This window comes from Salinivibrio socompensis S35 (assembly GCF_000513715.1).
Taxonomy (GTDB): domain Bacteria; phylum Pseudomonadota; class Gammaproteobacteria; order Enterobacterales; family Vibrionaceae; genus Salinivibrio; species Salinivibrio socompensis.
This window is the reverse complement of the sequence record NZ_AQOD01000030.1, coordinates 1-43,497: the sequence shown is the minus strand read 5'-3', so window position 1 is coordinate 43,497 and position 43,497 is coordinate 1. Positions and strand designations below refer to the sequence as shown.

Annotated in this window: 25 protein-coding genes, 2 tRNA genes and 13 pseudogenes; 12 read left to right on the top strand and 28 right to left on the bottom strand. The window is 50.3% G+C overall.

The features are described 5' to 3' along the window. Positions 1-130: 130 nt before the first annotated feature. A complete protein-coding gene (gene nhaC, locus DZ54_RS0104525) occupies positions 131-1,573 on the bottom strand; it encodes a Na+/H+ antiporter NhaC (protein ID WP_025673231.1) in 1,443 nt (480 codons plus the stop codon). A gap of 562 nt (positions 1,574-2,135) precedes the next feature. On the opposite strand from nhaC, the gene asd reads away from it, so the two are divergent. Next, positions 2,136-3,260 carry an aspartate-semialdehyde dehydrogenase gene (asd, locus tag DZ54_RS0104520; protein ID WP_037353558.1) on the top strand — a complete coding sequence of 375 codons (1,125 nt, stop codon included), beginning with the start codon at positions 2,136-2,138 and terminating at the stop codon, positions 3,258-3,260. Positions 3,261-3,452: 192 nt separating this feature from the next. Here the strand turns inward: asd and sodB are convergent. Next, positions 3,453-4,036, bottom strand: a pseudogene (gene sodB / locus DZ54_RS19100) (superoxide dismutase [Fe]). Between the two features lie 282 nt (positions 4,037-4,318). Between sodB and DZ54_RS0104510 the strand changes: the two are divergent. Beyond that, positions 4,319-4,657 (top strand): Grx4 family monothiol glutaredoxin, encoded by a 339-nt coding sequence (locus DZ54_RS0104510; protein WP_025673229.1) that lies wholly within the window; start codon positions 4,319-4,321, stop codon positions 4,655-4,657. Between the two features lie 126 nt (positions 4,658-4,783). On the opposite strand, the pseudogene DZ54_RS19095 reads toward DZ54_RS0104510, so the two are convergent. The 3 genes and pseudogenes from DZ54_RS19095 to rnt all read right to left on the bottom strand — a co-directional run bounded on the left by DZ54_RS19095 (position 4,784) and on the right by rnt (position 8,964). Further along, positions 4,784-6,074, bottom strand: a pseudogene (locus DZ54_RS19095) (Na+/H+ antiporter family protein). Positions 6,075-6,509: 435 nt separating this feature from the next. After that, positions 6,510-7,786, bottom strand: a pseudogene (locus DZ54_RS19090) (outer membrane protein transport protein). A gap of 494 nt (positions 7,787-8,280) precedes the next feature. Then, positions 8,281-8,964: a ribonuclease T gene (gene rnt, locus DZ54_RS0104495; RefSeq protein WP_025673228.1), complete on the bottom strand. Its 684-nt coding sequence runs from the start codon at positions 8,962-8,964 to the stop codon at positions 8,281-8,283. Positions 8,965-9,174: 210 nt separating this feature from the next. Here rnt and motY point away from each other — a divergent pair, with 210 nt between their 5' ends. Next, entirely contained in the window at positions 9,175-10,101 is a 927-nt protein-coding gene (gene motY / locus DZ54_RS0104490; RefSeq protein WP_025673227.1) for a flagellar protein MotY, read from the top strand. Positions 10,102-10,295: 194 nt separating this feature from the next. On the opposite strand, the gene gloA is transcribed toward motY, so the two are convergent. The 10 genes and pseudogenes from gloA to DZ54_RS0104435 form a co-directional block, all read right to left on the bottom strand. Continuing rightward, positions 10,296-10,712: a lactoylglutathione lyase gene (gloA, locus tag DZ54_RS0104485; RefSeq protein WP_025673226.1), complete on the bottom strand. Its 417-nt coding sequence runs from the start codon at positions 10,710-10,712 to the stop codon at positions 10,296-10,298. Positions 10,713-10,756: 44 nt separating this feature from the next. Beyond that, positions 10,757-11,398, bottom strand: a complete 642-nt coding sequence (gene nth, locus DZ54_RS0104480) for an endonuclease III (RefSeq protein ID WP_025673225.1) — start codon at positions 11,396-11,398, stop codon at positions 10,757-10,759. A 17-nt stretch (positions 11,399-11,415) separates the two neighbouring features. After that, positions 11,416-12,114: an electron transport complex subunit E gene (locus DZ54_RS0104475; RefSeq protein WP_025673224.1), complete on the bottom strand. Its 699-nt coding sequence runs from the start codon at positions 12,112-12,114 to the stop codon at positions 11,416-11,418. After that, positions 12,111-12,748, bottom strand: a pseudogene (gene rsxG, locus DZ54_RS19085) (electron transport complex subunit RsxG). The gene DZ54_RS0104475 and the pseudogene rsxG overlap by 4 nt, the downstream one beginning before the upstream one ends. Beyond that, positions 12,745-13,824 (bottom strand): electron transport complex subunit RsxD, encoded by a 1,080-nt coding sequence (gene rsxD / locus DZ54_RS0104465; protein WP_025673223.1) that lies wholly within the window; start codon positions 13,822-13,824, stop codon positions 12,745-12,747. Before rsxD ends, rsxG begins: the two are co-directional and overlap by 4 nt. A 5-nt stretch (positions 13,825-13,829) precedes the next feature. After that, positions 13,830-16,125, bottom strand: a pseudogene (gene rsxC / locus DZ54_RS19080) (electron transport complex subunit RsxC). Then, a complete protein-coding gene (gene rsxB, locus DZ54_RS19075) occupies positions 16,125-16,700 on the bottom strand; it encodes an electron transport complex subunit RsxB (protein ID WP_037353550.1) in 576 nt (191 codons plus the stop codon). The pseudogene rsxC and the gene rsxB overlap by 1 nt, the downstream one beginning before the upstream one ends. Then, positions 16,697-17,281, bottom strand: coding sequence for an electron transport complex subunit RsxA (gene rsxA, locus DZ54_RS0104445; RefSeq protein ID WP_025673220.1), 585 nt, complete (start codon positions 17,279-17,281; stop codon positions 16,697-16,699). Before rsxA ends, rsxB begins: the two co-directional genes overlap by 4 nt. 406 nt (positions 17,282-17,687) lie before the next feature. After that, positions 17,688-17,763 (bottom strand) — tRNA-Asn (locus tag DZ54_RS0104440). A 37-nt stretch (positions 17,764-17,800) separates the two neighbouring features. Continuing rightward, positions 17,801-17,876: transfer RNA gene (locus tag DZ54_RS0104435), tRNA-Asn, on the bottom strand. 665 nt (positions 17,877-18,541) lie between these two features. Here DZ54_RS0104435 and uvrB point away from each other — a divergent pair. From uvrB to DZ54_RS0104420, 3 genes are all read left to right on the top strand, one after another. Beyond that, positions 18,542-20,569, top strand: a complete 2,028-nt coding sequence (gene uvrB, locus DZ54_RS0104430; RefSeq protein ID WP_025673219.1) for an excinuclease ABC subunit UvrB — start codon at positions 18,542-18,544, stop codon at positions 20,567-20,569. 298 nt (positions 20,570-20,867) lie between these two features. After that, on the top strand, positions 20,868-22,331 hold the full coding sequence (luxO, locus tag DZ54_RS0104425; RefSeq protein ID WP_025673218.1) for a quorum-sensing sigma-54 dependent transcriptional regulator LuxO: 1,464 nt from the start codon (positions 20,868-20,870) through the stop codon (positions 22,329-22,331). A gap of 13 nt (positions 22,332-22,344) precedes the next feature. Next, the gene (locus DZ54_RS0104420) at positions 22,345-22,704 is read left to right on the top strand and encodes an Hpt domain-containing protein (protein ID WP_025673217.1); all 360 of its coding nucleotides are present in this window, start codon (positions 22,345-22,347) and stop codon (positions 22,702-22,704) included. On the opposite strand, the pseudogene yvcK reads toward DZ54_RS0104420, so the two are convergent. Beyond that, positions 22,651-23,530 (bottom strand): annotated as a pseudogene (gene yvcK, locus DZ54_RS19070) (uridine diphosphate-N-acetylglucosamine-binding protein YvcK). The gene DZ54_RS0104420 and the pseudogene yvcK overlap by 54 nt on opposite strands. A 336-nt stretch (positions 23,531-23,866) precedes the next feature. Beyond that, positions 23,867-24,439: an LON peptidase substrate-binding domain-containing protein gene (locus DZ54_RS0104410; RefSeq protein ID WP_025673216.1), complete on the bottom strand. Its 573-nt coding sequence runs from the start codon at positions 24,437-24,439 to the stop codon at positions 23,867-23,869. A gap of 799 nt (positions 24,440-25,238) precedes the next feature. Between DZ54_RS0104410 and DZ54_RS25175 the strand changes: the two genes are divergently transcribed. From DZ54_RS25175 to DZ54_RS0104385, 5 genes and pseudogenes are all read left to right on the top strand, one after another. After that, positions 25,239-25,403, top strand: a complete 165-nt coding sequence (locus DZ54_RS25175) for a hypothetical protein (protein WP_164831554.1) — start codon at positions 25,239-25,241, stop codon at positions 25,401-25,403. Positions 25,404-26,076: 673 nt separating this feature from the next. Then, positions 26,077-27,745 (top strand): annotated as a pseudogene (locus tag DZ54_RS19065) (ABC transporter substrate-binding protein). Between the two features lie 155 nt (positions 27,746-27,900). Further along, positions 27,901-28,821: an oligopeptide ABC transporter permease OppB gene (oppB, locus tag DZ54_RS0104395; RefSeq protein WP_025673215.1), complete on the top strand. Its 921-nt coding sequence runs from the start codon at positions 27,901-27,903 to the stop codon at positions 28,819-28,821. Positions 28,822-28,831: 10 nt separating this feature from the next. Continuing rightward, on the top strand, positions 28,832-29,743 hold the full coding sequence (gene oppC, locus DZ54_RS0104390) for an oligopeptide ABC transporter permease OppC (RefSeq protein ID WP_025673214.1): 912 nt from the start codon (positions 28,832-28,834) through the stop codon (positions 29,741-29,743). A gap of 142 nt (positions 29,744-29,885) precedes the next feature. Next, entirely contained in the window at positions 29,886-31,997 is a 2,112-nt protein-coding gene (locus tag DZ54_RS0104385) for a methyl-accepting chemotaxis protein (RefSeq protein ID WP_025673213.1), read from the top strand. Positions 31,998-32,018: 21 nt separating this feature from the next. Here the strand turns inward: DZ54_RS0104385 and DZ54_RS0104380 are convergent, their stop codons facing one another. The 5 genes and pseudogenes from DZ54_RS0104380 to DZ54_RS19045 all read right to left on the bottom strand — a co-directional run. Continuing rightward, complete coding sequence (locus tag DZ54_RS0104380) at positions 32,019-33,167, bottom strand: ribosomal protein uL16 3-hydroxylase (RefSeq protein ID WP_025673212.1); 1,149 nt, start codon at positions 33,165-33,167, stop codon at positions 32,019-32,021. A 122-nt stretch (positions 33,168-33,289) separates the two neighbouring features. Further along, positions 33,290-34,656 (bottom strand): annotated as a pseudogene (gene purB / locus DZ54_RS19060) (adenylosuccinate lyase). Between the two features lie 25 nt (positions 34,657-34,681). Next, positions 34,682-35,325 (bottom strand): annotated as a pseudogene (hflD, locus tag DZ54_RS19055) (high frequency lysogenization protein HflD). Between the two features lie 13 nt (positions 35,326-35,338). Beyond that, positions 35,339-36,446: pseudogene (mnmA, locus tag DZ54_RS19050) on the bottom strand (tRNA 2-thiouridine(34) synthase MnmA). A gap of 426 nt (positions 36,447-36,872) precedes the next feature. Next, a pseudogene (locus DZ54_RS19045) lies at positions 36,873-37,511 on the bottom strand (pseudouridine synthase); the annotation flags it as partial. 139 nt (positions 37,512-37,650) lie between these two features. Between DZ54_RS19045 and icd the strand changes: the two are divergent. Next, a pseudogene (gene icd / locus DZ54_RS19040) lies at positions 37,651-38,899 on the top strand (NADP-dependent isocitrate dehydrogenase). A gap of 120 nt (positions 38,900-39,019) precedes the next feature. Here the strand turns inward: icd and pseI are convergent. The 6 genes and pseudogenes from pseI to DZ54_RS26635 form a co-directional block, all read right to left on the bottom strand. Beyond that, positions 39,020-40,068 (bottom strand): annotated as a pseudogene (gene pseI, locus DZ54_RS19035) (pseudaminic acid synthase). Further along, positions 40,052-40,630: a UDP-4-amino-4,6-dideoxy-N-acetyl-beta-L-altrosamine N-acetyltransferase gene (pseH, locus tag DZ54_RS0104345; RefSeq protein WP_025673210.1), complete on the bottom strand. Its 579-nt coding sequence runs from the start codon at positions 40,628-40,630 to the stop codon at positions 40,052-40,054. Before pseH ends, pseI begins: the two are co-directional and overlap by 17 nt. Continuing rightward, the gene (gene pseG, locus DZ54_RS0104340; RefSeq protein ID WP_025673209.1) at positions 40,621-41,715 is read right to left on the bottom strand and encodes a UDP-2,4-diacetamido-2,4,6-trideoxy-beta-L-altropyranose hydrolase; all 1,095 of its coding nucleotides are present in this window, start codon (positions 41,713-41,715) and stop codon (positions 40,621-40,623) included. The genes pseH and pseG overlap by 10 nt, the downstream gene beginning before the upstream one ends. Further along, positions 41,712-42,416: a pseudaminic acid cytidylyltransferase gene (gene pseF, locus DZ54_RS0104335; RefSeq protein ID WP_025673208.1), complete on the bottom strand. Its 705-nt coding sequence runs from the start codon at positions 42,414-42,416 to the stop codon at positions 41,712-41,714. The genes pseG and pseF overlap by 4 nt, the downstream gene beginning before the upstream one ends. Then, positions 42,413-43,279, bottom strand: coding sequence for a DegT/DnrJ/EryC1/StrS family aminotransferase (locus DZ54_RS19030; RefSeq protein ID WP_051415916.1), 867 nt, complete (start codon positions 43,277-43,279; stop codon positions 42,413-42,415). Before DZ54_RS19030 ends, pseF begins: the two co-directional genes overlap by 4 nt. Further along, positions 43,251-43,497 (bottom strand): DegT/DnrJ/EryC1/StrS family aminotransferase (locus DZ54_RS26635; protein ID WP_276201979.1); only part of this gene is annotated, 247 nt, incomplete at its 5' end. The genes DZ54_RS26635 and DZ54_RS19030, both read right to left, overlap by 29 nt.

Genomic DNA, 43,497 nt, shown 5'->3' with positions numbered 1-43,497 from the left:
TCACTGGCGTTTACTATAATGTGGCTGCCGATGTATTGCTGAATAAAATGTGTACAGCAAAGATCAACACGCCCTAGCGTGTCCCGCTTTTTTTAGGCTGTTTTCTTTATTTCTTTATTTCTTTATTTCTTTAGGCACGCTCTGGCGTAGACGTCGTCGCTGTTGCCTCTTTTTGCGGTTGAGCGGCCTGGTGTGGCTCTACCTTGTCGACAAACCAACCGAAGTAGCTGGTGACGATGGTGACGGCAATACACACAAAACTTAACCACATAAAGGGCGCATAAGACAAGGTCGCGACACCAAGGATACTGGCCATATAAATACCGTTATCACTCCACGGCACCATGCCGGAGGTTAACGTGCCACCAAATTCAGCGTTACGAGACAGGTTCTTGCGTTGATAGCCGAGTCTGTCATAGTTTTTAGCACAGATTTTGGGGGTTAAGATCAGTGACACATACATGGCCGAGCCAAAAACGTTCCCCATAAAGGCGGTGCCGATGGTGGAGGTCGCCAAGCTACCCGCACTGTTAACACGACGCTCAAACAAGCTGGCAATGGTGTGCAAGACGCCCACTTTTTCGAGCAAGCCACCAAAGCCCAGACCAAAGACAATCACAGCAACGGAACCGAGCATCGAGGACATGCCACCGCGGTTGAGGATTGCATCGATAAAATCGACGCCGGATGAGATAGAAAATGGTGCCCAGGCAGTATTAATGGCGTTCACGGGCGTCATATCTTGCAGCATCACAGCCCAAACCACACCCAGCAATGAACCAAAACTAATCACCGGGAAAGACGGTAAGCGCATCGCCAGCAGCGCGAGGACAATCAGCACCGGCACAAAGGATAGCGGAGAGATCACAAACTGATCTTGCATCGCTTGCTTCACCATCTCTACCTGGCTCATATCGACATTACCCGCATAGTGCCAGCCAATTAGCGTAAACAAAATACCGGTAATGATGTAGCTGATCAGGGCAATCGGCAGCATGCCTTTAATGTGCTCAACGATTTCGACCCCAGACATTGATGAGGCAAGGATCACTGAATCAGACAATGGCGACATTTTATCACCAAAGTAGCACCCAGAAAGAACAGCACCTGCTGTCATCGGGGCTGGGATCCCAAGGCCTTGACCAATCCCCATCATGGCAATACCCGCGGTACCGGCTGCGCCCCAAGAGGTGCCCGTCGCTAAAGCGGTTAACGAGCAAATCAACATGGTCGCTAAAAGGAAGATAGAAGGATGGATAGCTTTGAGACCATAGTAAATGATGGTGGGGACGATCCCGCCCGCAATCCAAGTGCCTACCAATGCGCCAACGGATAAGAGAATCAAAACGGCACCCAACCCGTTTGAGATCCCTTTCGTCGCCGCGCTTTCAAGATCTTTGTATTGATGGCCCAGTTTTAGCCCCAATCCCATAATCACAAACCAGCCGATAAATAAGGCCAGTTGAATGGGGAGGTCTAATTTGGCAGTAAACGAAAACGCGAGCGCCAAAAAGGCGCCAAGTGCCAATACCACCTGAATGATGGACGGTAATCGAGCTTGCTGTGTTGTCATAACTTAACCTTCTTCACGTCGCTTGCTGGGTAACCTGTCGCTTGCGGGTTACCGATAGCGCTGAGCGAGTCAATATCATTATCGGAAGGTGGATCGTCTGTGATTGCGCGACTACTCCCTGCGCGATTTAGCGATGCCTCAAGCAACAACCAAACTCACATCACTGTCCTTGTTTCAGTATCCTTTGTTCCATTTGTGAGGGGACATACTCTAGCTAACAGAGCAAAGCGATGGGAAACATTTTTGTCGCTAATGTGAGTCGTGCGCGAATTAGGTTACATTCTGACACGATTGATTAATATATCGTGACGTAAAGGTTATCAAACCATTTTAACATAGTGTTTATTATGTATTTTTGCGCTTGTTTTTTAGGCGCTTGTGCGTTAATTCAAGTTAGACAAGGGTGACGGAAACTTGAAGAAGAGGTCATTTACTAAGCAGGCAGAGCCGTTAACCTGACGACCGTGGTAAGACGTGTTAGTATCAAAAACGTTTTTTCACTGACTGTCAGGCGACAACATTCTGTTGCTAAGACGGTCACACAACATGGAGTGTGAAAATTATGATGCGAGTAGGTTTAGTTGGCTGGCGCGGCATGGTGGGATCGGTGCTGATGCAGCGCATGGTAGAAGAAAAAGACTTCGACCATATCGAACCTGTGTTTTTTAGCACCTCACAAGTCGGGATTGCGGCGCCGAATTACGGCAAAGATGCAGGCATGTTGCAAGATGCCTATGACATTGAAACGCTCAAAACCCTCGATGCTATTATCACCTGCCAAGGCGGCGATTACACCAACGATGTGTACGCAAAGTTGCGTCAAGCCGGTTGGAAAGGCTATTGGATTGATGCAGCGTCATCATTACGAATGGCAGATGATAGTATCATCACCTTGGATCCGATTAACTTCAAACACATCCAAGCGGGGATCCATAACGATACGCGCACGTTTGTAGGCGGTAACTGTACCGTGAGTTTGATGCTGATGGGCTTGGGCGGTTTGTATCAAAACGGCCTGGTCGAGTGGATGACCGCGCAAACCTATCAAGCCGCGTCTGGTTCAGGTGCGAAGCATATGCGTGAGCTGATCAGCCAAATGGGTGTCATCAATGATGCGGTGAATACTGACTTGGCAAGCCCAGCCACATCTATTCTAGACATTGACCGTAAAGTGGCTCAAACCTTGCGCTCGGGCGATTTTCCGAGCGAGCAGTTTGGTGCGCCACTCGCGGGCTCATTGATCCCTTGGATTGATGTCAAGCGCGACAACGGCCAAAGCAAGGAAGAGTGGAAGGCATCGGTTGAAACCAACAAGATCCTTGGGCTGGAGAACAACCCGATTCCAATCGACGGAACTTGCGTCCGTGTTGGGGCCATGCGTTGTCACAGCCAGGCGCTGACGATTAAGCTGAAAAAAGCGGTGCCGATGGATGAAATTGAAGACATGATTGCATCACATAACGATTGGGTGAGTGTTGTCCCCAATGAGCGTGATGTGACCATGACCGATCTGAGCCCGGCGAAAGTCACAGGCACCATGTCTGTCCCCGTGGGCCGTCTACGTAAACTGGCAATGGGGGATGATTTCCTGAATGCCTTTACCGTGGGTGATCAGCTGTTATGGGGGGCGGCAGAACCGCTACGCCGCACGCTGCGGATTATCTTGTCGGAAAAAGAACAAGACTAATTAACTTGGATTCTAATTAACTTGGATTCATCAAGTTACGTTAAGCCGTCAACCTAGTTGGCGGCTTTTTTATATCGAGTGCTTTTTTATATCGAGTGCTTTGTGTCGCCTCAGCATGCGTATCAGAGACAAACAAAAAAGGAGGCGATAGACGCCTCCTTTGCTGTACGCTTTTATAGGTTGTAAACCGACTTAGCCTGCGAAGTTTTTCGCAACGAAGTCCCAGTTAACCAGTTTCCAGAATGCAGCGAGGTAATCTGGGCGTACGTTACGATAATCGATGTAGTACGCATGTTCCCAAACGTCGACAGTCAACAATGGCGTTTCACCATCGTGAGTCACTGGCGTTTCCGCATTGGAAGTGTTCACGATCGCAACCGATCCATCTGCTTTTTTCACCAGCCAAGTCCAGCCTGAGCCGAAGTTAGTGACTGCCGCATTGGTGAACTGAGTCTTAAACTCGTCAAATGAACCAAATGCTTTGGTGATCGCATCTGCAACGTCGCCTGTTGGCTCACCGCCACCATTTGGCTCAGGCAGTGCCAGTAGAAGGTGTGATTCCACACTTGGGCAGCATTATTGAACACGCCACCTGACGAGGTCTTGATAATGTCTTCGAGTGATTTACCTTCGAAATCTGTGCCTTCAATCAAACCGTTCAACTTCACGACATAGGTGTTGTGGTGCTTGTCGTAGTGATAGTCGAGCGTTTCTTTTGAGATATGTGGTTCGAGTGCGTCTTTTGCGAACGGTAGTTCAGGTAGTTGGAATGACATTGCTATTATCTCCGTTTTTATTGTGGGAGTGCTTCCTGTAGTCCATCGCCGGTGCGGTAATCTGCCGTTTATGATGCGTTGGCACATGAACGGACAAGCACCTAAACATCCGGTGTGGCTACTATTTTCGTTTTGCTAGGTCTAGTTTAGCAAGTTTTTACTTTATTAAAAGGATCGCAGTAAAATTTTCATGCCTAATCCCACAAAACATTTAGGCATTTTTTTCCAGCCGGTTAACCAGTAGAATCAAACTAAGATTCACAGACAGTGTTCGAGGAAGCAATGGAAACAATTGACAAAATTAAGCAGCAAATCGAAGAAAATGCGATTCTGCTATACATGAAAGGGTCGCCAAAACTACCAAGCTGTGGTTTTTCGTCACAAACCTCGCAAGCGCTGATGTCTTGTGGCGAGAAGTTTGCTTACGTGGATGTGTTGCAAAACCCAGATATTCGCGCAGAGCTACCTGTTTACGCACAATGGCCAACATTTCCACAACTGTGGGTTGATGGTGAACTCGTTGGCGGATGTGACATTATCTTGGAAATGTTCCAAAAAGGTGAGTTACAGCCACTGATTAAAGAAGCGGCCGAGCGCCGTGATGCGAGCGAAAACGAGTAATCGATCGCGCATTTTTTCGTAAACTAGGGTGACGCGAAAATAGCGGTGTCGTGTAAAAAAGCCACGTGAGAGAACGTGGCTTTTTTTCATGGCGGATGCACAGCGTTTACGCGTAAAGATCAAGCCCTAGAGCATCATCGCCGCTAACCAGCCGAACGCAATGAGTGGCAGGTTATAGTGGATAAAAGTTGGCACCACGGTATCCCAAATATGTTCGTGTTGGCCATCGGCGTTCAGGCCTGATGTGGGACCCAAGGTTGAATCCGAGGCGGGAGAGCCGGCATCACCCAAGGCGGCAGCCGTTCCCACCAAGGCAATGGTGCCATCGGCGAGAAGCCAAACGCCAATGAGAGCGGCACATAAATGGTGGCGATAATCGGAATAGTTGAGAACGATGAACCAATTCCCATGGTGACTAGCAAACCGACAATCAACATCAGAAACGCCGCGAGAGGCTTGTTATCACCAATGGAGCCCGATAGCGAGGCGACCAACGACTCTACGCCACCTGTTGCTTTCATCACTGCGGCAAACCCAGCGGCGGTAATCATAATAAAGCCGATCATCGCCATCATGTGTACCCCTTTAGTAAACACATCTTGAGTGTCTTTCCAGCGGATCACACCGCCAAAGGTAAACACCATAAAGCCAGCCAATCCGCCTACAATCATCGAGCCTGCCATCAGCTGTACGCTTAACGCGGCGACAATCGCGATGCCGGCCACCCATAGATTACGGGGGCTAATGGCGTGGTTTTCCGGCTCGGCAGTGAGCACGTCCCCTTCACTGTATTGGCGTGGCTGGCGGTAGCTGATAAAGGTCGCGATCAACAAACCAACCACCATCCCGCTGCCGGTAATAACATGGCGGTTGGCACCTGGCTGGCGACCACGTTTAAGCCGTTATCATTGAGGTTTTTCAGCAGGATATTGTTCAAAAAGATGCCGCCAAAGCCGACCGGTAACACCATATACGGCATAATCAAACCAAAGGTCAGCACACAGGCGACTAGGCGACGATCGAGCTTTAAGCGTTGGAACACATGCAATAAAGGGGGGATCACAATCGGGATAAAAGCAATGTGAACCGGAATCGCGTTTTGCGACGAAATCGCCAAAAGACCCAACAATACCAACACCACATATTTAAAGGCCGCTGTATTGGCATCGGTGGGGCGCGCGTTAAGCTTGCGGATCACCGAATGCGCCAGCACATCGGTGATCCCAGAACCGCTAATCGCGACCGCAAAGGTACCGAGCATGGCGTAACTGAGGGCAATGGTGGCACCGCCGCCCAGCCCGCCTTCAAAGGCACTGATGGTCTCAGAAATACTGAGCCCACCGACCAGGCCTCCAAGGACAGCACTAAAAGTGAGTGCGACGACGACATTCACACGCATAAGGGCCAGTGCCAGCATGACACAGACTGAAATGACTACCGGTTCATGGAAACGTTCCTGTTATAAGGGTTATCACTGCAGCGTCGCCGCAGGGGTTATCTATGGTTTTGTAATTAAGCTACCCAGTTTGCGCAAATTTTCGCTGTGTCGAGGGGAAATCGGTTTTTTTAGTTACTTTCTTTCATGCTTGTCGGTCTTGCTGAAAGCCGCGACGAGTAAAGTAGGCAAAAAGGGGCACTGGAAATGCGGGTGGTGTAACGGATAGGGGAAAGCAATCGCAGACTACACGCATGCACGCCGTGAACCCATCCCTGGGGCTCCGCCGCGCCATCCTTGGCGCATAGGGCCTGCTTAGCAGCCAGCAATCGCTGCTAATGGTGAAAATCAGCCTCTAGATCAAAAAAAGCCGGCCTTAATTGGCCGGCTGATTGGGTTATGGCTAAGCCGCAGAGATTAGAACAAGTAGTTCAGCTGCAAACCGTAGATGTAAGCATCACCACCGGCTGAGAACGCAAATCCATCTTCGGTACCGTCGACTTGATCACCGTCAAGGAAGGCAAAGCCGGCATCCACAGAGAGGTTTTCATTGGCGGTATAAGTCGTGCCTAAGCTCCACCATTGACGATCAGAATCCGGAATGCTTAGCGTACGGTCTTTCGCATCAACCGGGCTTTCATCATAGGCATAACCGGCACGGAACGCCCAGTGTCGATCCATGGTATAAGTAGCACCGAGCGCATAACGCCAGCTATTGTTCCAGTTTTCGTCTTTTTGTAAACATACGCCGTTATTGCATTGCTTACTGGTTGCTTTGAGCTCTTTGAACGTGTCCCAACCAATGTGCATCGCGCTATAGTGTAAAGCGATTTGTTGATTCAGTTGGTGGAAACCCGAGAACTCAATAATCTCAGGAAGACTTAGCTTTAACTCACCGTCAACGGTTTGGTTTGTTGATGAGAGCCCTTGATAATCGCCATCCAGCGTTACATCTGTTTGTGAACGGTAAGAAAGGCCAAGACGGTTATCCTCGTCTATTTCCCAGAGCGCTCCTAAGTTCCAGCCAAAGCCCCAGCCATCGCCTTTAAGGTGAGCCACGCGATCCGAAGGTGCACTTGTCCCTGGAAGTTGCGCTGTTCCAGCTCCAGCCCCAGCAAAACGGTTCAATTCAGCATCGGCATAGATCGCACTGATACCTGCACCGATACTCCATTGATCATTGAGTTTATAAGCGATGTTAGGGTTGAAATTCATGGTGACCAGAGAGGTATCACCCGCGCCAACGCCCGCCGCAAAGTCTTTAGAGTATTCGGTAGATAAACCGAAATTAGAGAAGGCTGAAAAGCCACTGCCAACCGATCATCAATCGGTTGGATCAAATGGAAATTAGGGACATATTCGGTGGGAGCGAGATCTTTTTCTTCTGTTGATAAGCCCAAAGCCTCTAACTGAGATTTTGGAACAGCACCGTTACTGGCACTTTCAACATCTGCATGCACTTCTGGGTCAATAATGGTTAAGCCGCCCGAGAACGCGGTGGTGTTAAAACGGGTTAGGGCAGCGGCGTTGCGTGCGCCGACGGCGGCATTATCTGCGATAGCGGCTTCACCGGCAAAAGCACGCCCCAAACCGGATACCGAGGTTTCTGATACTTGAAAGCCGGCACTGTGTGCTTGCACGGCTAACAAAGATAAACTGGTTGCCACTAGCGATTTCTTAAATAGTGATGACATAACGCGCCTCACTCCTATGTTAATTAAGCTTCTTGTTCTTTGGGGCCGCCGCTTCAAAGCCCATCTTACGTGGGCGAGAGAAGTGGTCGGATGTTCTACAGGTTTAATAGTGGCACCTGTTTCGCATTTGTTAAAGGTAGGTTTTAAAGGAGACAATGCAGGGTGTTATCTGCTTAGGTGATATATGTTTCTATTGATTGTTTTAAGCAAATACTCTAGCGAGCCAAATAGGCACATCAGTCCCTCTTTGGCGCCATATTAATTGATGAATCTTCTGACTTGCCTGTTTAATCGTGGTTAATATTCGGGTTACGTCGAGGTAAAAATAAGATCGTAAAAATGTGACAACAAACAAGTTGTTAACAATTAAAGCGTGCGTTTATTGTGGGTCGTCCACGCATGTTGAGCGAAAAACGGCGAGAACACGCCGGTTATGGCACCCTGATGAATGCCATAATCGGAAAGAAACAATCAAACGGAAAAGCGTGGGAGGCTTACGCGCTCGGATTTGATTCGGGCGTCTCTTCCTGTGCATCAGGCGCAGAGGGCAAAGGCCAGCCGCCTAGGCGCTTCCAACGATTAACAATTTCGCAAAACAGCTCGGCGGTACGCTCGGTATCGTAAAGGGCGCTATGAGCTTCTTTGTTATCAAAAGCAATATCAGCGGTTTTGCAAGCTTTGGCTAGCACGGTTTGCCCGAGTGCTAAGCCGCTTAGGGCGGCTGTATCAAAGGTGGCAAAAGGGTGGAAGGGGTTACGCTTTAGCTTCGCGCGTTCAGCAGCGGCCATCACAAAGCTGTGATCAAAATTGGCATTGTGCGCGACCATAATGGTGCGCTGACATTCTGCCGCTTTTTGCTCTTTACGGATCAGCTTAAAGATTTCCCGCAAGGCTTCGCCCTCATCCACTGCACCACGCAGGGGGCTGTAGGGGTCACGAATGCCGGTAAACTCAAGGGCCGCTGGCTCTAGGTTAGCGCCTTCGAAAGGCGTGACATGAAAGTGCAGCTTTTTGTCTGGCGATAGCCAGCCTTGCTCGTCCATTTTTAGGGTCACCGCGCAAATTTCGAGTAATGCGTCGGTATTGGCGTTGAACCCGGCTGTCTCCACATCAACAACAACGGGAAAGTAGCCACGGAATCGGGCCTTAAGGCTGTTTAGATCGCTTTCTTGGCTCATGCAATGTCACTTTACTAAGAATAATCAGAGCGAGATTATCGCAAATCCGCACGATAAGCTAAAGTCACCATCTTGCCCGTCGATACCTTTATAGTTACTCTTATTGGTTAAACCGTCTCTCGCGGCTCGCCTCCTCTTTGGGTATACAAAGATGCAAACCCAACGATCATAAAGCCTGTGTAGAGAATCATGCGAAGTTCGGAGTCCAGAATGGCGTCTCGCCTTTTTAAGCCATGCCTGATACACACCCTGTTGCCGGGCGCGCTGGCCCTCACCGTGGGGCTTTTTAGCGCGGGTAATGTTTACGCAAATACGCTTTATGCAAACAAGCAATATGTGGCATCGCTTGGCGAATCAAACTGGACGGTGACCATCGATACGCCAATCGAATGCCGTTTACAGCATACGATTCCCGGGTATGGCCTTGCGTCTTTTACCTCACGTGCCAGTAAAGACATGAATTTAGATTTCTCGTTGGAGATGCAACGTCCTATGGGAGAGACGGCGCCGGTGTCGTTGCTATCCATGCCGGCCGATTGGATGCCCGGTGAACCGGCCCGATATATGGACCAGCTTAAGTTTTTCCAACAGTTTGATGGTTATGTCGGCGGTCAAACCGCGTGGTCGATGTTAAGCGAATTGGAAGAAGGTCGTTTTCCTACCTTTAGTTTTCAAGATTGGCGACGCCAACAGCGTCAGGTTGATGTGGCATTGTCTGCGGTAGCGTTTGGCGCACCGTACCAAGAATTTAGCCGCTGCTTAAACACCTTATTACCTTACGCGTTTGAGGACATTTCCTTTACCGTGTTGCGCTATCAAGACAATAGCGATGAGCTCACTAAAGCGAGCCGCCAACGCTTAACCCAAATTGCGGAATTTGTGCGCTATAGCGATGATATTGATTTGATCCTGGTCGCCACCTATTCCGATGCACGCGGTACGCGCGCTGCTAATCAACAAATGTCGGAGCGACGGGCTAAGAAGTTACGTGACTATTTTACGTCTTTGGGCTTGCCTGAGGACAGGATCACGGTTGAAGCCTATGGCGAGCGCCGACCGGTCGCCGATAACGAAGACCCTATTGGCCGGAGTAAAAACCGTCGTGTGGTGATCTCGCTAGGCAGGACCTTGCTCTAAAGCACAGCCAACACTCAGCGCTAGACGCTTAGCGAGGGATGATAAACGTAGAGCAACCCTTGGCATTGAGCGCCAGTGATAAAAAAGACAGAAACAAAAAACCCTGCCTTTAAAGCAGGGCTTTGTCGTCTTGGCTTTGTCGCCATCATCAAGGTTGCCTTGTTAAGCGTGTGACCTTCATGAGCAGGTGTCAGTTAACCGTTTAAGCCAGCAGACGCGCTCTTGTTTTGAATCAGCTCCAGTTTATAACCGTCAGGGTCAGTCACAAACGCAATCTCGGTGCTACCCCCTTTTACTGGGCCTGGTTCGCGAGTGATGTTACCGCCGGCTTGACGAATGGCCTCACAGGTGGCGTAAACATCATCGACACCAATGGCAATATGGCCAAAGGCGTTGCCGTGATCGTATTCCGATTCGCCCCAGTTATAGGTTAATTCGATCACCGCACCGTCAGACTCGTCGCTGTAGCCCACAAAGGCCAAGCTGTATTTGTATTGCTCGTTTTCATTGGTGCGTAATAAACGCATACCCATTACGTCGGTGTAAAACTTCACCGCGCGATCCAAATCACCGACACGGATCATGGTGTGTAGAATTCTGCCGTTAGACATGACGTTGCTCCTTTATTTCTTGCCAGTGCTCGCCTTAAATCGCGTTAGCTGTCTGGATAGACTTTATCTTTATATTCACATAAATCTTCAATGATGCAACTGCCACAGCGAGGTTTGCGTGCCAGGCAGGTATAGCGTCCATGCAAAATAAGCCAATGGTGCACATCGACCTTAAACGCTTTAGGAACCACTTTATTCAGTTTTTCTTCTACGTCATTGACGTTTTTGCCCATCGCGAACTTGGTGCGATTTGAGACGCGGAAAATATGCGTATCCACGGCGATGGTGGGCCAACCAAATGCAGTGTTAAGCACGACATTGGCGGTTTTTCGCCCCACACCGGGTAAGGCTTCTAGCGCTTCGCGGTTCTCTGGCACCTCACCACCGTGCTGTTCGATCAGCGCACGACAGGTTTTAATCACGTTTTCCGCTTTGGAATTAAACAAGCCGATGTTTTTGATATACGACTTCACACCGTCAACGCCTAATGCCAGCAGCCCGTCGGGCGTATTGGCGACAGGATAAAGCTTGTCAGTGGCTTTATTGACACTCACATCGGTAGCTTGCGCAGACAGTAACACTGCAATCAACAACTCGAAAGGGGTAGACCAATGAAGCTCTGTTTGCGGCGTTGGATTGTTATCTCGCAGCCGCTCCAAAATCTGTTGTCGTTTTTCTTTATTCATTTACCTATCCTGCCGTGTCACTGATTGCCGGTGATCCGCGCACGTTCAATCACTGGTTTTTCGTCGGATTCTGTCTTTCTCGCAAGATGGGTATCAATGATATTTTTAAGGGCGATCAAAAACCCCACCGCTAAAAACGCCCCGGGTGGCAATATCGCCAATAAGAATTTGGTGTCGAATTGGAAAATTTCAATCCGTAGCACCGAGGCCCAATCACCGAGTAATAGATCGGCGCCATCAAACAAGGTGCCGTTGCCAATAATTTCTCGAATTGCGCCGAGTATCACCAGTGCAGCGGTCATGCCCGTTCCCATCCAAAAACCGTCACTAACGGATAAACCAACCGGATTTTTAGAGGCAAAGGCTTCTGCGCGGCCGATAATAATACAGTTGGTGACAATCAAGGGGATAAAGATCCCGAGCGATTGATAAAGGCCGTAAGCATACGCATTCATCACCAATTGCACACAGGTAACCAGTGAAGCAATCACCATCACGAAAATGGGGATTCGCACTTCTTTAGGCACCCATTCTCGGATCACAGACACAATTAAGTTAGAGCCTACTAGCACAGCTAGGGTCGCAATGCCTAGGCCTAGCGCATTGGTGACGGTGGCAGAAACGGCAAGCAGTGGACACAACCCCAGCAGCTGAACAAACGCGGGGTTGTTACTCCATAAGCCATTTTTCATCAGCTCCTTGTGAGCACTATTCATGACGTACCTCCGCAATTAGCAGGTTGGTTAACCAAAGCGGCTTGTTGTTGGCTCACAAACCAAGCGGCTTTTTTTACCGCGGTGACCACCGCTCGGGGCGTGATAGTGGCGCCGGTAAACTGATCAAACTGACCCCCGTCTTTTTTGACTGCCCAGCGTTTATTTTCTTTACTGGTGACGGTTTTGCCGCTAAAGCTACGTATCCAGTCCGAGACACGCAAGCTCACTTTGTCACCCAGTCCAGGAGTTTCGTTGTGCTCGAGAACGCGTACGCCCAGTACTTGATGACTGGTGGCATCCATCCCGATCAACACTTTAATGGCACCATTGTAGCCATTGGGCGCGATGGTTTGAATGGCGACGGTAGTGACTTCGCCGTTTAGGTCCCTACATAAAAAGGCTGCGCCTCGTCGGTGCCGAGTGCGTCTGAGTTTGTCACCAGGCGGCAGCTGCGGTGAAGCGCGTTATCATGCCGCGCTTTTGGGATCACCTGGTTGAGCGCTTTGGATAACTGAATTTGTTGCTGCTCTTTAATCGTGTCTTCCGTAAGCGCATTGGTAACCGCCACTAATGCGGTGGATAAGAGAGCCGCAACCGCCAAAATGCCCCCATGTTTTCGTATTGTTTCAATCATGACTGTGACTTCTTCTCTGCCCGCTTATTGGCATGGCCGTAAGTTCTCGGTTTGGTGTAGTAATCAATCAAAGGCACGCATAAGTTAGCGATAATCACTGCAAACGCGACACCGTCGGGGTAGCCACCCCAAGTACGGATCAAGTACACCAACATCCCAATGAGGCCGCCGAACCACAAGCGCCCTTTGTCCGTCGTGGAAGCGGAGACCGGATCGGTGGCGATGAAAAATGCCCCCAGCATGGTCGCGCCAGACAGTAAATGAATCAGCGGTGACGCTAACTGATCAGGGGCAATCAAGTGGCCCAATAGTGAGCAGACCAACAAGGCGGCGAGAACCGCAACTGGAATATGCCAGTTGATCACACCGCGTTGAATCAACACCAAACCACCGAGTAGGTACAGCGTATTCACCCAGGCCCAGCCTTTGCCACCAACGGCAGAAAAGACAGGCTGTTGCAAGGCTTCACTAACGGTTTGCCCACCGGCTAATGCGGTTTTTATGGTGTCCAGTGGCGTGGCCATGGTCGCACCATCGACGGTCATCCGGAGTTGGTTGACACTAAAGCCGTCCAACGTGTAGCCACTGAAAATTGCTGTTAAGGTGTCACTGAAGGTTAATGCATGGGTGGCGAGGCTTTCGGGCGGCAGCCAGGTGGTCATTTGTACTGGAAATGCGATCAACAAGACCACATAGCCGACCATGGCGGGGTTAAACAGGTTTTGTCCCAGTCCACCATAGATATGCTTGGCAACAATAATCGAGAACGCGGTACCAATCACGATCACCCACCAAGGTGCCATGGGGGGAATCGCGACAGCCAAAAGGAACGCCGTTAGTAGTGCGCTGTTATCACGCAAATAAGCCATCACCGGACGGCGACGTAATCGCATCACCAGGGCTTCTGTTGTCCAGGCCGTGAAAACGGCGAGTGTTAACTGGATCAATACGCCCCAACCAAAGAAATACCACTGCGCCGCGAGCCCTGGTAATGCGCACAGGAGAACGGTCAGCATAATATAGCTGGTGGAGCGCTTATTGTGGGCGTGTGGTGAACTTGCAATGAAAAACGCCACGTTGGTTATTCCTTATTATCTTGTTTTTGTTGAGCGGCTTTGCGCGCTTTGGCACGGGCAACCGCAGCGGCGACAGCGGCTTTTTTGTCGCTGGCCGGGTCATCCGCAGACGCGTTGCTTGTTGATGCAGGTGGCATCTCGGCACCAGATGCCGGTTCAGTCTTGGCATCGTCTTGCTGCGCGGCTTTACGCGCCTTAGCACGGGCAACCGCAGCGGCGACAGCGGCTTTTTTGTCGCTGGCAGGGTCATCCGTAGACGCGTTGCTTGTTGATGCAGGTGGTGTCTCGGCATCGGATGCCGGTTCAGTCTTGGCATCGTCTTGCTGCGCGGCTTTACGCGCTTTGGCACGGGCGACGGCAGCCGCTACGGCGGCTTTTTTGTCGCTGGCCTCGGCAGTGTCTGACGTTTCGTTGGCTGTTGCTGTTTGGCTTTCAGCCGGAGCCGATGAATCAGAGCTTGATTCGCCTTGCTGCGCGGCTTTACGGGCCTTAGCACGGGCAATGGCAGCGGCTACGGCGTCTTTTTTATCATCTTGGCTGTCAGTGTTTTCTGATGCCGCCTTGGACGCTGTAGCTTGCGCCGGTTTCTGTGCCTCTTTCGCCGCTTTGCGCGCTCGGGCTTGCTGTTTGCGTTCTTCACGCAACTTCATCATTTCACTGTTATCTGGCTCATCACTGCCGGTTTTCGCCGCCTCGGCTTGCTTGGCTTTTGCGCGTGCAATTGCCGCGGCGACTGCGGGTTTCACGTCCTTATCCGCCGATTGCGCCGCTTTTTTCGCCTTCACCCGCTCAACTGCCGCATTTAACGCATCGCCAGAGCCGGCATTTTGTTGTGCCGTTTGTTTGCGACGTTCTGCCGCTTTGCGGTGTTTTTCTTCTCGCTCTTGCTTTTCTCGTTCCATCCGCGCCTTTTTGGCTTCAAAGCGTTGGCGCGCCCGTTCGGCCGCCTCTTTTTCTGCTTCAATCTCGCGGATTTCGGCTTTAGCTTGACGGTAATATTGAACCAGCGGAATCTCGCTGGGGCAGACATAAGCACAGGCGCCACACTCGATACAATCGAATAGATCGTAATCTTGGCACTTGTCATAATCTTGATCTTTGGCGTACCACTGCAGCTGCTGCGGGAGAAGATGCGCGGGGCATACATCGGCACAGGCACTGCAACGAATACAGGCCATTTCTTGCTTTGCAGGCGCAATTTCTTTACGCGTCGGTACCAATACACAGTTAGTGGTCTTGGTAATCGGCACTTGCGCATGGGGAACGGTAAAGCCCATCATCGGGCCGCCAATAATGACCCGCGGCTGTTTTTTATCCGCTTTATAACCGTGTTGCGATAATAATTCGCCAATCGGCGTGCCCAACAGTGCCCAGCGGTTTTGTTGGGTTTTGAGCGTTTTTCCGGTCAGGGTTACCACGCGCTTAATAAGCGGTTCACCGTCTAGCACGGCGCGTTTAATCGCATACGTGGTACCAATATTCTGCATCAACACGCCGATGCTAGCTGGAAAGGCTTTGGCCGGTACCTCTTTTCCCGTGATCAGTTGGATGTAGCTGTTTTTCACCCCCTGATGGATATTTAGTCGGCACCACTTGAATGAGGATGTCATCCTCAACGGCGGCGTTTAACGCAGCAATCGCCTCGGGCTTGTTATCTTCAATACCAATCACCGCCAGTTTTGGCTTAACAATGTGGTTGAGAATTTGGATGCCCGCGACGATTTCATCGGCGCAATCTTGCATCAAGCGATCGTCGGCGGTGATATAAGGCTCACACTCGGCGGCGTTGATGATCAGTATCTCGGTTCGTGCCAGGCCAGTTTGTAGTTTGCGGGCGGTAGGGAAACCGGCTCCCCCCATTCCCGCAATGCCCATGGCGCGAATGTGATCAATCAGGCGTTCAGGTGTTTGGGTGAGATACTCAGTAAAGGCCGGTTTTGCGCCCCAATTATCGTTACCGTCAGGTTGAATCACCACACAACGATCGGATAATCCCGAAGGATGGGCGATGGTTCTATCTTCAATTGCAATCACGGTGCCTGAAGTGGGGGCATGCACTGGCACACATTGTTGAATGTCGGTTTCAGTAATTGCTTGCCCGGCAAAGACCTGATCGCCTTGGCTGATGAGTAGCTTTCCTTTACTGCCAATATGTTGTTTTAAAGGAATAACCAGTTCAGTCGGCAGTATACGCTCGAGAATCGCGCCTTGGTTGGACTGGGTTTTGTGCTCGGGGGGATGAATGCCACCGTGAAAATCCCAGATCTGACCGTGTTTAATTTGCTCAATGAGGCTTTCCATCAGGCGCGTGCCCCCTGATTGTCGGTTATGTTCACTACCGGAATTTGGTCGAGCTGCCACTTCCAGGTTTCTGGCGTGTCTTGGACGGGGATCATCTCAATGCAATCGGTCGGGCAAGGCGCGACACAGAGATCGCACCCCGTGCAATCTTGTTCAATCACGGTATGCATGGCTTTGGTGCTGCCGACAATCGCATCGACAGGACACGCTTGAATGCACTTGGTGCAGCCAATGCAGTCTTCTTCGTGAATAAAGGCAACCGTTTTGATGCTTTTTTCTTCATCATGCGCCAATTCTGTTGCCTCAACGCCCATCAGGTTGGCGAGGTTCTCGATGGTTTGTTGCCCGCCAGGGGGGCATTTATTGATTTCATCGCCATTGGCAATCGCTTCGGCATACGGTCGACAGCCAGGGTAACCACATTGGCCACATTGCGTTTGTGGCAGGATGGCATCAATTTGATCGACAATGGGGTCGGCCTCGACTTTAAAGCGGATCGAGGCAAAGCCCAAAATTGCACCGAAAATGGCGGCGAGGGCAGCGATAACAACCACTGCAATCACTATTCCACTCATGATAAGGTCACCAATCCAGTAAAGCCCATAAAGGCGAGCGACATTAATCCTGCGGTGATCATGGCAACTGATGCGCCTTTAAATGGAGCCGGTACGTCAGCCGCCGCAATACGCTCACGCATCGCGGCAAACAGAATCAACACCAACGAGAAACCACAAGCCGCACCAAAACCATAGATGATGGATTCAATAAAGCTGTGTTGCTGTTTAACGTTGAGCAGGGCAACACCCAACACCGCACAGTTTGAGGTGATCAGTGGCAAAAATACGCCCAACAACCGATGTAGCGTGGGGCTGGTTTTATGCACCACCATCTCGGTGAATTGCACGACCACGGCAATGACCAGGATAAAACTCAGCGTGCGCAGGTATCCAAGATCTAATGGAATGAGAATATAGGTTTCAACCAGATACGAGCTCACCGACGCCAGGGTCAGCACAAACGTGGTCGCTAGGCCCATGCCAATCGCTGTCTCTAGTTTTTTTGATACGCCCATAAATGGACACAGGCCTAAAAACTCCACCAGAACGAAGTTATTGACCAATACCGTGCCCACTAATAGCAACAAATACTCAACCATGCTATTTAATCATTTAGTGTTTTTGTGATCTGCCTATTATCGACCTTTGAAGCGGCTATAACAACCGCCTTCAAGCAGGGTTTTTGCCTGACTCGCTGTAAGCGATCAGTGACGCTTGATTTGCAACCTGCTTGATTTGCTAATGCCTAATAAAGAGTAGTGGCAGAAGAGAGGGGACGATCAATATAAAAATGCGAGGCCGATTCAGCGAGCATTCGGGAGCAAGGCCGACAACTCAGTCAGCTTCGACAGAATAAAGATTGAGATAAGGGAAAGAAAAAGAATAACGTTGAATTAAGAAGATGGCTCCCCCCTGCGGGATTAAACGGGGACGCCCAGTCCTGCGACATAATCTGCGTAGCAGATCAAACAATGACTTGGAAAGAATAACGTTGAATTAAGAAGATGGCTCCCCCTGCGGGATTCGAACCTGCGACATACGGATTAACAGTCCGCCGTTCTACCAACTGAACTAAGGGGGAATAGATTTGCTATTGTGATCTTTGTGTTTTCAAGGATTGGCTCCCCCAACTGGACTCGAACCAGTGACATACGGATTAACAGTCCGCCGTTCTACCAACTGAACTATAGGGGAATCGCCTTGAGAACGAGGCGAATAGTAACGATCACCTCAAAAGGTGTCAACTCATCAACGCCAAGAAAATCTATCTTTTCAACTGACTGCTGAAAAGCTAGCCGCTATCGCTGATAAAAACATCAGGGTGGTGCTCGATTGAACAATGGCACGTACTTGGACTTGACTTTTATTCATCCAGTGAGGCAAGGGGTTTCAGTGGTTACCCACAGATTCTGTGGATAACCGTGTGCGTGAATCTTGATAAACGCGCTATATGACTGATTTTATGCGAACAACTACTGATGGGAAAACGGTTGCATATTTTTTAGTAGGCTGATTTTTATGGTTTTTTTTAACGTGGTTGTGCGCGAGTGCCATTGTGATGAAAGTTCAATATTATGCACAGATTATTTTTCCATCAGCCGCTGAGTATCGGGGATAAATACAGTGGTGATCATTGAATGTTGCGAATTTTTGGGGAGAAGGGGAATAAGGGTTCCAAAAGCGGACCAATAGACTACCTAGGACCGATTTTCAGATCAAGAACCCCATGCGAAAAAGATCGTATTTTACTATCAACTAGTAAGTACTCAGGCAACCAGTAAGCAGTCAGAGTCGTTGACTCCGCTAGTTGAGTCAGGACAATAAGATCACTTGGTCAGACGACCCAATAGGACCGCTTCATGAGTAAAACGTTTTCGCTGCATTCTGCTTTTCAACCATCGGGCGATCAGCCTGAAGCTATAAGTCAATTATGTGAGGGTCTCGATGCGGGGCTCGCTCACCAAACCTTATTGGGGGTAACGGGCTCAGGTAAAACATTCACAATGGCCAATGTGATTGCGGAACTGAACCGACCGACCATGATATTGGCGCCGAATAAAACCCTGGCGGCTCAGCTTTATGGTGAAATGCGTGAGTTTTTTCCTGACAACGCGGTGGAGTATTTCGTTTCGTATTACGATTACTACCAGCCAGAAGCTTATGTTCCCTCAACAGACACCTTTATCGAAAAAGACGCGTCAATCAATGATCAGGTCGAACAAATGCGGCTGTCGGCGACCAAGGCCTTAATGGAGCGGCGTGATGTCGTCATTGTGGCCTCGGTATCGGCGATTTACGGCTTGGGTGATCCCGATGCGTATTTGAAAATGATGTTACACATCCGACGCGGTGATTTGCTGGATCAACGGACGATTTTACAGCGTCTCGCGGAACTACAATATACCCGCAATGATATGGCATTTGAACGCGGTACATTCCGAGTTCGCGGGGAAGTAATTGATATTTTCCCCGCCGAGTCAGATAAAGATGCTATCAGGGTTGAGCTTTTCGATGACGAAGTTGAAACCATTAGCGTTTTTGACCCACTGACTGGTCAAGTCAGCGTTAAAGATATGCCGCGTTGTACGATTTACCCCAAAACGCACTATGTCACCCCGCGAGAGCGTATCTTGGAAGCGGTTGAACAGATAAAAGTGGAACTTGCCGATCGCAAAAAAACGCTGCTTGAAAATAACAAGCTGTTGGAAGAGCAACGGATAACACAGCGCACGCAGTTTGATATCGAGATGATGAATGAGCTGGGTTATTGTTCGGGGATCGAGAACTACTCACGCTACTTGAGTGGTCGTGCTCAAGGTGAGCCGCCGCCAACATTATTTGACTATTTGCCCGCCGATGGCTTGTTGATTATCGATGAATCTCACGTGACGGTGTCTCAGATTGGTGCCATGTACAAAGGTGATCGATCACGTAAAGAAACGCTGGTCGATTACGGGTTTCGCTTACCGTCGGCGTTGGATAACCGGCCACTGAAGTTTGATGAGTTTGAAGCACTCGCCCCACAAACGGTTTATGTCTCGGCGACGCCGGGCAATTATGAGCAAGAGAAATCAGGGTCAGACATCATCGATCAAGTGGTGCGACCGACGGGGCTTATTGACCCTGAAATTGAAGTGCGCCCGGTTGCGACGCAGGTTGATGATTTACTCTCAGAAGTCCGCGCCCGCCGAGAACTGGATGAGCGGGTACTTGTGACCACATTGACCAAACGCATGGCGGAAGACTTAACCGAATACATGCAAGAACATGGTGTGCGTGTGCGGTATCTGCATTCTGATATTGATACGGTTGAACGCATGGAGATTATTCGCGATCTTCGACTTGGCGAATTTGATGTTTTGGTGGGGATTAACTTGCTGCGAGAGGGGCTTGATATGCCAGAAGTTTCCCTAGTGGCGATTTTAGATGCAGATAAAGAAGGCTTCTTACGCTCTGAGCGCTCGTTGATTCAAACCATTGGCCGTGCTGCACGTAACCTGCGCGGTAAGGCGATTTTATATGGTGATCGGATCACCAAATCGATGAAACGTGCGATTGATGAAACCGACCGGCGTCGCGTCAAGCAAGTGGCTTACAACGAAGAACATGGCATCACGCCGCAAAAACTGAACAAAAAAGTGATGGACGTGATGGAAATTGGCACCGGAAAACGGAGCAAGGCGAGTCGATCATCTGCGAAATCGCTACGTGCCGTTGCAGAGCCAGATGCGGATTATGCCTTTAAACCCCCGCAAGCGATTGATGCAGAAATCAAGAAGCTTGAAAGTCAAATGTTTGAAGCCGCACAAAACCTTGAATTTGAAACGGCAGCACAATTGCGCGATCAGCTACAAGCGTTGCGAGAGCAGTTTATTGCCAACAGCTAGATAAAAAAAGCAAACCTAAAAGTCAGGTTGGCTACAGTGTTTCAGTGAGTAATAACTCACAAACAACGTCAGTTGGCTAGGTGACCCCTCAGGGTCACTAACTAGAATGCATTTGGCGTGCCAAAAATTAAAAAGACGATTACATCGACAAAACGTGTGGTTTTAACGGACGAGCAAGGATACAATGCGGGAAAATTGCATAATGCAACGCATTTCGCATACGCTCGTGCAACTAAGTCAATGAATATTATTAGGGTCTATGAAGACCACAGGCAGCGATGTGACTCTTGGAGGATAAATGCCAGCACTGTCACCCAATAAACGAATATTGATGGTGGAAGATACGGCGTCGGTCGCGGCGCTATATAGATCGTATTTAAACCCCTTGGATGTCGATGTCACCATTGTGGGCATGGGGCAGGATGCGCTGACTTTCTTTGAGCAAGAAGGCGATCAGCTCTCTTTGATTATCCTGGATCTGCGTCTTCCCGATATGTCGGGTATCGATGTGCTTGCGAAAATCCGTGCGGTCGCGCCAGACCTACCTGTCATTATTATGACCGCGCATGGTTCCATTGATGCGGCGGTTGACGCGATGCGCCATGGTGCCAATGACTTCTTAATCAAGCCTTGTGAAGCTGATCAATTGCGTGTCACGGTCAATAAATCGCTCAAGCCTAAGCCCAGCCATCAATCTAAAGCGAGCAAGCAAGACAGCGAATATCACGGTTTTATCGGCAGTAGCTTACCCATGCAGGCGGTTTATCGAGTGATTGAGTCGGCAGCGCCAAGCAAAGCCACAGTTTTTATCACTGGTGAAAGCGGCACCGGGAAAGAGGTCTGTGCCGAGGCCATTCATGCCGCGAGTACCCGCAGTACCAAGCCTATTATTGCACTAAACTGTGCCGCCATCCCTAAAGATCTGATTGAAAGTGAACTATTTGGTCATGTCAAAGGGGCCTTTACCGGGGCAGCGGCTGAGCGCCAAGGGGCGGCAGAAATGGCCGATGGCGGGACCCTCTTTTTGGATGAAATTTGCGAAATGGATATGGATTTGCAATCCAAATTGCTACGTTTCATTCAAACGGGGAGTTTTCAAAAAGTCGGCTCTTCGCAAGTTAAAACCGTAGACGTTCGATTTGTTTGTGCCACCAACCGGGATCCTTGGCTTCAGGTTCAGCAAGGGAAGTTTCGCGAAGACCTTTATTATCGCCTGCATGTGATCCCACTGGAGCTGCCGCCTTTAAGAGCGCGCGGTGAAGATGTGCTCACGATTGCCAATGCCCTGCTCGCTGTGTTTTCTGCCGAAGAAGGAAAAGACTTCTGTCGCTTTAGTGATGACGTTGCCGATCTGCTGCTAGATTACGACTGGCCGGGTAACGTGCGACAACTGCAAAACGTGTTGCGTAACATCGTTGTACTGCATAATGGCGAAGAAGTCAGCAAAGAAATGCTTCCTCCTCCTGTCAATCGCGTTTCTGGTGCCAAAATTGCATCAGAGCAGCATAACGCTGGGTCAGAAGTGGCGACGAGTACCTTTTCGTCGAGTAACTCGGTGACGCGAGAATCGTCAGATTCAACGCTATCATCATTGAGTAAAGCGGATATCGAACCTTTATGGAAAACCGAAAAGCGCGCCATTGAAGCGGCAATTGATGCGTGTAACGGCAATATCCCGCAAGCGGCGGGGTTACTTGAAGTCAGCCCTTCAACCTTGTACCGAAAACTACAAGCTTGGCAAAAAGCTGCGGCGAATGAATGATAGGAACGGAAGTATGGCCACCACAGTAAATACTGAAACATTACGTCGATTGGCGTTAGAAGTGGGAGAGGATACGGTGACCGTTTTGCTCACTGTATTCAGTGATGAGTTATCTCAGTATCACTCTCAACTGGCTGGCTCGCCATCAATTGAGCAAATCCGTGAAATCAGCCATGCGATTAAAAGCAGTGCGGCCAGTTTTGGTGCCGATGATTTAGCCGAAATGGCGCGCGAGTGCGAATCGCGTGTCAGACAAGGCCAGCGCGAGTGGATGTCGCATCATCTGGGTGAACTCACGGAAATGCTGCAAGGCACCGCCTCAACATACCGGGAGATGGCAGTCGAGCAGGATTTCATCAATAGCTTGACGTAGTTTGTCCCTATCGTGACGCCAATGATGATTTGAAGAGGCCAGCTCGGCCTCTTTTTGTTGGTAGCACGGATCAAGCTGGATCACGCGTTTCTCTCCCAGCACAACGTCAACCTTTTTGCCTCCCATTGCCCGTTCGCACCATGCCAACATGGTATCCAAAGACATCTCACCAGCAGGGCCGATTTCTTTACCTAAATTGCGGACAAAAACAATGCTCGCCTGGGTGTGTTTAAGCGCCCGTCCCAGTTCGGGAACCAGTAAAGGCGGCATCACACTGGTTAAAAAGCTGCCCGGACCGAGCAGTATCATGTCGGCACGAGTAATCGCATCCATCGCTTCACGTGTGGCCGGTACGGTTGGCGAGAGAAACAAACGTGTAGGCGGCGCAATGAGCTCATCAATGTGTGTTTCCCCCGAGACAGTCTTACCGTCGGCGGTCAATGCGGCTAATTCCGCCGGATGTTCAGACATGGGGAGTAGGTGCGGGCGCACATCTAATAGATCTCGAATCAGCTGTATCGCTTCGAGCGGCCTAACCGACAGATTATCTAATGCGGTGAGGATCAAATTGCCTAAGTTATGCCGTTAAGCTCACCTTTGCCTTTAAATCGGTATTCGAACAGCATGGAGCCGACTGACGGTTCGGTAATTAATTGATTCAAACAGTTACGAATATCACCCATGCAATGCCGCCCTGGCAAGCGCGAATACGACCGGTCGACCCGCCATTATCTGTGGTGGTGACAATGCCTGTTACGCGGTTTCCATGCTCACTTAACGCTGATAAGACTCGCCCTAGGCCATGCCCACCGCCAATGGCGACGATGTGCGTTGAAGCTGCAGCGGAGTCTGAGTTAGAAGATGTTTGATCCGCGCCAGCTTGATCTGAAGCGGCTTGACGGGAAGCAGATTGATGAGAAATAGCGGGATCAGACTGGGTTTGATGGCGCATTGCCGAAAGACCTAAACAGACAGAAAAATTTCGCTAATGTTACCTTAATCGTCCGAATGAAGAAGAAATGCTTGGTGCGAAAATGTGAGCGCGGGAAGAAAAGCATGATAAAAAGTGAAAAAATGGGATAACGCAGTGCATTATCCCTCACCCTAAAAAGACAGAAAAATGGGCGCAATGAGCAAGGCAACACAAAAAGAGAAGTGACCGCTAGTGAGGATCCTGCATCATACTCAGCAAGTAATCGCGTGTAGCGACACAAGAGTTATTGGCCATTAATGCTTGTTTTTCATCGGTTGGCAGTGGTAACAGCTCTAACCAACGTTGGCATAACCAAGTTAAATTGGAGAATTCTGCTTCTCGATGCATTTTTTGTAGCTCTGGGTAGCGCTCAAACATCGACTGCAAGCGCTCAACCAGTGGCTCGCTTTGCTTATCGACGTGGCAGTCAGGCCAACGAGGGAGCGGGCTCACGGTCGCGAATAACATCTCAGCATGCTGGTGGTTGAACGCTTGAACCGCAAAACGCGCGATGCCGCGAGCAGTGACGACCAAACACCCATCCTCTTGGCTGCGGGTATAATCTTCAATTTCGATAAAGGTCCCAATATTGGCATGCTGACGCTGAGCGTGGCTCTCAGCCATACATACACCTAAAGGCAGGCCATGCTTTAAGGCAAAAACCAGTGTATGCAATGCTTCCCCAGTCGGGATCCGGAGAGGGATACGCCCACCCGGTAAAATATGGCGATCGTTGAACAGAATCGGTGTTGATTGTCCCATGGTGCACCCCCTGGTGAGCAATGGTTTGGTCTAATAATCTAGATACTGCAAAAGGGGTGCCTACTTTTTAAAACGCAACTGTATTGGGGTGCTGGCACGTTTTGATGGCTTTAAGCCATGTTAGAGGCTGAACAAATCGCAATTTGCAACGCAAATCCGCTTCATTGCCCGCATTGTGCAATACGTATCCGCCAAAAAATCATCGCCGAGAGGAAAAAATTAACGTAACGAATGCGCACTCATCGCCCGCATAAAAAATAGCCTCCAACATGGGAGGCTATTAGATTGACGCATCGTCACTTCAACACTGCGTTAGCGATTAACCCGAGGTTTTTTTCCTTTATTCGGGTTGTAACCATGGCGAACGCGTGCGCACAGGGGGCGCGAGGTTGAACTTTGTGGTCTCATAATCTTGCTTGTCACTCTTTTGTCGGAAGAAAAATAGACGGTGAGCGGGAACACCTCACCGTCTGCTTATTATGATGGTACAGAGGATACCGAATAACAAGATTGCTTGGTTGAAAAGTGTTCAATATGGATATTTCGTCTAAAAAGCGAATTATTATCAGTTAATGTTCTTAAATTTGACCGGTTAGACGCCGACACCCGCTTTGGCTCTGTATCGCGGATCATGAGGTGGGTATAGATGCAATCGGTAACATGGCCATGTTTTGCTTTCTTGTCGCCTAAGGTGTAGCTTAAAAATTGCACAAGCGGTTTGTACCAAAGTAATCGAGCGACCTAGGTTGCATTTACTTTGCGTGACTGTGCCAAACACTGATCCGTTCAGGAGGACACAATGAAACACAAGCGCTATAGCAATAAGAAAATGAAAGAAATGTTAAACAATGTGATGCCAGAGATGGAGAAAGCCCGCGAGGAACACCATGCTCTCAACGATCAGGCGCATGATCGCTCTGCGGATGAAAGTCCAACATTTACCCCTGATGAAGTCAAAAAATAACTGGCATCACCCATAGCCAGCGTTTTCACGCTGGCTATATGTACTACGCTGGCTATACACGCAAAATTGGAATGTCCAAACGCCTCGCCAACCCCGCTAAAGTCAAAGCCTCAAGCCGCCCACCTCGCATTTGGCACGCGTGTAGTGGCCCAATAACACCTTGTGTATTTTGTGACCTTGATACCTATCTGACATTACACACTCGCATTTATGTTGAGTTTTTTTAACAAATAGCGTTTAGTGTCGGCGTTACAATTGATTAACATTAGTGTGCATTGATAGTTGAAGTCTCTAAGATGAAAGCGCTAGGCAGAGGCTTGTGTGCCTCTCAAGTCATTAGCCAGTTAAGCTTTAGCGTTAGCGCCCAAAGGTTCAGTATAAACAGTAATTTGTACCGTTTTTTGTCTTTTGTGGTGAATAAAGTGCTAAGTCATCTTTACTTTACCAGCTAAACGTTTTTTTATGTGACGTTAATGTAGTGAAATATGAGTTTTTAATCTCATTTTATGGCAAAATACTTCAGGTTTATGGCAAAACATAGCGTTGATTGGTAATGTTTTGCCTTTAGTCGCGCAGCGAGGCGTAGTACAACTTTTTGAGTTGTGCAAGTGGACCCTTCCGCCGGCTGCGACGATTGTCATGGATGCAATAGCGATTGTTATGGAGTTACACGATGAAGCTAAACACGATCACCCGAACCCTCTTTATGGGCGCTGGCCTTTCTCTGGCTCTCGCAGGATGCAGTGAACCCGAGCAAAAACAGACCTCCCAAACAGCCCCTGAACAAAAAACTGAAACCGCCGCGGGCGAACCTCAACTTGCTGATGTACAAGAGCTGGTTCGTGGTAATGGGGCGGAAGTTGCTTCTCTCGACCCACACAAAACACAAGGTGTGCCTGAGTCGCATGTTATTCGTGACTTACTAGAAGGCCTGGTTAACCAGGATGCAGACGGTAACGTCATTCCTGGCGTCGCTGAGCGTTGGGAAAACAAAGATAACAAAGTCTTTACCTTCTACTTGCGTGATGAAGCTAAGTGGTCAAACGGGGATCCCGTTACGGCGCAAGACTTTGAATACAGCTTTAAACGTGTCGCTGACCCGATGACGGCGTCGCCCTATTCATGGTACCTGGGTTATACCCACATGGAGAACGCGAAAGCCATCATCAAAGGTGACCAAGACAAAGACACATTAGGTGTGAAAGCACTCGACGATCACACGCTACAGATCACGCTTGACTCCGCGGTACCGTACTTGGTGAAAATGATGGGTCACACCACCATGAAGCCAGTGCATAAAGAAACGGTAGAAAAATATGGTGATCAGTGGACCAAGCCGGAAAACTTTGTTGGTAATGGCGCGTTTGTGGTTGGTAACTGGGTGATCAACGAGCGTATCGAATTAACACGTAACGACCAGTATTGGGATAACGAAAATACTACACTCGATAAAGTCACTTTCTTGCCAATTGAAAATCAAGTCTCAGAGATGAACCGCTATTTGGCCGGTGAAATTGACATGACCTATGAAATCCCCAATGAGCATTTTCGTCGTTTGAAAAACGAGCATCCAGACGATCTCTCTATCGTGGGTAATCTGTGTAGCTATTACTACATCTTCAATAGCAAGCGTGAACCGTTTGACGATGTCCGTATACGCAAAGCGCTGTCTTATGCCATTGACCGCAACGTGATCACGGATGCGTTGCTCGGCCAAGGCCAAAAACCAGCGTATTTCTTGACACCAGAAATCACCGCCGGATTTGAACCTGAGTTACCAGAATACGCCAAGATGACCCAAGAAGAGCGTGATGCAGAAGCCAAACGTCTGCTTAAAGAGGCAGGGTTTGATGAAAGTAATCCACTGGATTTCTCACTGCTGTATAACACCAGTGAAAACCACAAAAAACTGGCAGTAGCGATTGGCCAAATGTGGAAAGACAAATTGGGTGTGTCTGTTGATCTGAATAACCAAGAGTGGAAAACCTACTTAAGCACCAAAGATGAGGGTAACTTTGACGTGGCGCGTGCCGGTTGGTGTGGTGATTATAACGAAGCGTCTACTTTCCTCAGCTTGATGCGGAGTTCTAATTCGGCAGGGGGTGTTCACTACGATAGTCAAGCGTATGACGCTATCATGCAAAAAGCGATGACCACCACCGATGAAGCGGAACGCAGCAAACTGTATCTTGATGCAGAGGCACAAATGGCAAAAGATATGCCGATTGCGCCGATTTATCAGTATGTAAAAGCGCGTCTGCTTAGCCTCAAGTGGGAGCTTCCCAGCCAACAATGCGGAAGAGAAGATCTTTTCCAAGGATCTTTACATCAAAGCGGAGTAACGCCTGATTCATCTGTGCAGCAAGGGGTCGCTCATCGCGACTCCTTTGCTGGTTGTCGCGGTTGGTGACATCACCTCAGGCAGCGCTAGCTGTGATTCTCAAAATAACATGGAACAGCTCATGCTTATGCTAGAGCTAATGTTGACGGTAGAGCTATGTTAAAATTTATCGCTAAGCGAATTTTGGAAGCGATTCCAACGTTGTTGGTCTTAATCACTGTTTCTTTCTTCTTGATGCGGTTTGCGCCTGGCAACCCTTTTTCAAGTGAACGTCCATTGCCGCCTGCGGTAATGGAAAATATTAATGCCAAATACGGCTTAGATAAGCCGGTGTTTGAGCAGTACACCACCTATTTAGGCAATATCTTACAAGGGGATTTTGGTCCCTCGTTTAAATATATTGACTATTCTGTGAATGAGTTGATTGCAGGCTCGCTCCCGGTTTCGGCGCAAATCGGCGCGATAGCATTTGTGTTCACCCTTCTGTTTGGGGTCACCATCGGCACCATCGCTGCGCTCAAACAAAACACCTGGATTGACTACACCATTATGTCCACCGCGATGCTCGGGGTGGTGATGCCATCGTTCGTCCTCGCCCCTGTGCTTATTTATATTTTCGCCATTAATTTGGGCTGGTTACCGGCAGGTGGCTGGCAAGGGGGAGGCTGGCACTTCATGGTGCTGCCAGTGATTGGGATGTCGTTGCTCTATGTTGCCACGTTTGCACGTGTGACCCGTGGCAGTATGATCGAAACGTTGAACAGTAACTTTATTCGTACTGCTCGAGCAAAAGGGCTTAGCTATCCAACCATTATTGTTAAACATGCTTTAAAGCCTGCCATGTTGCCCGTTGTTTCTTACATGGGACCCGCTTTTGTGGGGATTATTACCGGATCGGTGGTTATCGAAACTATCTTTGGTTTGCCCGGTATCGGTAAGCTATTTGTGAATGCTGCGTTTAACCGCGACTATTCATTAGTGCTTGGCTGTACGATTCTGATCGGGGCGCTGACGATTATTTTTAACGCTATTGTCGATATCCTGCTGGCGTATATCGATCCTAAGATCCGTTACTAGGGGTGACATAATGCTGACGAAAAAAGAAAACATTGATGCCCTAGAAAGCTTCGCTGAAGAAGTCGATGTAAAAGGGCGAAGCCTCTGGCAGGATGCGACTATACGTTTTAAACGTAACCGAGCGGCGATGGCTAGTTTGGTGATCCTAATTATCATCGGTTTGAGTGTCATATTTGGGCCCTCTCTGAGTGCCTACGCTTACGATGCGACCGATTGGTATGCCATTCATTCGGCCCCGACACTGGGTCTTGATGGCCACTGGTTCGGCACGGATGCCCTCGGGCGAGACTTGTTTACGCGCACCATGATGGGCGGACGTATTTCCATCATGGTCGGTGTGATGGGTGCGCTAGTCGCGGTACTAATAGGCACATTATATGGCGCAACCTCTGGCTTTATCGGCGGTCGTACCGATGCCGTAATGATGCGCTTGGTTGAGATCTTACAATCAATCCCATTCATGTTCTTCGTGATTGTGTTGGTGACCTTCTTTGGCCGTAATATCGTGCTGATCTTCGTTGCCATTGGTTGTATTGCGTGGCTGGACATGGCTCGTATTGTCCGTGGACAAACGCTGAGTCTGCGCAGTAAAGAGTTTGTTGAGGCGGCGCATGTCTCCGGTGTCAGCACGCGTCATATTATTACGCGCCACATCGTGCCGAACGTGTTGGGTATTGTGGCGGTTTATTCGACCTTGCTGGTCCCGAACATGATCCTGTTCGAATCTTTCCTCAGTTTCTTGGGGCTGGGGGTGCAAGAGCCAATGACCAGCTGGGGGGCTTTGTTGCAAGAAGGGGCACAAACCATGGAAATCGCAATCTGGCAGTTGCTGTTCCCGGCCACCTTTATGGTTCTTACGCTATTTTGTTTTAACTATGTCGGTGACGGCTTGCGTGATGCCTTGGATCCAAAAGACAGATAATCATCTGTTTTTGCGACAGTAAAAAACGCAATAATATGAAAAGCGTAGGTTTATTTCCTGCGCTTTTTTGTTACTGTTAAATCAGTGTTTCAAGGATGAGAATCGGCAAAGATTTTTGCTGACTAATGACAAAGGAGCTGTCATGCGATCTCTCTCTATTCAATGGAAGGTCACATTGGTGGCCAGTTTGTGCGTCGCCGTTACCGCGGTAACCTTGCTCGCTTTTTCGACTTACGTGAATAACCAGTTTCAGCAAACAGTCAGTCAAGCTAGTACGCAAACGTTACGTAGCGCTGCCCAGCGTCTCGCTACCAGCCAAGCACAAGTTCAAGCCACCCATGTTCAACGCTCGCTGGATGAAGCCGTGTACCGTGCACAAATGCTGGCGCAGAGTGTGGTGTACCTGCAATACAATGCTGAGCAAAATTTTACCGACAGTGGTGAGCTTCGCGGCTCAATCAATGAGTTGGTTCGGCGCTCAGTCGACAATTTCGATACGGTACAAGCCGCGTTTGTGGTGTTCAAGCCTAACGCACTCGATCAAGAAGATGATTTTTATCAGCTCGATACAGAACGTGGCGCCAATGCTGCAGGACGTTTTGCCAGTCGCTGGCAACAACGTGGCGATGAACTACAAGGTTCAGTTCTGAGTGAAACGCAAATTAATAATGACAATACAAATGGTCGCCAACAAGCGGTGAACCACTGGTATCAGTGTCCACTGAGCCGGGGAGCGGCCTGTGTGTCTGCGCCCGAACAAGGTGACAACAGCTTGAGTGTCACTATTTCCTCACCGCTAATGCGCGATGGACAAGTGCTGGGTGTACTTGGGATTGATATCCGTCTTGACGGGTTACAGTCAGTGATTGTCGCGGCAGATAACGCGTTGTTTGACGGTGCCGGCAATGTCAGTGTGTTGAGCCAAGAGGGACGCTTGGTCGCGTCTGATCAATCGCAAGCCATCGGCGGGACGGTAGATGATTTGCCATCGACCCCAAATGCAATGAATACGTGGCTGACGCAAGGGCAACCTCAGGCTATGTGGCAAAACGGTCAGTTGATGACCTACGTGCCGATTGCTTTGCCAGGGAGCACCTGGGGAACCCTTATCACCTTGCCTGAAAATATTTTATTGTCCGAGGCGAACCAATTAAGCGAACAAATTACCGCACAACGCAGCCAAGCAGCGTGGACTGAGCGTACGTTGGGGGTTGTAGCCACTCTTCTCGCCTTGGCTATCGCCGGCGTGGCGGCACGTCAAATTGTTAAACCCCTGACACTACTGGCTGAGCGATTGGCAGAAATTGCAGATGGTGATGGCGACCTCACGCAACGTATCCAGCTTAAAAATCGTGATGAAATCGGCGTACTGGCGGGGCGCTTTAACCGATTTCTGGATAAGCTCCAACCTATCATGGCGGATGTAATCAATAGCGTTGCAGAAGCGGAACATACTGCCAAAGAAGCTGCGCGAGTAGCCGCGCAAACCCGAGATGGCAGTCGCGAACAAGTGTCGAGCCTGGATGCGGTGGCCACGGCGTCAGAAGAAATGACCCAGACAGCCTCCCAGGTCGCCAGTCATACCGAGTCAGCTTTGACTGCGGCAACAGCAGTCAATACGGCCACCGAAAACGGTGAAAAAATTGTGACGGGTTCGTCTCAGGCGATGACGCGCTTGGTGGAAACGCTCAACGGCGCGACCCATGATGCCCAAGCTTTGCAAAAGAGTAGCCAGGACATCACCGAGATCCTGACGGTGATTGATACCATGTCAGAGCAAACCAACTTGCTGGCGTTAAATGCGGCTATCGAGGCGGCGCGTGCCGGTGAGCAAGGACGTGGATTTGCAGTAGTGGCGGACGAAGTACGTGACTTGTCACAGCGTACGAATCAATCTATTTCTCAAATTCGTGAGGTGATTGACGCCTTGCAATCCGGTGCGCAGTCAGTCGTCTCAGCCATTAATGATGGGAATAAGCTAGCGGATGATACAGCGGAAAAAGTGCAAGAAACCGTGACAAGTTTGGATCAAATTCGTACCGCGATGCAGGATATGACTGGGCTTAACAGTGAAATCAGCGCGGCTGCAGAGCAACAAAGCGCCGTGTCAGGTGATGTGACCCAAAATGTGACCCATATTCGTGAGCGCAGTGATGAGCTATTGTCGCATGCCGAGTCAGCCGCCAGCATTGCCAGTCAGTTAGAGGCACTGGCAGGCCGTCAGCGAGCGCTCACGGCCCAGTTTAAAGTCTAGCGTTAGCTCATAAACTCGCGCTTATTCTGGTGCTTCATCTAAGGGATACCAGTAGCCGCGATTGACCCATAAGGTCAGCATTGGCCAAAAGAGGGGGCTTTCCGTTGCGCAGCCAAGCGTTTCCCAGTCAATGAAGCGCTGGTTGCACAGCGTCGCCGTGAGTGACTCACAGTCTTGTGGTAAATCAAAGCTTTCACCGAGCATAAAAATTAACTCAGGTTGATCAGCATGATAAAACGCACGTAGGCCACTGAGTTTTTCCAAACACAAACCGTCTGCCATGGCGGCTTTGAGGCTGTCCGGCTGCCACTGCGGATCCGGGCTGAGTAAATCCAGCTCATGCCGAGCTTGAGATAAAAACTCACCAATCCAGCGCTTTTTGCGACTCTCGTCGTGCATCAAGGCCATCATCATCTCATCCATCTGAGCAAGATGTTGTGGGTCGAGAGCTGCCGGTGCGTCTGGCTGCGCTGACATCTCGGGCCAATGGAAATGATTATCGCCCGCTTCATCCACGATCACTTGATCCGCATAGCTACTGAGTAGCTCTCTGGCTTTTGGCGACCGATAACCAATGGAATAGCTGAGCGAAGGTTCTAGCGTATCGCCTTCGTGTGGAAAGCCTGGTGGAATATAAAGAATATCGCCCGGCTCTAATTCCACGTCGATTATGGCATCGAAGCCAGTGATTTGCTTGAGACCTGTCTCGAGGTTCGCATCTTGATAATCGCCTTTCGGCCCGACGCGCCAGCGACGACGACCTTGGCCTTGCACGATAAAGACATCGTATTGGTCGATATGGGGCCCAACGCCACCCTGAGGCTGGGAATAGCACACCATCACATCATCAAACAACCATTGCGGCAGCGAAGCAAAGGCATCACCCAGCTCACGCACACCAGGATGCCAATGGTTAGCCGCTTGCACAACTAATTGTGAATGCGTTTCTGGGAAATCATCGAAGTGCTCAAAAGGGCCGTTTGCTACTTGCCACTGACCATTTACTTGAGTGACTAGACGAGAATCAATGTCTTCTTCCATCGCCAGGCCAGCTACTTCTTCTGGCTCAATCGGATCGTCAAAATCTGCCAGACCTTGTCGGATCACCGTCGGCGCTTGGTGCCAGTAACTGGCCATAAACTCGGTGAGTGAAAATTGAAATTGGTACATAGTGACCTAGATTACGAAATTTGCGGCAGTATACCTTGCTATAATTCTGGGTGCGAATCGGTACAAAAACGGCCACCGCAGAGGGTGACCGACAATCACTGATGGCTAAGAGTGAACGAGGCTTAGAGTTTATCGGTTAAGTTAACCGCGTCGCCAATGTAGTTAGCCGGTGTCATTTGCTTCAAGCGCGTTTTTTCATGCTCTGGTAAATCGAGGCCATCAATAAAGGCACGCATACCTTCGCCATCCACCCGCTTGCCACGCGTCAGCTCTTTCAGCTTCTCATAGGGTTTTTCAATGCCATAGCGGCGCATCACGGTTTGGATAGGCTCGGCGAGCACTTCCCAGTTTTTATCGAGTTCAGTTTCCAGTGCGGCTTGATTCACTTCTAGCTTGCTGATCCTTTAAGGGTCGATGCATAAGCAATCATGGTGTAACCCACGCCGACACCCAGGTTACGTAATACCGTCGAATCAGTCAGATCACGCTGCCAACGGGAGATCGGCAGTTTTTGTCCCAAGTGCGAGAAAATGGCATTCGCCAGGCCGAGGTTACCTTCCGAGTTTTCGAAATCAATTGGGTTCACTTTATGTGGCATGGTCGACGAGCCAATTTCACCTTCAATCGTTTTTTGCTTGAAGTGACCCAGTGCGATATAGCCCCAGATATCACGATTAAAATCGATCAAAATGGTGTTAAAACGCGCCACGGCATCAAAGAGTTCAGCAATGTAGTCATGCGGCTCAATCTGAGTGGTGTACGGGTTCCAGTCGATACCGAGCGAAGTGACAAAGGCTTCACTGTAGGCGTGCCAATCGATCTCTGGATAGGCCGATAAATGCGCGTTGTAGTTACCCACCGCGCCATTGATTTTACCCAAAATTTCCGTGCTTTTGACTTGCTTGATCTGACGCGCGAGGCGGTAAGCCACATTCGCCATTTCTTTGCCCATAGTCGATGGCGACGCCGGTTGGCCGTGGGTACGCGATAGCATCGGCACGTCGCGGAATTGTTGTGCTAAGTCTTTCACCGCATCGGCAAGACGCTGCATGTCCGGTAAAATCACCGTATCGCGCGCTTCTTTAAGCATCAGCGCGTGCGACAGGTTATTGATATCTTCGGAGGTGCAGGCAAAGTGAATAAACTCGCTGACCGCATGGATTTCCGGGTGGTGAGCAATCTTCTCTTTTAAAAAGTATTCAACCGCTTTGACGTCATGGTTGGTGGTGCGCTCAATCTCTTTGATTCGGGCGGCGTCTTGCTCATCAAATTCGGCGGCAATTCGATCGAGGAGGGCGTTGGCGTCATCGCTAAAGGCAGGCACTTCTTTGATGCTGTCAGTGGCAGCCAAGGTTTGCAGCCAGCGAATTTCAACGATGGTGCGATACTTTAGCAATCCAAATTCACTGAAAATCGATCGTAACGCAATCGTTTTCGTACCATATCGGCCATCGACCGGGGAAACAGCAGTCAGCGCTGACAGTTCCATTTTATGTCTCCTGAGTTCAATCTGATTAGCTACGGGCTAGGATAGTTTTGGCCTGCTCAACCATTTGTTTACGACCAAAAATGAGATGTCGGCGTTTACCGCCTACCTGGCGCCATAGTACGGCACTACGGATACCAGATAACAAAAGGGCACGCACACGATGTTGCACGCCGGTTTGCTGTAGATGTTGAGGATCACCAGAGACCTGAATACGTGGGCCAAGTGGGCTGATCACGTCGAGGTAAATACTGGCAAGATTACTGATCATTTGCTCATCGAGCAGATCAAAGTGGCTCGTTTGACGCTCGATGGTTTCAATCCGATCGCCCAGTTGCGCCATCGCATCGCGACGGCTGGCAAGTTTGCGCTCCAAGGCAAGCAAGTTGATCAAATAACGCATCAGCTCGCTGCCATTGTTGCTATTATCCAGCTGCTGATCAGCGCTTCTAAGCCTAAATGGAGCCCTGCTTCACCACCACCAGAGGTATTACCCACCTCACCACGAAATACATCCAGGGTAGAGGGGGGATTGGTTATGACGATGCTACTCAAGCTGGTACTTAGCGCGTCTTGGTCGCAATAGCCCTGACGGGACACATCTTGTACTAACTTCGCTGCCTGACAAATGCTTGCAAAAGCGAGGGTGCGATCATAAATCGTCTCTGCCACTGGTCACGGCTCCTTAAATACGTTGCTCGATAATGCCACCGCCTAAGCACACGTCGCCGTCATAAAAAACAGCGGATTGGCCAGGCGTGACAGCAATTTGCGGCTCGTCGAATATCACTTTTATCGTGTCACTATCAACAGGCGTGATAGTACATGATATATCGTGTTGACGATATCGGGTTTTGACCGTGCAGCGGCGTGTCTCGGTCACATTCTCGCGATCGACCCAGTGCAATTGGGCAGCCATTAAGCCTGTAGAGAATAAGCGTGGGTGCTCATGGCCTTGGCCGACAATCAATATATTGCGCGCCACGTCTTTATCAACCACATACCAAGGCGCTTCGCTGCCATTACCGCCTTTCAGTCCACCAATGCCTAAGCCTTTACGTTGGCCGAGGGTATGGTACATCAAGCTTGATGCTCCCCGATGTTCTCACCGTCGGTCGTCTCGATTGGCCCTGGTTGCGCGGGCAAATATTGAGATAAAAAGTCAGTAAATTTGCGCTCACCGATGAAGCAAATCCCGGTGGAGTCTTTTTTCTTTGCGGTCACCAACCTTGTTCTTCAGCAATTTGGCGCACTTGTGGCTTCTCAAGATCGCCAACAGGGAACAGGCTACGTTCGACTTGATCATGGCTTAGGGTATAGAGGAAGTAGCTTTGATCTTTATTGTTATCTAAGCCGCGCAGCATTTGCGCTTTTTCGCCGTTTTCAGGGAAGGTGCGACGGACATAATGGCCCATTGCAATATAATCAGCGTCTAGCACTTCGTCGGCAAAGTCGAGAAATGCCTTAAATTTAATTTCTTTATTGCACAGAATATCGGGATTCGGCGTGCGACCCGCTTTGTACTCGGTCAAAAAATGCTCGAATACGTTATCCCAATACTCAGCGGCAAAATTAATGGTGTGTAGCTCAATGCCCAGCTTATCGCAGACATCTTGCGCATCGGCCAAGTCTTCTGCAGCAGAGCAGTATTCCTCGTTGTCATCTTCTTCCCAGTTTTTCATAAACAGGCCTTCTACCTGATAACCCTGTTGTTTCAACAAGTAGGCAGAAACGGACGAATCAACACCGCCGGACATCCCGACAATCACTTTTTTGCTGCTGTTATCTGACATGGTGATCACAAATGCTGCTATCAATAAATGGATGCTGAGTTTAACAGAATCAAATCGCCGGATACAGATGTGATAGGGCTCACACGTTAGTCGTTATCCTCAGTGGATGGATGGTCGCGTGGCCTGCGACCGATTCCAGCTGGTGTTGATGCTATTAATAGCAATGACGGAGAGTACCTGTGATTGGGCACCGCGCAAAGACCCTCCGCGCCATGGATGGCGCGGCGGAGCCTCCAGGGATGGATTCACGGCGTGTCTCTGTGTGGTGCCCATCTTAGAGAAATGACGATAATTGCCGTGGGAGCCTCGTCTTATCGAGCTCTCTTCGACGGTGCGCGCTTGGGCGAGCGAGTGCGCCCTCGCGGTACYTTTCCTTTTGTAGCCCTTGGATTCCTTGGGTTTAGGTGTGAACTGCTCGAAGCCTTTCGGGGGAGCCACTTCACGCCATTGGCCCGGTTGTAAATCATCCAGTTGCCATGGGCCGAGTTGGGCGCGAATCAAGCGCAACGTCGGGTGACCGATATGGGCGGTCATCCGGCGTACTTGTCTATTTCGTCCTTCGTGCAGCACCACCTTAAGCCAGCTAGTCGGCTGGTTGGCGCGATAACGCACCGGCGGATGGCGTTCCCATATAGCGGGTGACGCCATTTTTGATACCTCGGCGGGTAGCGTCAGACCATCTTTAAGCTCCACGCCGTCGCAAAGCGCTTGGATCGCTTCATCGCTGGGCTCGCCTTCTACTTGGACCCAATAGGTTTTGGGGGATTTGGAGGACGGCTGAGTCAGCCTTGCTTGTAAGGCGCCGTTATTGGTGAGCACCAGCAACCCCTCGCTATCTTTATCGAGCCGACCGGCCGGATACACGTCTTTCACCGACACAATGTCAGCCAACGTGCTGTCACCGGGCTCGCCGCTAAATTGGGTCAACATGTTATAAGGTTTATTAACAATAATCACATTTGTGGCCACCACCGCCGCGCGCGAATCGTGAGCACGTTGAGATGATTTGGCTGTGGTGTTTGAAACAGCCTTTGATGCTGGCTGGGGGCGAGTTTTGTATGGCATAAGGGCTGTCAAATAGATTAAACGGCAAATGAGACTTTGGTATTATACACGTAATAATCTGTTTGGCGTGTTGTATGAATTCGAGTATCCTCGATGCGCATCTTACACAAAGATAACAAATGGACGCTAGGAGATTAAAATGGAAAGTAAAGTAGTTGTACCGGCGGAAGGTCAGAAGATAACTCTCGACGGCACAAAACTGGTAGTCCCTAACCACCCTGTGATCCCTTACATTGAAGGGGATGGCATCGGGATGGATGTTAGCCCTGCAATGATTAAAGTGGTTGATGCTGCGATTGCAAAAGCCTACAACGGTGAACGCAAGATTTCATGGATGGAAATCTACACCGGTGAGAAGTCCACCAAGGTTTATGGTGACGATCAATGGCTGCCAGCTGAAACCCTCGATTTTATCCGTGAATACAAAGTGGCGATTAAAGGCCCACTGACCACCCCAGTGGGTGGTGGTATTCGTTCTCTGAACGTGGCGCTTCGTCAAGAGCTTGACCTCTACATCTGTGCGCGTCCGGTACGTTACTTCACTGGCGTTCCTAGCCTCTGAAAAAGCCAGAAGATACCGATATGGTGATCTTCCGCGAAAACTCAGAAGACATCTACGCGGGTGTTGAGTTTAAAGCCGGCACCGCGGAAGCCGATAAAGTGATCAAATTCCTGCGCGAAGAAATGGGTGCCAACAAAATCCGTTTCCCAGAGCAATGCGGTATCGGTATCAAGCCGATTTCAGAAGAAGGCACCAAACGCTTAGTTCGTGCGGCGATTGAGTACACCATCGAGAACGACCGTGACTCTCTGACCATCGTCCACAAAGGTAACATCATGAAGTTTACCGAAGGGGCGTTTAAAGACTGGGCCTATGAAGTCGCCAACAAAGAGTTTGGTGCTGAGTTGCTCGACGGTGGCCCTTGGATGACGATGAAGAATCCAAAAACCGGCAAAGAAATCATCATTAAAGACTCGATTGCGGATGCCTTCTTGCAGCAAATCCTGTTGCGCCCAGCGGAATATGATGTGATTGCCACCATGAACTTGAACGGTGATTACGTATCTGATGCCTTGGCAGCACAAGTGGGCGGGATTGGTATTGCCCCAGGTGCCAACATTGGTGACGGTGTTGCGCTGTTTGAAGCAACTCACGGTACCGCGCCAAAATATGCGGGCCAAGATAAGGTAAACCCAGGGTCGCTTATCCTGTCAGCAGAAATGATGCTCCGCCACATGGTTGGTTTGAAGCGGCTGATTTGGTGATCGAATCAATGGAAAAAACCATCGCGAACAAAACAGTGACGTATGACTTCGAGCGCCAAATGGAAGGCGCGAGCCTACGTAAATGCTCTGAATTTGCAGACGAAATGATCAAGCAAATGTAGTCACTGACTGCCAGTAAAAAAACGAAACCCGGCTCAGTCAGCCGGGTTTTTTTATGTCTCTTTATTAACGCCCAGTCAGATGAGGGGGCGCTATCCGCTCAGAGGGTTCACGATGAACGGTTAATCCATATCCTCCCACGACAACGCGGTGCCTTTGGTTAACGCGCGTTTGGCCCGTTTTCCGATCACGGCATCATAATGTTTCGGTGCTAGGCCAAAGCCGGGACGAATACTGCGCACGTTATCAGCCGTGAGTTGTTCACCGAGCGCGATATCCTCACAGACATACAAAGAACGCCTAAATTGCCGGTTGCTCGATTCAGCCTCGCGGGTAGTTAGCGCGCTTTCTCCTAACGCTTGCCAGGCCGCGCGGGTTTGTTCGCAGAGTGCACTGAGTGCCGGTGGCGTGAGCGAGAACGCAGCATCTGGCCCCCCCGAGTCTTCAGAGAGCATCACGTGTTTTTCAATCACGCACGCACCCAGCGCCACGGCAGTAATGGCAGCGGTATTGGTCAGCGAATGATCGGATAAACCTGCCAAGGTTTGATAGCGGGTGGCTAAGGTTGGAATGGTTCGCAGATGGCTTTGTTCAATCGGCGCGGGATAGGCGCTGATACAATGAAGCAACACCAGCTCACGACAGCCGTTATCACGGGCGGTCGCCACGGCCTCGGCAATCTCTGTCTCGTCAGCCATGCCGGTTGAAATGATCATCGGTTTACCGGTTTGCGCGGCATAGCGAATCAAGGGCAAGTCAATCGCCTCGAACGAGGCAATTTTATACGCGGGTGCGTTAAGATCTTCGAGCAAGTCAATCGCGGAGCAATCAAAAGGAGAGGAGAATAAGGTAACGCCTTCTTTTCTGGCGTGATCAAATAACGGCTTGTGCCACTCAAACGGGGTTTGTGCCCAGCGATATAGCTGGTGGAGACTATAGCCATCCCACAGTCCGCCTTTGATCTGAAACTCATCGTGGTCGCAATCAAGGGTAATGGTATCGGCGGTATAGCTTTGCATTTTGACCGCATCGGCACCGCAGGCTTTGGCCATGGAAATGGTTTGTTTGGCAAGCTCAAGGCTACCATTATGGTTCGCCGACATTTCGGCAATGATATAGGAGGATGCTGGGGACCGATCAAACGGCCTGTAATCTTAATGTCGTTGTTCATAAACCGTGTCGATATTCAGTTTGGTTTGAAGGGTACGGGCGCCTTGCTGCCACTCATCAGCGGACAAAGACAGGCACACAATCTCGACTGTTTTCCCCTCAGGCAGGGAAAAGGTGCGTTGCCGACTTTGCGGCGTTTCACGAAACCCAAAGCGTTGATGCAGCCGTACCACCCCCTGATTATGACTGAGCACTTCACAGTTCAATTGGGTCACGCCCAAGGTTTCAAACGCTAAGCGTAATGCGCCAAATTCCATGAGTGCGCCGCTGCCACGTGGTGCATCGGGGGCGGCGTAAAAAGCCCAGGTCGCACTTGTCCTATTCTCGCTATTTAGGTCAAGATTGACTACGCCAAGTGGCTTATCCGGTTGGCCGTCTACCTGCTTGTAAACGATATAGAAATAACGGTGCGCGTTGGCGAGCGTATGGCTGAACCATGCCTTGTGCTCTTCATCGCTTATTTCATGCTGGGTGTACATAAACTGGCGGACGGCGGGACGATTGCGCCAATGCCATAAAGTGTCACTGTCCGCGTGAGTCACCGCTCTAAAAATTAGTTGCATAAATCATGCTCCAAGGCCGCGACCACGCGCTCTGCGCCTTTTCCATCGGTGATCGCTGGCAGGGTAGGAAGCTGATGCCAGTTTGCCGCAAGGTGCTGCAGTGCAGACGCGTAATCTTGCCAGCGGGTGTGCTCACCGCGTCCTAAGTATTGATAGCCCGGCTGCCCGGCGAGATACTCGGCCATGGCGTGTTGGTTTTCCGCCACACACACCAAGGTGCTAGGCACCCCCAAGCAGCTGCGCTCAATGGCAGTCACGCCGGCGGCCCCAAATGCGTAGCGTGCCCGTGCCATGTGGGCATCAAAGTCCGACAGTGCTTCCACCACACTAACCCCATCGGGGACAGGCTCTTCACACAATGTATCGCGGTCTGGGTTGCGCCGGCCGGTGACAATTAATAGCGAGAAAGGCAGCCTATCGAGCTTCTGCTTTTCTCCTAGGTGTTGAACGGCTTCTAGGTGTTTGACCGCGTCCACGAGCTTGCGGCTTTCGCCGGTCGGATCGGTGCCGGAGAAAAAGGCGATTACCTTGTCTTCCCGCGGCGGCAGAGACGGATACAAGGCGGCAAATGCTGGACGTAATAGTGCATAGTCAGGCCCCAGTAAACACTGGGTCTGTGGATTTAAAAGCTGTGACGCGTAACGCGTGGTGCGGTCGGGCCAAGGGTTTTGGTCGAGCAGCAGATCGCAATCGTGGGGCCGATTGGCTAAATCATCGACTACCATCACCGGACAGCCCAATTGGGTGTGAATCGATTGTTCCCAGCGGGCGTCGAGGGCGTAATGATCCACCACCATTAAATCCACCGGCTGGTAAGCAACACATGCGGTTGTCTCTTCGGCATCTTGCCGCTGGCTCACACCAAGCCAATCGGTGTTGCTAAGCGAGTTTTCGGGGGCAGGCAACACCGCCACCGTTAAGCCTTGCTCTTGGCTAACCGCTATCAGGTTACCGGACAAGTCGCGACAGACCAAGGTTACCTGATGGCCAGACCCTTGAAGCATGCTAGCCAACACGTGCATGCGGCTGACGTGTCCGGTGCCTATCGCTTGGGAGGCATCGACTCGAATGGCAATATGGCTCATAGCAAGGCTTGTTGCTCCAACAGTTGATACATTAGCTCAGCGCGTAGCCAGTCATCCGGCTCATCAATGTCTTGCACGCGGTAATGAGGGATCAATACGGCTTTCGAGTGGGGGGCAAAAACCGGCTCGCGCGCTAAAAACGCACTTGGCGTGCCCCAGTAAAACATTCCCGCATCGTGGTAGGCCGGCTGTAAGTCTTGTGAACGGGTGGTGAAGTGCTCGGGCCACAACATGCTGACACTGCCATCGGCATCGACATGAATACTGCGCTGAATCGGAAAGGCGTAGCGGGTGGCGGCAAAACTGTATTTGACGGTGTCACCGTCCAGTAACGCTAAGCCTTGGCGCAAGTCATCCGCGGTGACAAAGGGGGTGGTAGCATACAGGCAGCATACCGCGTGCAAAGGCGTTTGCTGTGGCGACGGGTTAAGCCACTGGATCGCATGCTCAAGCACATCCAAGGTCGTAGCGTGATCGCCGGCAATCTCGGCGGGACGCACAAAAGGCACCTCAGCCCCTGCATCGCGCGCCACTCTGGCAATATCCTCGCAATCGGTGGAAACCAAGACGCGATCGAATAACCCACTTTGACGTGCGGTCGCAATGGCATAAGTAATAATGGGCGCACCGTTAAACCGTTTGAGGTTCTTACCCGGAATGCGTTTGCTGCCACCGCGGGCGGGAATAATGCATACATTCATTGGCTACGCTCCTCAATGGCTTTTTGTAGCGCAGCAATCACCGTATCTTGCTGTTGCTCGGTTAGATCGGGGTAAAGCGGCAAAGTGAGCGCGCCCGCGTAATACTGCTCGGCAAGCGGGAAGTCTCCGGGCTGGAAGCCCTGTGCTTGATAGTAAGGTTGCGTATGCACAGGAATATAGTGCACGTTCACGCCAATGCCTTGCGCACGCATTGCCTCAAAAACGGCGCGGCGTATGTCGGCGTGCTCAAGCTCAATTAAATACAAATGCCATGCCGATTCAGGGTCTAAAATGGGCCGCTTAACGGGCAAATCAGCCAGTGCTTGATGGTAGCGTTCAGCGAGTGCAAACCGTCTGGCGATAAAGGAACGAAGCTGGGTTAATTGTGAACGGCCAAGCGCGGCATGAATATCCGAGAGGCGATAGTTCATCCCCAATGCATGCTGTTCATACCCCCAAGGTGGCAGGGCAGCGTGGCTGTCTTCTGCATCACGGGTGATCCCGTGGCTACGCAACAGACGCAGCGCTTTCGCCAATGTGGCATGTTGGGTGGTGGCAACCCCGGCTTCTCCCGCGGTAACCACTTTGACCGGATGAAAACTAAATACGCTAATATCGCTGTACTGGCATCCACCCACCGACGCTTCTTGATAGGAGGTGCCCATCGCATGTGATGCATCCTCAATTATGGCTACCTGATAACGCTTGGCAAGCGCGGCAATCTCGGCCATTGGCGCACTGGCACCGGCCATATGCACCACCACCAGCACTTTGGGTAAGGTTTGAGTAGCGGCCGCTTGCGCCAGTTTTTTCGCGAGCTGCTGGGGGCATAGGTTACGGGGTGTTCGGGTCGATATCGACAAAGTCTACCGCGGCACCACAGTATCGGCCACAATTGGCTGACGCGACAAAGGTGATGGGCGAGGTCCATAAACGATCGTCTGGGCCTAACCCTAGCGCCAGACAAGCGAGATGCAGAGCAGATGTCGCGCTATTAACAGCGACCGCATGCGCAGCCCCGGTGAGTTCGGCGACGGCGGCTTCAAAGCCGGAACTGCGGGCCTTGGGTCGCGAGATGAAT

What these genes read in the sequence shown, in the direction of transcription:
- luxO (WP_025673218.1), top strand. Translation starts at nt 20,868, where the DNA reads ATGCCAGCACTGTCACCCAATAAACGAATATTGATGGTGGAAGATACG.
- DZ54_RS0104380 (WP_025673212.1), bottom strand. Translation starts at nt 33,167, where the DNA reads ATGTACCAATTTCAATTTTCACTCACCGAGTTTATGGCCAGTTACTGG.
- DZ54_RS0104510 (WP_025673229.1), top strand. Translation starts at nt 4,319, where the DNA reads ATGGAAACAATTGACAAAATTAAGCAGCAAATCGAAGAAAATGCGATT.
- asd (WP_037353558.1), top strand. Translation starts at nt 2,136, where the DNA reads ATGATGCGAGTAGGTTTAGTTGGCTGGCGCGGCATGGTGGGATCGGTG.
- gloA (WP_025673226.1), bottom strand. Translation starts at nt 10,712, where the DNA reads ATGTCTAACGGCAGAATTCTACACACCATGATCCGTGTCGGTGATTTG.
- pseF (WP_025673208.1), bottom strand. Translation starts at nt 42,416, where the DNA reads ATGAATGTATGCATTATTCCCGCCCGCGGTGGCAGCAAACGCATTCCG.
- DZ54_RS0104475 (WP_025673224.1), bottom strand. Translation starts at nt 12,114, where the DNA reads ATGAATAGTGCTCACAAGGAGCTGATGAAAAATGGCTTATGGAGTAAC.
- rsxB (WP_037353550.1), bottom strand. Translation starts at nt 16,700, where the DNA reads ATGAGTGGAATAGTGATTGCAGTGGTTGTTATCGCTGCCCTCGCCGCC.
- pseH (WP_025673210.1), bottom strand. Translation starts at nt 40,630, where the DNA reads ATGCAACTAATTTTTAGAGCGGTGACTCACGCGGACAGTGACACTTTA.
- nhaC (WP_025673231.1), bottom strand. Translation starts at nt 1,573, where the DNA reads ATGACAACACAGCAAGCTCGATTACCGTCCATCATTCAGGTGGTATTG.
- DZ54_RS0104420 (WP_025673217.1), top strand. Translation starts at nt 22,345, where the DNA reads ATGGCCACCACAGTAAATACTGAAACATTACGTCGATTGGCGTTAGAA.
- uvrB (WP_025673219.1), top strand. Translation starts at nt 18,542, where the DNA reads ATGAGTAAAACGTTTTCGCTGCATTCTGCTTTTCAACCATCGGGCGAT.
- rnt (WP_025673228.1), bottom strand. Translation starts at nt 8,964, where the DNA reads ATGAGCCAAGAAAGCGATCTAAACAGCCTTAAGGCCCGATTCCGTGGC.
- rsxA (WP_025673220.1), bottom strand. Translation starts at nt 17,281, where the DNA reads ATGGTTGAGTATTTGTTGCTATTAGTGGGCACGGTATTGGTCAATAAC.
- DZ54_RS0104410 (WP_025673216.1), bottom strand. Translation starts at nt 24,439, where the DNA reads ATGGGACAATCAACACCGATTCTGTTCAACGATCGCCATATTTTACCG.
- motY (WP_025673227.1), top strand. Translation starts at nt 9,175, where the DNA reads ATGGCGTCTCGCCTTTTTAAGCCATGCCTGATACACACCCTGTTGCCG.
- nth (WP_025673225.1), bottom strand. Translation starts at nt 11,398, where the DNA reads ATGAATAAAGAAAAACGACAACAGATTTTGGAGCGGCTGCGAGATAAC.
- oppB (WP_025673215.1), top strand. Translation starts at nt 27,901, where the DNA reads ATGTTAAAATTTATCGCTAAGCGAATTTTGGAAGCGATTCCAACGTTG.
- DZ54_RS25175 (WP_164831554.1), top strand. Translation starts at nt 25,239, where the DNA reads ATGAAACACAAGCGCTATAGCAATAAGAAAATGAAAGAAATGTTAAAC.
- pseG (WP_025673209.1), bottom strand. Translation starts at nt 41,715, where the DNA reads ATGAGCCATATTGCCATTCGAGTCGATGCCTCCCAAGCGATAGGCACC.
- oppC (WP_025673214.1), top strand. Translation starts at nt 28,832, where the DNA reads ATGCTGACGAAAAAAGAAAACATTGATGCCCTAGAAAGCTTCGCTGAA.
- DZ54_RS0104385 (WP_025673213.1), top strand. Translation starts at nt 29,886, where the DNA reads ATGCGATCTCTCTCTATTCAATGGAAGGTCACATTGGTGGCCAGTTTG.